The organism is Phycisphaerales bacterium AB-hyl4 (assembly GCA_041821185.1).
Lineage (GTDB): Bacteria > Planctomycetota > Phycisphaerae > Phycisphaerales > Phycisphaeraceae > Natronomicrosphaera > Natronomicrosphaera hydrolytica.
The window spans coordinates 458,290-506,848 of sequence record JBGUBD010000002.1; the positions used below are offsets into that span (position 1 = coordinate 458,290).

General features: G+C 60.1%; 39 protein-coding genes and 1 tRNA gene (1 of these 40 cut by a window edge). 22 read left to right on the forward strand and 18 right to left on the reverse strand.

Translation table 11 applies throughout. From position 1 onward, the window contains the following. On the forward strand, positions 1 to 94 hold the end of the coding sequence (locus ACERK3_04445; protein MFA9477540.1) for a hypothetical protein. 707 nt of this gene lie to the left of the window's left edge; 94 of the gene's 801 nt are visible here — the last part of the coding sequence; its start codon lies beyond the left edge, outside the window; it ends in the stop codon at positions 92 to 94. Positions 95 to 115: 21 nt separating this feature from the next. Here ACERK3_04445 and ACERK3_04450 read toward each other — a convergent pair whose 3' ends face one another. Continuing rightward, the gene (locus ACERK3_04450) at positions 116 to 1,738 is read right to left on the reverse strand and encodes a MiaB/RimO family radical SAM methylthiotransferase (GenBank protein MFA9477541.1); all 1,623 of its coding nucleotides are present in this window, start codon (positions 1,736 to 1,738) and stop codon (positions 116 to 118) included. Between the two features lie 280 nt (positions 1,739 to 2,018). Here ACERK3_04450 and ACERK3_04455 point away from each other — a divergent pair, with 280 nt between their 5' ends. Further along, positions 2,019 to 2,471 carry a hypothetical protein gene (locus ACERK3_04455; GenBank protein MFA9477542.1) on the forward strand — a complete coding sequence of 151 codons (453 nt, stop codon included), beginning with the start codon at positions 2,019 to 2,021 and terminating at the stop codon, positions 2,469 to 2,471. Positions 2,472 to 2,601: 130 nt separating this feature from the next. Here the strand turns inward: ACERK3_04455 and ACERK3_04460 are convergent, their stop codons facing one another. Further along, the gene (locus ACERK3_04460; GenBank protein MFA9477543.1) at positions 2,602 to 3,270 is read right to left on the reverse strand and encodes a hypothetical protein; all 669 of its coding nucleotides are present in this window, start codon (positions 3,268 to 3,270) and stop codon (positions 2,602 to 2,604) included. Positions 3,271 to 3,945: 675 nt separating this feature from the next. On the opposite strand from ACERK3_04460, the gene ACERK3_04465 reads away from it, so the two are divergent. Then, entirely contained in the window at positions 3,946 to 5,526 is a 1,581-nt protein-coding gene (locus tag ACERK3_04465) for a glycerol-3-phosphate dehydrogenase/oxidase (GenBank protein ID MFA9477544.1), read from the forward strand. Between the two features lie 41 nt (positions 5,527 to 5,567). Further along, complete coding sequence (locus ACERK3_04470; GenBank protein MFA9477545.1) at positions 5,568 to 6,692, forward strand: dipeptidase; 1,125 nt, start codon at positions 5,568 to 5,570, stop codon at positions 6,690 to 6,692. A 33-nt stretch (positions 6,693 to 6,725) separates the two neighbouring features. Here ACERK3_04470 and ACERK3_04475 read toward each other — a convergent pair whose 3' ends face one another. After that, on the reverse strand, positions 6,726 to 7,796 hold the full coding sequence (locus ACERK3_04475; protein ID MFA9477546.1) for a glycosyltransferase family 9 protein: 1,071 nt from the start codon (positions 7,794 to 7,796) through the stop codon (positions 6,726 to 6,728). Positions 7,797 to 7,892: 96 nt separating this feature from the next. Here ACERK3_04475 and ACERK3_04480 point away from each other — a divergent pair, with 96 nt between their 5' ends. Further along, on the forward strand, positions 7,893 to 8,651 hold the full coding sequence (locus ACERK3_04480; GenBank protein ID MFA9477547.1) for a metallophosphoesterase: 759 nt from the start codon (positions 7,893 to 7,895) through the stop codon (positions 8,649 to 8,651). 148 nt (positions 8,652 to 8,799) lie between these two features. On the opposite strand, the gene ACERK3_04485 is transcribed toward ACERK3_04480, so the two are convergent. The 4 genes from ACERK3_04485 to ACERK3_04500 all read right to left on the reverse strand — a co-directional run bounded on the left by ACERK3_04485 (position 8,800) and on the right by ACERK3_04500 (position 13,468). Continuing rightward, on the reverse strand, positions 8,800 to 10,239 hold the full coding sequence (locus tag ACERK3_04485; GenBank protein MFA9477548.1) for a neutral/alkaline non-lysosomal ceramidase N-terminal domain-containing protein: 1,440 nt from the start codon (positions 10,237 to 10,239) through the stop codon (positions 8,800 to 8,802). Between the two features lie 62 nt (positions 10,240 to 10,301). Next, positions 10,302 to 10,523 (reverse strand): hypothetical protein, encoded by a 222-nt coding sequence (locus ACERK3_04490; protein MFA9477549.1) that lies wholly within the window; start codon positions 10,521 to 10,523, stop codon positions 10,302 to 10,304. Then, on the reverse strand, positions 10,507 to 12,054 hold the full coding sequence (locus ACERK3_04495) for an acyl-CoA synthetase (protein ID MFA9477550.1): 1,548 nt from the start codon (positions 12,052 to 12,054) through the stop codon (positions 10,507 to 10,509). Before ACERK3_04495 ends, ACERK3_04490 begins: the two co-directional genes overlap by 17 nt. A 58-nt stretch (positions 12,055 to 12,112) precedes the next feature. Beyond that, positions 12,113 to 13,468 (reverse strand): malonyl-CoA decarboxylase domain-containing protein, encoded by a 1,356-nt coding sequence (locus ACERK3_04500; protein ID MFA9477551.1) that lies wholly within the window; start codon positions 13,466 to 13,468, stop codon positions 12,113 to 12,115. A gap of 815 nt (positions 13,469 to 14,283) precedes the next feature. Here ACERK3_04500 and ACERK3_04505 point away from each other — a divergent pair. The 8 genes from ACERK3_04505 (at position 14,284) to ACERK3_04540 (ending at position 23,078) form a co-directional block, all read left to right on the forward strand. Next, a complete protein-coding gene (locus ACERK3_04505; GenBank protein MFA9477552.1) occupies positions 14,284 to 15,030 on the forward strand; it encodes a PIG-L deacetylase family protein in 747 nt (248 codons plus the stop codon). Positions 15,031 to 15,059: 29 nt separating this feature from the next. Further along, positions 15,060 to 15,998 (forward strand): glucosamine-6-phosphate isomerase, encoded by a 939-nt coding sequence (locus tag ACERK3_04510; GenBank protein ID MFA9477553.1) that lies wholly within the window; start codon positions 15,060 to 15,062, stop codon positions 15,996 to 15,998. Between the two features lie 44 nt (positions 15,999 to 16,042). After that, the gene (locus tag ACERK3_04515; protein ID MFA9477554.1) at positions 16,043 to 18,466 is read left to right on the forward strand and encodes a DUF6785 family protein; all 2,424 of its coding nucleotides are present in this window, start codon (positions 16,043 to 16,045) and stop codon (positions 18,464 to 18,466) included. 198 nt (positions 18,467 to 18,664) lie between these two features. Then, entirely contained in the window at positions 18,665 to 19,096 is a 432-nt protein-coding gene (rpsF, locus tag ACERK3_04520; protein ID MFA9477555.1) for a 30S ribosomal protein S6, read from the forward strand. A gap of 102 nt (positions 19,097 to 19,198) precedes the next feature. After that, positions 19,199 to 19,696: a single-stranded DNA-binding protein gene (locus ACERK3_04525; protein MFA9477556.1), complete on the forward strand. Its 498-nt coding sequence runs from the start codon at positions 19,199 to 19,201 to the stop codon at positions 19,694 to 19,696. A 102-nt stretch (positions 19,697 to 19,798) separates the two neighbouring features. Beyond that, entirely contained in the window at positions 19,799 to 20,359 is a 561-nt protein-coding gene (gene rplI, locus ACERK3_04530; GenBank protein ID MFA9477557.1) for a 50S ribosomal protein L9, read from the forward strand. A 995-nt stretch (positions 20,360 to 21,354) separates the two neighbouring features. Then, positions 21,355 to 22,611, forward strand: coding sequence for an ammonium transporter (locus tag ACERK3_04535; GenBank protein MFA9477558.1), 1,257 nt, complete (start codon positions 21,355 to 21,357; stop codon positions 22,609 to 22,611). A gap of 128 nt (positions 22,612 to 22,739) precedes the next feature. Next, on the forward strand, positions 22,740 to 23,078 hold the full coding sequence (locus tag ACERK3_04540; protein MFA9477559.1) for a P-II family nitrogen regulator: 339 nt from the start codon (positions 22,740 to 22,742) through the stop codon (positions 23,076 to 23,078). A gap of 274 nt (positions 23,079 to 23,352) precedes the next feature. Here the strand turns inward: ACERK3_04540 and recA are convergent, their stop codons facing one another. Further along, the gene (gene recA / locus ACERK3_04545) at positions 23,353 to 24,429 is read right to left on the reverse strand and encodes a recombinase RecA (GenBank protein MFA9477560.1); all 1,077 of its coding nucleotides are present in this window, start codon (positions 24,427 to 24,429) and stop codon (positions 23,353 to 23,355) included. Between the two features lie 322 nt (positions 24,430 to 24,751). On the opposite strand from recA, the gene ACERK3_04550 reads away from it, so the two are divergent. The 5 genes from ACERK3_04550 (at position 24,752) to ACERK3_04570 (ending at position 32,462) form a co-directional block, all read left to right on the forward strand. After that, positions 24,752 to 26,158, forward strand: a complete 1,407-nt coding sequence (locus tag ACERK3_04550; GenBank protein MFA9477561.1) for a PhoPQ-activated pathogenicity-related family protein — start codon at positions 24,752 to 24,754, stop codon at positions 26,156 to 26,158. A gap of 175 nt (positions 26,159 to 26,333) precedes the next feature. After that, positions 26,334 to 27,365: a DUF4056 domain-containing protein gene (locus ACERK3_04555; protein MFA9477562.1), complete on the forward strand. Its 1,032-nt coding sequence runs from the start codon at positions 26,334 to 26,336 to the stop codon at positions 27,363 to 27,365. A gap of 49 nt (positions 27,366 to 27,414) precedes the next feature. Further along, the gene (locus ACERK3_04560) at positions 27,415 to 27,990 is read left to right on the forward strand and encodes a hypothetical protein (GenBank protein ID MFA9477563.1); all 576 of its coding nucleotides are present in this window, start codon (positions 27,415 to 27,417) and stop codon (positions 27,988 to 27,990) included. 139 nt (positions 27,991 to 28,129) lie between these two features. Then, positions 28,130 to 31,141 (forward strand): proline dehydrogenase family protein, encoded by a 3,012-nt coding sequence (locus ACERK3_04565; GenBank protein ID MFA9477564.1) that lies wholly within the window; start codon positions 28,130 to 28,132, stop codon positions 31,139 to 31,141. Positions 31,142 to 31,244: 103 nt separating this feature from the next. Next, on the forward strand, positions 31,245 to 32,462 hold the full coding sequence (locus ACERK3_04570; GenBank protein MFA9477565.1) for an acetylxylan esterase: 1,218 nt from the start codon (positions 31,245 to 31,247) through the stop codon (positions 32,460 to 32,462). Between the two features lie 5 nt (positions 32,463 to 32,467). On the opposite strand, the gene ACERK3_04575 is transcribed toward ACERK3_04570, so the two are convergent. Both ACERK3_04575 and ACERK3_04580 read right to left on the reverse strand, forming a co-directional pair. After that, on the reverse strand, positions 32,468 to 32,890 hold the full coding sequence (locus tag ACERK3_04575) for a secondary thiamine-phosphate synthase enzyme YjbQ (protein ID MFA9477566.1): 423 nt from the start codon (positions 32,888 to 32,890) through the stop codon (positions 32,468 to 32,470). A 111-nt stretch (positions 32,891 to 33,001) separates the two neighbouring features. Then, positions 33,002 to 34,900 (reverse strand): FAD-dependent oxidoreductase, encoded by a 1,899-nt coding sequence (locus ACERK3_04580; GenBank protein MFA9477567.1) that lies wholly within the window; start codon positions 34,898 to 34,900, stop codon positions 33,002 to 33,004. Between the two features lie 123 nt (positions 34,901 to 35,023). Between ACERK3_04580 and ACERK3_04585 the strand changes: the two genes are divergently transcribed. The 4 genes from ACERK3_04585 (at position 35,024) to ACERK3_04600 (ending at position 39,786) form a co-directional block, all read left to right on the forward strand. Next, positions 35,024 to 35,857 carry a helix-turn-helix domain-containing protein gene (locus tag ACERK3_04585; protein ID MFA9477568.1) on the forward strand — a complete coding sequence of 278 codons (834 nt, stop codon included), beginning with the start codon at positions 35,024 to 35,026 and terminating at the stop codon, positions 35,855 to 35,857. 101 nt (positions 35,858 to 35,958) lie between these two features. After that, on the forward strand, positions 35,959 to 36,492 hold the full coding sequence (locus ACERK3_04590) for a PH domain-containing protein (protein ID MFA9477569.1): 534 nt from the start codon (positions 35,959 to 35,961) through the stop codon (positions 36,490 to 36,492). A gap of 245 nt (positions 36,493 to 36,737) precedes the next feature. Continuing rightward, the gene (locus ACERK3_04595; protein ID MFA9477570.1) at positions 36,738 to 37,385 is read left to right on the forward strand and encodes a hypothetical protein; all 648 of its coding nucleotides are present in this window, start codon (positions 36,738 to 36,740) and stop codon (positions 37,383 to 37,385) included. Next, on the forward strand, positions 37,378 to 39,786 hold the full coding sequence (locus ACERK3_04600) for a putative bifunctional diguanylate cyclase/phosphodiesterase (protein ID MFA9477571.1): 2,409 nt from the start codon (positions 37,378 to 37,380) through the stop codon (positions 39,784 to 39,786). Before ACERK3_04595 ends, ACERK3_04600 begins: the two co-directional genes overlap by 8 nt. 225 nt (positions 39,787 to 40,011) lie before the next feature. Here the strand turns inward: ACERK3_04600 and ACERK3_04605 are convergent, their stop codons facing one another. From ACERK3_04605 to fliD, 8 genes are all read right to left on the reverse strand, one after another. Continuing rightward, positions 40,012 to 40,479 carry a hypothetical protein gene (locus tag ACERK3_04605; protein ID MFA9477572.1) on the reverse strand — a complete coding sequence of 156 codons (468 nt, stop codon included), beginning with the start codon at positions 40,477 to 40,479 and terminating at the stop codon, positions 40,012 to 40,014. 144 nt (positions 40,480 to 40,623) lie between these two features. Next, positions 40,624 to 43,140: a hypothetical protein gene (locus ACERK3_04610; protein MFA9477573.1), complete on the reverse strand. Its 2,517-nt coding sequence runs from the start codon at positions 43,138 to 43,140 to the stop codon at positions 40,624 to 40,626. A gap of 771 nt (positions 43,141 to 43,911) precedes the next feature. After that, a complete protein-coding gene (locus tag ACERK3_04615) occupies positions 43,912 to 44,286 on the reverse strand; it encodes a phage terminase small subunit P27 family (GenBank protein ID MFA9477574.1) in 375 nt (124 codons plus the stop codon). A 274-nt stretch (positions 44,287 to 44,560) separates the two neighbouring features. Continuing rightward, complete coding sequence (locus tag ACERK3_04620) at positions 44,561 to 44,842, reverse strand: hypothetical protein (GenBank protein ID MFA9477575.1); 282 nt, start codon at positions 44,840 to 44,842, stop codon at positions 44,561 to 44,563. A 108-nt stretch (positions 44,843 to 44,950) separates the two neighbouring features. Then, positions 44,951 to 46,132 carry a phage major capsid protein gene (locus ACERK3_04625; GenBank protein ID MFA9477576.1) on the reverse strand — a complete coding sequence of 394 codons (1,182 nt, stop codon included), beginning with the start codon at positions 46,130 to 46,132 and terminating at the stop codon, positions 44,951 to 44,953. Between the two features lie 349 nt (positions 46,133 to 46,481). After that, positions 46,482 to 47,774, reverse strand: coding sequence for a tyrosine-type recombinase/integrase (locus tag ACERK3_04630; protein MFA9477577.1), 1,293 nt, complete (start codon positions 47,772 to 47,774; stop codon positions 46,482 to 46,484). 65 nt (positions 47,775 to 47,839) lie between these two features. Next, positions 47,840 to 47,927, reverse strand: a tRNA-Ser gene (locus ACERK3_04635). A 181-nt stretch (positions 47,928 to 48,108) separates the two neighbouring features. Then, on the reverse strand, positions 48,109 to 48,559 hold a 451-nt coding region (fliD, locus tag ACERK3_04640; protein ID MFA9477578.1), incomplete at its 5' end, for a flagellar filament capping protein FliD.

Sequence of the window (48,559 nt, forward strand, 5' to 3'; positions counted from 1 at the left end):
GCCGCGCTATTGCAGCCCGCCGTTGCGATTTCACCATCGTCACCACCACCGTCATCGTGGCGGCAGCCGATTCTCAATTGACCTGCGGTTTTGATTGGCAGCCAGGCTACGACGCTCACGTCGTGGTGGTTGCAACGGGGCTATTAACGAGTCGGCCGAACAACGTCAGCGGCGATGTGCGTTCGATGCGGACTTCCGCGATCTCGCCAATGAGCGACGGGTCAGCGTCGAAGCAGACGATCAGGTCGCCATCGGTTCGGCCGGCGAGTTGTGTGACTTGCTCCGGCTTCTCCCAGCCCAGCTCCACGCCCCCCATGCCGCCATTGCTCTGCTTGCGCGACCGGGCGCTGAGCGACTCAACAAAGACGCGCACCGTCTTGCCGAGGTACGCCTGGTGCACGGCAGTGCTGGCGTCGGCTTGAATCGCGAGCAGCTCGTTGTTGCGACGTTTCTTCACATCGTTGGGCACGTCGTCTTCGAAGCGATCCATCGCGACCGTGCCCGGCCGGGGTGAGTACTTGAAGATAAAACTGTTTTTGAACCGACATCGCCGCAGCAACTCTGCGGTGGCCTGGTGGTCTTCTTCGGTTTCGGTGGGGAAACCGCAGATGATATCGGTGGCAAGCTCGGCGTCGGGCAGGTAGTCGCGGACACGATCGACGAGGTCGAAGTATTCCTCAACGGTGTAGCCGCGGTTCATTAGCTTGAGCAGGCGATTGCTGCCGGACTGCACGGGGATGTGCAGGTATCGGCAGATGCGCGGGCGGTCGCGCATGACTTCGAGAATGTCGTTGCCGAAGTCGCGAGGGAAGTTGGTGACATAGCGGAGGCGTTGCAGGTCGGGCACTTCGTCGTGAATGCGGGCGAGCAGTTGAGCGAAGCTGGTGGTCGTGTCGTTGAAGGTCGGGCTGGGGCCGCCCGTGCCTTTGTTGGGGGCGATGACCGTGCCCACCTGCGGCTGCACGACGTCGTTGATGGTGACGGCCGCGGCGGAGTCGAAGTGGTAGTGGTTCACCGTCTGGCCGAGCAGGGTGATCTCGCGGACACCGGCGTCGACGAGCTTGCGGCATTCTTCGACGATGTGGTTGGGGGGGCGATGCACCTCGCGGCCACGTGTGAAGGGGACGACGCAGTAGGTGCAGAATTTGTTGCAGCCACGGGTAATGCGAACGTAGGCGGATCGGCCGGCGCTGGATTGATCGTCGGCGACGAAGCTGCGCGAGAGGTCAATGCGTTCGAGTTGGTCTTCCTCGGCGGCGGCGAGGGTGGTGGATCGGCGGTGCGTGTTGCCTTGCAATGCGACGCCGACTGCTTTGATGCCGCCGCGATCGGGCAGTGCGGTTTTGACGGCGTTGTCGATGAGCATGGGGACTTTGTCGAGCTCGCCGGGGCCGCAAAGCAGGTCGACCTGTGGGTGTCGGCGGACCATGTCCTTGCCGTCGCGTTCGGCCATGCATCCGATGACGCCGAGTACGAGGTCGGGGCGGTCGGATTTTTTCCAGAGGCCGACCTCGCCGACGCGGGACCAGACTTTCTGCTCGGCGTGTTCGCGGACGGAGCAGGTGTTGTAGAGCACGACGTCGGCCTGCTTCCAGTCGTCGACAAAGCGATAGCCGAGGCTTTGAAGCTGTCCGCGGACGAGCTGCGTGTCGAGCACGTTCATCTGGCAGCCGAACGTCTCAAGGTAGACGGCTCGGCCGACGGCAGGGGCGGCATGGTCGGTGGGCTTGGCGGTCATGGTGGGGCCTGGGGAAGAAAAGGCCCATCATAGCGCGGGGTGAAGTGTGTAACAAGCGTTGATGCGGGGGAGGCTCGGGGCTGGGCATGAGGCGTCGCACGCCACGCATCTGGCACGGAGGTGGAATTGGGGGTTGGCCCCGATGGGCTTAGGTGGGGTAGGGGGCATACAGATTGCATGGAGAAACAAGTCGAGGCCACGCCTGAAGTTGTTACAACCGGTCGGTTCCCGGGTATGTGAGATGGGCGTGGCTGGCGGCGAGAAAGGCAAGGGGAGAGCGATGGCAGTTGATGGTGTGATGGTCCGTCGTCGGCAGACGGCGGTATGGCTGGGGAAATTGCTTGGCCGACGGTATGTGCTGGCGTGGGGCCTGTGCGTGGCGGGGGCGAGTCTGCACGCGGGACTGACGCCAGGCGCGGAAGGCGTGGCGTGGCAGGGTTGGGCGAGCGGGGTAGTGGCGATGACGGCGGTGCTGCTGGCGGTGTGGTGGGCGGAGCCTTATGTGGCGTACCGGTATCGGCGAAGGCGGTTTCGGCGGGTGCTGGCAGCGGAAGGGGGATGGCAGGCGTGGTCGCTGCATTTGCCGGCTCGGCCGTGGTCGCCGACGCGGGGACGCAGGCGGGGGGCGCGACGTCGGCGGACGGCGTCGGCAGGGGTGCGTCAGTTGCGTCAACAGGCGGCAGGGGAGGCGTCCGCCGACGGGCCGATGGGGCGGCTGCGGCCGGTGCGGTGAGTGTCGCGCTACGGGATTGGCGAGATGGTTTGAGACAAAAAAGAGGACGCCGGTTAGGGCGTCCTCTTTTAGGGGTATGACACTTCGGTGGATGCCTTTGCGGTGGCATCTACCGAGGGTAGTGAGTCGATCAGGCAGCGGCGAGGCGACGGCGACGGATCATGTAGCCGAGGCCGAGCACGCCGAGCATCGGGAGGCCGGCCAGCGCCGCGGCGGGCGTGGGCACGACGACCGAAGCGTGGAACTCGGTGGAGTTGTCAATCGAGTTGCCATCGTAGCGGAACTCGGTGTAAAGGCCGTTGTAGGCTTCACCCGGGGTGAACCACTGCGAAACGTCGATGCCAGCGAACGACGAGCCAGAGAAGACACCGTTGTTCGTGCCGCCCGAAACCAGGAACGGGCCGACATCGCCACCGATGTTGAACACCTGACCGTTGACGAAGTCTGCCGAGTAGGTGTTGCTGCTGAGGTCCGTGACGGTGAAGCCACCATCGACGACGTAGCCGTTATTGATCACGATCGAGCCAACGAAGTCCTGAATACCGGTCAGGCCGACCTGCTCAACGCTGTTGATCTGGATCGAGTCGAGGTTGGTCAGATTGCCGAAGCTCAGTGACAGGATGCCGGAGGCGCTGGAACCGAAAGAGTCGCCAGCGACGCCGTCCCAGTCGGCCACAACATTGTTGATGTCCATACGCAGCACGGTGGCGGCGTCCGCGTCGGCAGCGCTGAAGCCGAGGGTCATACCCAGGGCAAGCGTGGCCGAACCCATAAACTTGGTCATTTTGGAAAATTGCATAGTAAGAGTTCCTCCCTACCTTTGTGATTCGTTTGGCCCTGCATCGACGTTCGATGCACAAAATCGGAGCCAATACTTAATTCTGTGAATCTGGTTAAAGTTTCTGTTCTGTGTCTGCCGATACAGGTGTCGCTGAGTTATTTGCTCATACCCTGTCGTTCCCCTTTCAACGACTGGGTCGGCGAGATTATTTCGCCAGCTTTCACCAGTCATCGATGTTTTGTTGTCAGGCCGATCTGGACTACATCTGCCGAAAAGCGGCAGTAACGCCACTTCGCGGTCAGATGCCGCAAATCTTTGGTGGGAACTTATTAAGGTCCGCTTTGCGTGGTTGCTGGCCGGTGAGAAATGTTCCCCCTCTCAAAGAGGCCCATCTCACTTCGCGTCCCCCGCTCGCCCTCACTGTCTCCCTCACTACTAAGTATGAGACTACCACGGGTACGGGGGTTGTCAAGAAGATCTGATCGGGAGAAGGCCCGATCACGAAATGTTTGCGCCAGCGGCGCTTGTGTAACGATTGTAGGGATTGTACGGATTAGGGCCGAGCGATCGTTACAATCTACCTATCCTAAGGACCCGGCAGGTGGTGACCAGCACGCCGATTGGCCGACCCTGTAGGGCGGTGGTGTCGTAGGTCATGGTGCGAAATGAGGTTAGCGTTGGAAGGTGGCGGGCATGACGCGAAGTGAGATGTTGCAGCGGGTTCAGGCGGGGGACGGGCTTTGGGACTTCATCATCGTCGGCGGTGGGGCGACCGGGCTGGGTGTGGCGGTGGACGCGGCCAGCCGAGGGTACCGGACGCTGCTGCTGGAGCAGAGCGATTTCGCGAAGGGGACGAGCTCGCGGTCGACGAAGTTGGCCCACGGCGGCGTGCGATATCTACAGCAGGGCAACGTATCGCTGGTGCTCGAAGCGCTGCGTGAGCGGGGGCTGATGCGGCAGAACGCGCCGCACCTGGTGCGCGACCTGCCGTTTGTCGTGCCGAATTACGTCTGGTGGGACAAGCCGTTCTATGGGGTGGGGCTGTGGGTTTATGACAAGATGGCGGGCAAGATGGGCTTCGGCCGATCGCGGACGCTGTCGCGCGAACAGACGCTTGAACGTATCCCGACGGTGGAAACGCAGGGCCTGCGCGGCGGGGTAGTCTACTACGACGGCCAATTTGACGATGCCCGGCTGGCAGTGAACCTGGCGCAGACGGCGGCGGAGCAGGGGGCGGTTGTACTCAACTACATGCGCGTCACGAAACTGGTCAAGCAGGCGGGTGTGATCACCGGGGTCGCGGCGACGGATGCTGAAACGGGGCAAGCGTACGAATTCAAAGCCAAGGTGGTGATCAACGCGACGGGGGTCTATACCGATGCGGTGCGGCGGATGGATGATGCGGACGCGCCGGCGATGATTCGGCCGAGCCAGGGGGCGCATATCGTGCTGGACCGCTCTTTCTTGCCGGGCGACGCGGCGATCATGGTCCCCCATACGGACGATGGGCGGGTGTTGTTTGCGATTCCCTGGCTGAACCGTGTGATGGTGGGGACGACGGACACGGCAGTGGACGAGACGCCCCTGGAGCCGAGGCCGTTGCAGGCGGAGGTTGATTTTCTGCTGTCGCATGCGGGGCGGTACCTGGTGAATGACCCCGAGCCAGCGGATGTGCTGAGCGTGTTTGCCGGGCTGCGGCCGTTGGTGGTCTCCAGTGGCTCGGGAGAGAAGGGCGATAAGCGGACCTCGGTGATCTCGCGCGACCACACGATACACATCTCTGAGACAGGGCTGGTGACGGTGGCAGGCGGGAAGTGGACGACGTATCGCAAGATGGCGGAGGACGTGGTGGAGCAGGCGGCGTCGCTGGCGGGGCTGGACATGAAGCCTTGCGTGACGCAGACGCTGGCGATTCATGGGCATCACGAAAACGCGGCCGAGTTCGATGAACTGTCGGCGTACGGCGCGGACGCGCCGGCGGTGCGTGAGCTGATTGACAGCGACCCGGCGTATGGCGAACGGATGCACGCGAACCTGCCCTATCGCGTGGGCGAAGCGGTGTGGGCGGCGCGGAACGAGATGGCCCGTACGGTGGAGGACGTACTCGCCCGACGAACGCGGGCGCTGCTGCTCGATGCGCGGGCGAGCGTGGCGGCGGCGCCGAAGGTGGCGAAGGTGCTCGCGGCGGAGTTGGGGCATGATGACGCGTGGGCCGAGCGGGAGGTGTTGGCGTATACGGATCTGGCGCGGCAGTATGTGTTGCCGTTGGCGTGAGATGATGATGCTGGCAGGCGATGCCGCTACACTTGTGCGCCATGCCTTTAATGATTGATGGTCATCTTGATCTGGCGATGAACGCGCTGCTGTACGAGCGCGATCAGTTGCTTGACGTTGCGGCACTGCGCGAGCGTGAGAAACGTGGCGTGGCGGACGATCGCGGCATTGCGAGCGTTAGCCTGCCGGAGCTGCGGCGGGCGGGTGTGGCAGTGGTGATGGGGACGTTGATTTCGCGATGCAAGCCTTGGGTGGACGCGTCGCGGCCGATTGCTCGCATTGATCTGGATCATCCGCATCCGAGTATGAGTTACGCGATGGCCCATGGGCAGCTTGCGTACTATCGGCAGCTCGAATCGCAGGGCGAACTGCGCATTATTACCGATGGCAAGACGTTGGACGCGCACCTATCTCAATGGGAGACGATTGATGTAGACCCCAAGACCGCGCCGCCGCCGATCGGGTTGGTGGTATTGATGGAAGGGGCGGACCCGATCGTCGCACCAGAGCAACTGGTGCAGTGGCATGAGCAGGGGTTGCGCGTGTTGGGGCTGGCGCATTATGGGCATAGCCGATATGCAGCGGGCACGCCGTCGCGAGATCCGTCGAGCTTTGAAAAGGACGGGCCGTTGACGCCGTTGGGCGTTGAGCTGCTGAAGCAGGCGGACGAGTTGCCGATGGCGGTGGATTTGTCACACCTCAGCGATGCGAGTTTTTACCAGACGATGGATTGTTATGGCGGGGTGGTGTGTGCGAGTCATACGAATTGTCGTACGCTTGCGAATACGCCGAGGCAGTTCAGCGATCGGCAGATCAAGCTCATCGTTGAGCGCGGCGGCGTGATCGGGCTGGCGATGTACAAAGGGATGATCCGTTGGGACGACGGCGATCCGCCTCGTGCGCAGGTGCGGTTGCAGCATGTCATCGAGCACGTTGACCACATCTGCCAACTCGCCGGCTCGGCGAAACATGTCGCGCTGGGGACGGACCTCGACGGCGGCTTCGGCGTTGAATCGACGCCCGCTGACCTGGACAACTACGATGACCTGCACAAGCTCGGCCCGATGATGCGCGAGCGCGGCATGACTGACGACGACATCGCAGACTTCTATCACGGCAACTGGCGACGGTTTCTGCACGATGCGATGGGCGCGCCCACGGCGTAATGGCAGGCGATCGCGATCCGCTGAGCTTCGCGGCTAATTTTGAGAACGGCACTTGATCCGCGACCACACTTCGTCGACGGATACTTTCGCAACCAGTGTCTGGTCGTTGGCGTCGCGGTAGTCATGAACGCCGACGTTGACCGCGGGACGGACGACGTCATCGTCGCGGCGGTAGGGGCCTACGAGCGCCGGGTCAGTCGGGCCGAAGATGGCGACGGTCGGACGGTCGAAGCCGACGGCGATGTGCAGCGCTGCCGAGTCGTTGCAGACGAGCAGGCTTGTCTCGCTGAGCAGGGCCATGAGTTGGCCGACGCGTGTGGTGGGCAACAGCACGCGCTCGCGCATCGCAGGCGGCAGCGCGTCGAGCAGTGGTTGCACCTGGTCGCGTTCGGATGGCGCTGCGAGAACGATGAGGTGTTCGCCCGCGACGCCGGTGTCCAGCAGTCGGCGGGCGATGTCGGCATAGCGGTCGATCGGCCAGCACTTGCTCAGCCAGCGTGCGGTGGGGGCGATGCAGGCGTAGCGTCGCGGCGCGAGGCTGTGGTCAGCGAGATAACTGTCGAGCCATTGGCGGTCGGCTTCGCCGAGGTAGAGTCGCATGTCGTCGGTGGTGGCCAGGCCGTCGGCTTTGAGCAGGCCGAGCATGCGATCGACGGCGTGGATGCGGTCGCTGATGTCGTGCCGGACCGTGTAGCCGAGGAAGCCCCACTCGCGGGCGTTGGCATAGCCGACGCGTCGGGGGGCGCGGGTGAGCCATGTGAGCAGGCCGGAACGGAACAGGCCCTGGATGTCATAGACGACGTCGTAGTCGGCGTGGCGAAGCTGCTTGCGCAGCCCGAGGGCGGCACGGGTGGCGGAGGGGCGGAGGCCGGCGAGGTGGAGGGCGTCGCGGTCGAAGAGGATGACGCCGTCGAGCATGGGGTGGTGCTGCACGACGTCGGCATAGCCGGCGTTGATCAGCCAGTCGATATGGGCGTGGGGCAGGCGCTGGCGGAGGGAGACGAGCGCGGGCACGGAGCGTGCGACGTCGCCCAGCGCCGACGGCCGAACGATTAACACACGGCCGGGGTCTGCGGATTGGTTTGGCTTCGCATCGTCGGTCATTCCCGGCTAATATAGTCGGCTTCGACGTTCGCGTGGGGCGGGTCCGAGAACCCGCTGCTCGCGTTTGACCCTATACCGCCGCCGGGCCGTTTCCTCATGAGCAGCTTTGCCCTTGTTAGCGACATCCACGCCAACGCCGACGCCTTCCGCGTTGTGCTCGACGACATCCGCAAGCGCGGTATCGAAGACGTCTATTGCCTGGGCGACATCGTTGGCTACGGGCCGAACCCGGTCGAAAGCCTCGACATGGTGATCGAGCACTGCAAGTTTGCGCTGATGGGCAACCACGACTTCGCTGTGCTGTTTGAGCCCACGAGTTTTAATGCGAGCGCGGAGCAGGCGGCGTTCTGGACGCGTCGGCAGTTCGAGCTTGAGCCTGATGCGCAAAAGCGACGGAAGCGGTGGGAGTATCTGGGCAGCCTGGTGATTCGCAAGCGACATCTCGATGCGCTATGGGTGCACGCGTCGCCGCGTCGGCCGATCAACGAGTACATCTTTCCGGATGACGTGGTGACGGCGCCGACAAAAATGCAGCAGATCTTCGACCGCATTGATCGGCGGTGTTTCTGCGGGCATACGCACGTAGCGGGTGTGTTTACAGATGAGCCGGACTTCTACCCGCCGGAGGACCTCGGCGGGGCGTACCGGTTTGTGGATGATGAGAAGTTCATCCTGAACCCCGGCTCGGTGGGCCAGCCTCGCGACCGCGACCCGCGCGCATCTTACTGCATCGTGCACGACGACCGGGCTGAGTTCGTCCGCGTTGAGTATGACGTGCCGAAGGTGGTGGAGAAGGTCACCGCGATCGTCGAACTGAGCGACTTCCTGGGCCAACGGCTACTCGATGGCCGGTGACCCGACCTGCTGCTGTGGTTCCCGGGCGAACCGACCGAATGCACGCATGTGGGCACGAACTCCGGCACGCCATGGATGGAAGACGAAAGCATCTGAACCCGACGTGATCAGGGTGCGGCGATCATGCGCAAAGCGGCGAGCGTGACAGTCAAGTTGACTGCTTTGCCTGCTTCGACGAGATCGATTCCAACTGCTCCAGCGTGGCGGCCACCAGCGCGTCGCCGCCGTCGGGGCTTTGGAACAGGGCGCTGGTCGCCTCATATCCGCCTTCATCGACCGCTTCGCGGGTGACCAGATAGCCGCCGTTTTCACCGTTCGCATAGGTGATCAACTGCACATTCGCGTGCCGAGCCTTCACCTTGAGTCCGAACTCAACGAAGACCTCGCCTGGCCAGGCGATGAAAGTCCAAGGCCCGACGGTGATAAGTTGAATCTCAGTTGGGCTTCGCATGTCGATCGCGGCCTGCATGCCGCCCTCGGCTGCCGCGCGGGTCAGGTTCAAGGTGCGCTGCGCACCGAACCAATCCACCTCGGCGGTGCGGACCTTCGGCCGAGGAGCGCCCTGCTGACGAAGCGACTCGAAACGCTCGGCTGACGCGGTGAGCCGACGCTCGGCTTCGTCCAGCTCCGGCAGGCGTCTGGCAGGCAGTTGAAGTTGACTTGATTGGCATGAGACGGGTAATTCCGCCCGCCACTCAAGGTCTTTCGCCGCCTGCAGCAGCCGTTCGCCCAGCATCTCACCCAGGCGTTGGGCTTCTGCAAAGGTGTTGGCTTGCGTGACGTGGCGGGGGCTCTGGTTGCCCGCCACGCCGGTGAAGTAGAGCACGGGCGTGTCTTCGCCCAGCCAATGCTGTTGGAGGTATTGCCGGGTATAGGCGGGGAAATCGCCGCTGAACAGCGTCGAGTCTTCGTGCAGCACGGTGGGGTGCATGCCGTAGACGGTCATCGCGGCGATCGGCTGCTGGTCACTTGCTCGCCGAAGCACCAGCAGGGGAGCTTCCGGATCGGTGGGCCCGTCGGGATCGCGGCGGTTGCCGCCAATGCCCGTCGCGTCGGCAACCACCATTGCGGCCTCCGCTTCGACCATTGAAGCGTGCGCTTCCCGCACCGCCTTGACCACAGCGTCCTCGCACTGTTGGACTATCTGCTCGTCCACGGCGGGGATCGTCGGGTCGCCATTGTCGGTGATGTACCGCGTGGTCTTCGGGCCCGAGTGCGTATGGGTTGCGGCGATCAGCACATGGGTCGGCGGCAAACCCAGCTCTGCCTCCAGCCTGGCACGGATTCGGCCGGCCATGGCGTGCGTGATGAACAGCACGTCCACCGCTGCGAGGGCTGTGGTTTGCTCCCCATCGCTGAGGCACATCGCCGAGGCCAACAGCGGGTCGTGCGTGCCAGTGCTATCACGCTGCACATGGGGATAGCCTGCAAGATAGACAGACCGCTTTGGTGTCCAATCAATTGTGCTGGCACCGGCGGAAAAGAGGTTTGGCATAGGATTGAACTCCACAAGCGGGCCAGCGGATTGATCATGGCAGATCGTCGAACACCCAAGGGGGCGGAAACGATCTTTAACCAAGCCAGGCATGTTTGCCAGTATTTAACAGGATTTCCCACGGCCGATCCGACAACGCGGCCACGAAATTGTCATTATAAATTATTGCTCGGCGTGTTGCCCGGCTCTGGCATAAAGCAGTTATGACAGACGTGATCGCCGAGCAACCCAATGCTTCTTATCGTCGTGTCGCCGCGGCGCTGCGTACCCGCATTCTCGCGGGCGAGTTGTCGCCGGGGCAGCAACGCCCGGCCGAGCTGGCGCTGGTTTTCATACTTCCGTCGAATGATTGTGGCAGGTTCATTGCGGCTCGCCACGACCGGCCGTTGCCTCCAACACGGCTTGAAACAGCTCGCGCACCTGCGGCTTGGTGACCTTGCCCATCGCGTTGCGTGGCAGGTCGTCGAGCACCTTCAGCGATTGCGGCACTTTGTACGCTGCCAGGTGTTGCTTGCCCCAGCTTCGCAGGCCGGCCAGGTCCAGCGACTGCCCCGGCGTCAACGCCGCCGCGAGGCAGACGCGCTCGCCCCATTCGTCATCCGGTACACCCACCACGGCACAGTCGCGGATCGCAGGATGGGTGCGCAACACCTCTTCGATCTCCAGCGCGGAGACCTTGTAGCCGCCGGTTTTGATGATGTCGACGCTCGATCGGCCGAGGATGCGGTAGTAGCCGTCGTCGAGCACAGCCACGTCGCCGGTCTTGAACCAGCCATCGTCGGTAAAGGCCTCGGCAGTAGCATCCGGGCGGTTCCAGTACTCGCGGAACACGACCGCTCCCTTGATCTGGATTTCGCCCGACGTTTCGGCAGTGGGCTGGGCGATGACGCCGCCTTGCTCGTCCGCCAGACGCGCTTCGACGTGGGGCAGCGGTTGGCCGATGTGACCGGGTCGGCGTTCGCCCTTGAGTGGGTTGGAGATGCCCATGCCGATCTCGGTCATGCCGTAGCGTTCGAGCAGCGTGTGGCCGGTCAGGCCGCGCCATTTCTCCAGCACACTCACCGGCAGCGCGGCCGACCCGGAGACCATCAACCGCAGGTTCGCGGCGCCGTCGCTCCATTTCGCCTGCTGCTCGGGCGACGCGTCGTCGTAAGCCGAGATGAGCTTGGCATAGATCGTCGGCACGGCCATGTAGAGCGTCAACTCACCACCGGCCAGGTAATCCCACACCTGCTTGGCATCAAACTTCGGCAGCATGTGACAGGTCGCCCCGGCCCAGAGGGAGCAGCCAAGCACGTTGATCACACCGTGGATGTGATGCAACGGCAGAGTGTGCAGAATGCAGTCGTCGGCCGACCATTCCCACGCTTCGACGAGCGAGGTGATCTGCGCTTCGATGTTGTGGTGCGTCGTCACCACACCCTTGGGCCGACCCGTCGAGCCGCTGGTGTAGAGCATCATGGCCCGCCGTGCAGGGTCGATGTCGGGCAAGGCGCTTTGCGTGGTCGACGAATCCAATTCGGTAGTGCTCAGCAGTCGAAGCTCACGCTCCGAAGCGATGCCTTTCACACGATCGACGAAGTCCGGATGCACCACGATTGTGTCGACTTGCGCATCGTCGATCACGTAGGCAAGCTCTGGCTCCGGATGCACCAGGCACAGCGGCACCGCCAACCCGCCTGCCAGCCAGATGCCCCACTGCACGCGCACATAGTCCAGCCCCGGCGGTACGAGAAACGCGATCCGTCGCTCAGCCAGATCGTTATCGCCAGCCAACAACGTGTGCGCCGTCGCGGTTGCCCCCTGAAGCAGTTGCTCATACGTAAACGCACCGTCGGATGTCACCAGTGCTCGACGTTGGCCGTGCTCCTGGGCTCGGGTGATCAAGGAAATGGTCGATGGACTCATGGTTCTGCTGCTCCGCGAGTAGATGTTTGAAAAAACGTGACACGTGCCGTTGGCGTGCTCAGGCTGAGATGCCCAGTTGCAGCATCTTGTCCAGTTGCGGCGTGACGACGCACTGCCCCTGGTGAAAGCGACGCTGGTGGTCATCAATCTTGTCCAAGGCGTAGAGGTAGTTGGCGGTCATGCCGAACGATTCGCTAATCCCTTTGGCGCTGGTGTCACTAAGGTAGTTCAAGTTGTAAAGCATCGCGCCGTTGCGAAAGTGAAAGTGGGCCACCGGGTCCAGCGGGGCGCCGCGACGCTTTTCATGCACCACGTAAAAATGCGCCAATCGCAGCAGTCCACCTTTCAGGGGGTAGCATAGCTCCGGCTCCCGCCATCGCTCGCCGGCGAGCAGTTCGTTCAATTGTGCAGGCAGTGCGTCCACTCCCGGAACGGCCCGGCGAATGACGTCCAGGTCCTCAGGATCAAAAAACGCGTCCAGCGACTGCCCGTACAGGGCGCGCTTGCGACCCTCCGGTGCGTCCTGCAACACCGAGTGGAGGTATTTGCGAAAGCCGGGCATCGGGCTGAGTGTTGAAAATCGACGCAGGCTCGGGTAGTCCTGCCGCAATTGTTCGACTGCCATCTTGATCAGCGAGTTGCCCAGGCTGATACCGCTGAGCCCTTTCTGCGTCGCGTTGATCGAGTAGAACAAAGCCACGCTCGGTTCGTGCAATGTACGCACGCGGCGTTGCTGAAACAGCCGATCGATCGAACTGCCGATCGTCTGTGTCAGGGCGATTTCCAGAAAGATCAACGGCTCGTCCGGCATGTTCGGGTGATACAGCGCATAGCAGAGGCGATCGCGATCCAGCCGTTGTCGCAGCGTTTCCCACTCGCTCATTGGATGGACGACTTCGTAGGCCATCAGCTTCTCCAACTGCGCCGCCGAAGTGGTCTCCCACCGGATCGGTACGAGCTGAAGAAAGCCGAAGTTGAACCATGAGCGAAACAGATGCAGCAGGTCTGCCTCCACCAGGCGCAGACACGCCGCCTGCCGATGCACGCGCATCAACTCGCGCAGTTCCGCCCGCATGTCCACCAGAAACTTGATCCCACCGGGCAGATTGACGAACTGCCGTAGCAGGTGTAGTCGCGGAGGCTCCCACTGCTCCCGCAGGGCCAGCAGGCGATCGATGTCTTCTTTGCAGTCCAGATCAAATCCGCCGGGCACGGCAGCAATGGCGTCCGGGTCCGTCGCCAGCGGACTTTCCAGGTTACGGGCGAGGTAGGTAAAAAACTCGATCTTCTCGGTGGCATCCCATCGGTCATATCGCTGCTGAAGCGTTTGCAGATAGGGACGGATCGACGGATCGTGCAAGTGCTCCATCGCCTCGGCGAGCAACGGCATGAACTCGTCGGTAAGGCCTGGCATGTTGAATTTCCTTGGGTGCCGTTCAGTAACACACCATGGGTTCTTGCGTGCGTGCAAGGCCAGGTATTTCGGGTCAGCAACTATAGCACCCTTGCCATCGAACCAAGTCTACGCCGATCGTCGGCAAACGCGGGTGACGAGCGAGCCATTAGAATGATTTAAGGCACCCCCGTGGTGAAAGGTCCATGCCATAATGCTGATGTCAAATTTTACAGGACAGAGCATTGTGGTCAATGGGACGTCACCTCCCGGGTCCGTGTGAACTCGCGGCGCAGAGAGGCGGCCCACTGGCGGGCATCGTCAGTGGGGCGGGGCTGGTACGCTGCGAGTTGCCGGTTGCGAGAGGCATGGCCGATGGTCTCGTAAGATGCGGAGGACCTCCTTGATCGCTGCGGGATGCAGCGGTACCGAATGATCCGACAGTGGGATCACCAACTCCGATTCGCCTTGCGGAAAATGTGCGCTTGCATAGGGAACGAGCCCGTCGGTGGTGTTGGCCCAGTCGTGCTGGCCGTGGTCGTCGGTGTGTCGAGGTGGCGCTGAGTTGATCCGAGGTCAATGCACTGCGTTGCAAGGCAGTCATCGCCTTCGTGAGTTTGGGTTCCCCCTCGTGTCGATACGGCTTAGCGTAGCCCGTCGGGCACGGAAATGCATCTGTCGCGTTGATCTGCCCGGACTACCCGTGTTTCTAAAGCGGTGCGGTTGCTCAATATGGGCTGGCGGATACGATAGCCGAGCCTTTTAGTACAGCTGACGTGCGAGGGAGAGCAATCGTCGGCTGCGCGGACGCGACCCCCCAAAGCAGGAGTGAAACATTGGCTGAGCGAAAGACCGCCCTTGCGTTTCTTGCCCACCCGGACGACGCGGAGATCCTCTGCGCCGGCACGCTCATCCGCCTTCGCGAGCTCGGCTGGGCGGTGCACATCGCCACCGCCACCGCTGGTGACTGCGGCAGTGCGACGCTGCCAGCCGACGAGATCGCCGCCATCCGCCGTCAAGAGGGGGCGAAGGCGGCGGAGTTGATCGGCGGAACCTATCACTGCCTCGGGGAACGTGACGTTAACGTCATCTTCAACCACGAAGCCAACACCAAGGTGATCGACCTGTTCCGCAAGGTCAACCCCACGCTCGTGTTCACACATCCGCGACACGACTACATGCTCGACCACGAGCAGGTCCACCTACTGGCGCGCAGCGCGGCCTTCAGCTTTGCGGTTCCCAACGCGTCGAGCCTGCCATTGCCGGAGGACGCGCACGTGCCGCACTTGTATTATGTGGACCCGATCGAGGGACTGGACCCGTATACCGGCGAGCCCGTTACCCCGACAACGGTGGTCGATATCTCGGCGGTGCTGGATCGCAAGGCCGAGATGCTCGCCTGCCATGCGAGTCAGCGTGAATGGCTTCGATCGCATCACGGCATGGACGAATACATCGAGGCGATGAAACGCCACGCCGCCGCGCGTGGCCGCGAGCGTGGCTTTGCCGCCGGTGAAGCGTTTCGCCAGCACCTCGGCCACGCCTTCCCACATGATGACCTGCTGGAAAGCTTACTTGTCTGACTTGAACCGCAACTGAAAGGGATTACGCCATGCCTCGTCCGATCAGCAAAGTCGCTCCCGCCTGGTGGGATTACACCACGTTGGAAGGCGATCTTCTCGAAGATGCCGCGAAGCTCGACGAGCGTAAGCTCAAGGGTCTGTCGCGTGAGGGATTTCAGGTTCATTTTTATGACTCGCTGGAAGAGCTTTACACTGCCGAGGCGTTGGAGTACGTCGACGCCTGGCTGCAGAGCACGCCGGACAATCCGACGGGGATCTGCGGCCCGATCGGCCCGACGGAGCAGCTGCCGCTGGTGGCCCGCATCGTCAACGCCATTGGTCTTGACCTGAAAAAGCATGACGCTCACTTCTGGGGCATGGACGAGTGGATCGACGAAAACGATGAACCGGTCGGCCTCGACTTCCCGCTGGGCTTCGCGAAGGCGGACATGGAGCTTTGCTTCAACCGCATCGATAAGAAACTGCGGATGCCCAAGGAAAACCTGCACTTTCCCATCGGCGACCTTGGGGCGTACAGCAAAAGCTACGACGATGTCCGCTGCCTGGTCATGCAGGGCGGGCAGGGCGAAGTGAAGCATTGGGCCTTCAACGACCCGCCCAAGCGCAGCGGCAAGTACAAGGACGCGCCCCCGCCACCGAGCGAGTATCGCAAGCTTGGTACGCGTGTCACCGACCTGCACCCCATGACCGTGATTCAAAACGCCCGCACCAGCGGCGGCGGCTATGTGCCCAGTGTGCCCACGCGTGCGTGCACCGTCGGCCCGGTCGAGACGTGGAAGGCGGAGAAGGTCAGCATCTGGCACCCGGGTTATCACGACAACCCGTTCGGCATGCGACTGTCGGCCCTGATGATCAGCAAAGGCATCGCCGACACCAGTGTGCCCATGAGCCTGCTGGCCGAGCATCCCAACGTCCACTTCCACTATTACCGGGGCGGCCTCGGCAAGGTCGAAACCAAGATGCTCTGATTCACCGGCTCCGCCTCGGCGGACGCATACGGTAAGGATTGCTGATGACCGTTCGCTCCATCCTCCTCGGCTTGGCGCTTGGCGTGTTCGTTTCGGCGTTCACACATTTCAACGACATGTTCATCCAGGGCAGTTGGTTCATCAGCAATCACCTGCCCATCGGTGTGCTTGGCGTGCTGGTTGTGGGCATTCTGGTGCTGAATCCTTTGCTGCGCGCCATGGGCAGCGGCTTGTCGTTGCGGGCGGGGGAGTTGGCGATCATCGTCGCGCTGGGGCTGGCGTCATGTGGTTGGCCGAGCTTCAGCTACTTCCGTTATTTCGTCACGATCACCGCGTTTCCCGCGCATGGGCAGGGCACGCAACCGCACTGGCAGTCCAGCGGTGTGATGCGTTACCTGCCCGGCGGCGACCCGCAACTGGCCGAGGGGCATGTGCAGGACTGGTCGGCGCTGGTTTTGGCGGTGGCGGACGAGCAGCAGCGTGATCGCGAGCCGGTGCTGGAGCGGATGTGGTCGCTTTTGCCGAGCGGTCAGCAGAACATCATCCAGCGTTTCGCCGATCAGGGGAACGTGCCGCTGGACTCGCGTGCGGTGGTGCTTCGTGCGGTGAATGTGGCGCTGACGTCGGGCGACCTGACGCCGCAGCCGCCGCCAGAGATGGATGCGTTGCCCGCGCCGATGCGCGGGTTGGTCGAGGCACATGGGGATGAGCCGTTGACCGGCCGGGCGCTGGTTCGGCTGAACCGGTGGTGGTTGACGAGCGTGTTGCCGGAGGCGGTGATGCCGCCGCCGCGGGGTGATGGCGTGATGCTGCTGGGCGCGGCGCCGGGGCATGACGTGCTGGACACGGTGGTGGCGGGCGCGGACGCGCCGTTGGGCATAAGTGAGTTGCCGTGGTCGGCGTGGTGGCCGGTGATTCGGGTGTGGGGCTCAATCGGGCTGCTGCTGGGGTTGGCGAGCTTGTGTCTAACGTTGATCGTGCACCCGCAGTGGTCGCGTCGCGAGCTGCTGCCATACCCGATTGCGCGGTTTGTCAATGAACTGAGTGAACGCGACGGCGACGCCTGGCTGCCGCGGATCGCCAGCAGTCGGCTGTTCTGGTTCGGCATGGGCGCGATGGTGCTGGTGCACGGCGTGAACGGCCTGCACGCATGGTTCGAGGCAGTCCCGGAGATTCCGTTGCGGCTGGCCTTTGAACCATTGTCCGAGCTGTTCCCGACCTTCTCGCGGGTGTCGGGGACGGGTGAGCTGTTTCGGCCTTACATCTACTTCTCGGTGATCGCGTTCTGCTTCTTCCTGGCCACGCCGGTGTCGTTCTCACTGGGCGCGTCGACGTTCGCCTACGGCCTACTTGGCGCGGCGCTGCTGTCCGCGGGGATCAGCTTCGACAACGAATACATCGGCGCGGGCAAGGGCAACATGCTGCGATTCGGCGCGTACGTCGGCATGGCGGGCATCATTCTTTACATCGGTCGGCGGTATTACCTGTCTGTGGTGGCCTCGGCGGTCGGCTTGCCTCGCGCAGCCGACGTGCCAAGCTACGCGGTATGGGCAATGCGCGGGCTGGTGGTGCTGTTCGCGGTGTTGGTGGTGCTGTTTTACACCGCCGGGCTGAGTTGGGGCATCGCGAGCGTGTTTATTCTGATGTTGCTGCTGCTGTTCCTGGTGGTGACGCGAATCGTGGTCGAGACGGGGATGTTTTTCGTGCAGGTGTGGTGGATGCCGGTGGGCATTCTCACGGGCCTGCTGGGGTTTGAGGCGATCGGGCCGACGACGTACCTGGTGCTGGCGATCGGCAGTGTCTTACTGGTGGGCGATCCGCGCACGTTGTTGATGCCCTACCTGGCCAACGGTTTGCAGGTCGCCGAGCGCGCGGAGGCGGCGAAGCCGGGGCGGTTGGCGCCGTGGCTGACGGTGATGCTGCTGGTGGGTTTCGTGGTAGCGGGGGTGGCGTTGTTCAGTCTGGCGCACAATCGCGGGCCGGGCATTGCGAGCACCTGGGATACCCAGACACTGCCGAACATGCCCTTTGAGTTCGCATCGCGTTACATTGCCGAGAGCTCGGCACAGGACACGTTAAGCCAGGCCACCGCCGCCTCGGGGCTGGACCGCCTGGCCAACGCCCGCTTCGACTCGACGATGTGGGGCTGGATGGTGTTGGGGCTGGTGTTGCTGGTGGGCACGGCTGTAGCGAGGCTGCGGCTGCCTTGGTGGCCGATTCACCCCGTGCTGTTCCTGGTCTGGGGCACGATGCCCGCCTCACGGCTGGGCGTTTCGTTCATGATCGGCTGGCTGGTGAAAGTGCTCGTCGTGCAGGTGTCCGGCTCGCGCGGCTATCGGCAACTGCTGCCGTTGATGGTGGGCATCATCGCCGGCGAACTGCTGATGGGCCTGGTCTGGTCCGGCGTCAGCGGGGTGTACTACGGCGTTCAGGAGACGGCCCCGCCGGTGTACCGCATCTATCCGTGACCTGCCGGGGCGCTTGAGTTGTGGTCTGATCGTGATATGTGAGAGCGCCGCGGCGGGTGTGGTTTGCTGTCGCAGATTGGCCGGGGTATGATGCTGGGCTACGCATGCAGCCTGGCCAGGTCGCGATGAACGACCATTCAGGACCGGCGTCCCGGCTCGTCGACCGGGGCCACCAGGCGGCAAAGGAGACGTTTTTCGATGACCGATTCTAATCAACTACCGCTTTACGAGGCCATGTTCCTGCTCGACCAGCGCTCCGGCCTTGAGGTTCAGGGCGGCATGGACAAGGTTCGCGAGATCCTTGAACGCTCCGGCGCGGAGATCGTCGCGCTGAACAAGTGGGACGAGCGAAAGCTTGCTTACGCGATCCGTGGCCAGAAGCGTGGCACGTATCTGCTGGGCCTGTTCCGTGTGCACGGCGGCAAGATCACGACCATTGAACGCGACTGCCACCTCTCCGAAGAGGTGCTGCGGGTGATGGTGACGCGCGGCGAGCACCTGGGCGAACTTGAAATCGAGGCGGCGATCAACAACGTGCAACTCGCTCAGGACGAAGACGACCTTCGCGAGGGTGCGGAAGGCGAAGACGCCACGTCGACTCAGCAGGTTGGCGCTGACAACGAAAACTGATTTCTCACCTCACGCCTTCGGTCGGCTGACACCCCGGTGTCAGGGTCCATTGGCGGGGTTTGTCTGTCTGCACGACGCTGACCGAAACCGGTGGAGCCGAACATGCCGAACCTGAACAAGGTCATGCTCATGGGGAACCTTACGCGGGACCCCGAGATGCGATACACGGCCAACAACACCCCGGTCACCAAGCTGGGGCTGGCTGTGAACCGTCGATGGAAGAACCAGCAGGGCGAGCAGCAGGAAGAAACCTGTTTCATCGACTGCACCGCCTTCGCCCGCGGCGCCGAGGTGCTCAACCAGTACCTGCGCAAGGGTCGGCCGGTGTTCATCGAAGGTAGACTGCACCTCAACCAGTGGCAGGACCAGCAGGGCAACAACCGCTCGAAACTTGAGGTGATCGTCGAGAACTTCCAGTTCATCGACAGTCGCGGCGGCGAAGGCGGTGGTGGGGGCGGCGACTATGGCGGCGGAGGTGGAGGTGGCTACCAGAGTGGTGGCGGTGGCGGGGGCGGCCCGCAGCAGCGGTCGCAGGGTGGTGGTGGTCAGCCACCGCAGCAGCCACACCAGCCGGTCGATGCGGATGACATTCCGTTCTGATCGTCGAACAATTACGCATTCACAACATGCTGGTGTCAGTGGCAGGTGATGGAGCCTGCCGTGCGGCGCCTAACTTCAACAATCGCGAAAGCGAAGGACAACATGAAACAGATCGAACTTCTGCTTCTGGACAACGTGGACAACCTCGGCATCGTCGGCGACGTGGTCAAGGTTCGACCCGGCTATGCCCGTAACTTCCTCGTGCCGCGCGGTCTGGCGACCACGCCCACGCCCGGCTCGATCGAACGGCTCGCCGAGCGCCGCGCCGTGGTTGAGGCGGAGATGAAGGCCATCCGCTCCGCCCAGCAGGAAATGATCGGCAAGCTCGAAGAGCACGAAATCACCATGGAGCGCTCTGCCAACGAGCAGGGTGTGCTGTTTGGTGGCGTGTCGCAGCATGACATCGCCGAGGCGCTGCGAGCCGACGGCTTCAGTGTCGAGGACCGCTGGGTCCGCATCGGCCAGCAGATCAAGCGGCTGGACTCGTATCAGATCCCCGTCGTGATCGACAAGGAACTGAAAACCGAGGTCAAGCTCTGGGTTGTCTCTGACAAGCCGGCGGAGGAGCTGGAGGCCGAGGGCGACGCGGGCGAGGGTGACGAGGTGGCAGCGGAGTCGGCCGACGAGTCGGCGTCCGGCGGCTACCACGGCCGAGACGACTAATCGCTCGCGATTGAGCGACATGCAGCCGCGATAAGCGGTTTGTAGCCAATCAATCATCTGAGATAAACGGCTCGCCTTCCATGTGTGTCCAGCGTCAACCAGGCGCGGGCGTGCATGGAAGGCGAGCTTTTTTTATGCCCAGATTTTGGCCGACATTCATCCCCACTTGACTCGCCGGTGACGTGTGAAGGCACGCGTCGATAATGAAACTGCATAATTAGAAGGCTGGGTTGTGAAGTCCTGCGCGTAAAGAAGGCAGCGATTCTAGCTACTGCTAAATCCTTCATTATTTTATCTCCAGGTCGGTTTAAGTCATATCTCCCTGTTTTAAAGCTGTTTAGAAATGATTTCGCCTGTTGCGGAAGCGATCTCGCGTGCGTTCGGCACGGTGGCGTGTGGGGCTGGTACGGCCATTGCCATATAGGGAGGTGTCCGCGGTTGATGGTCGGGAACGACCCGGCTGCGGGCCGGAGGGGAAAGACGCGATCGGCTGGCGATGTCGTCGGCTGGGCGGAGAAAAACCCCCAGGGTGGGCCGAACGAGCGTTACTCGGGCGGCGGGAGTTGCGAGCTATGGACATCGCTCAGTCGATCGCGTTGGTTTACTTAAGGCAGGCCACCCCCACGGCGTTCGTGGGGGCATCCAGGCGGACGTCCCGTTGGGGCGTTCGCCTGTTTCATTGGTTGCTTCAGGAGAAGTCGGAGGGGCGAGGCCCGGTGAGGCAGGCACGGCGTCATGAACCGCTGCCTGTGTCGCCCGGCCTGGCGTCTGTCGGGTTCTGCTGAGGCGGCTATCGGAGGATCGGCAGTTCGATGCTGTCGGACATTCAGTCAACACTGTCTCACAAACCGTTTCACACTAAGGAGTCATTCATGGTCGGAAGAAAAATTATGTTCAGTCTGGGACTGAGCCTCGCGGTGGTCGCGATGCTCGCAGTCGCAGCTCCGGTTTTGGCCGAGGACGGCGCGGATGTCGCCGCCGAGGTCGAAGAAGGCATCTCCAGCGAGATGTTTACGGTCAATAACCTGTGGATCATGTTGGCAGGCTGCATGGTCTTCATGATGCACCTGGGTTTCGCGTCGCTGGAAAGCGGCCTCACGCGAGCCAAAAACACGGTGAACATCCTGTTCAAGAACACGATGATCATCTGTATCGGCATTCTCAGCTATTGCGTCATCGGCTTCTCGCTGATGTACCCGGACGCGTGGGGCCTCGACGGCATCCTCGGCTGGGCGGGCATCGGTCTCGACCCCGGCGCGGACGGCCAGACGTCGGCCTACGACGACGGCTTCACCTACTACACCGACTTCTTCTTTCAGGCGATGTTCGCCGCGACCGCCGCGACGATTGTCTCCGGTGCGGTGGCTGAGCGGATCAAGCTCCTGCCGTTCCTGGTCTATATCACGCTGATTGTTTCGATCAGCTATCCGATCACCGGCTCGTGGGTGTGGGGCGGCGGCTGGTTGGACGAGATGGGCTTCATCGACTTTGCCGGCTCGACGCTGGTGCACTCGGTCGGCGGCTGGGCCGCTCTCGCGGCAGTCATCGTGCTCGGCCCGCGTCTGGGCAAGTACGCCAAGGATGGCACGGTCAACCCGATCCCGGGCCACAGCCTGCCGCTGGCGTGCATCGGTGTGTTCCTGCTGTGGTTCGGCTGGTTCGGCTTCAACGGTGGCTCGGTGCTGACGGCTGACGCAGACGAAGTATCGCTGGTGCTGACCACTACGGCGCTGTCGGCGGCGGCAGGCGGTATCGCCGCGGCGCTGGTCGCCTTCTTCGTGACCAAGAGTGCCGACCTGACGATGGCGCTGAACGGCATCCTCGGCGGCCTGGTCGCCATCACCGCCAGTGCGGATCTTCAGTCGCCTTTGACAGCGATCGCGATCGGCCTGATCGGTGGCGGCATTGTGGTCTTCTCCGTGCTCGCGTTCGACCGCATCCGCATTGACGACCCGGTGGGCGCAATCAGCGTGCACGGCATCGTTGGTATCTGGGGCACGCTCGCTCCGGGCATCTTTGGCGCCGAGGCCGGCGTGGGTCAACTCGGCACGCAGGCGGTGGGCATCCTGGCGATCGGGGCGTTCACGCTGGTGTTCGCCTTCATCGCCGCCTTCGCGGTCAAGGCTCTGATGGGCTTCCGCGTCGATGCCAGCGAGGAAATCGAAGGTCTGGACCTCGGCGAACATGAAATGTCCGCCTACCCGGACTTCCAGCGCGTTTACATCAAGAGCTACCACGCTCGCGAGATCTGATCGCGGGGTACGGGTGCGGGAGTCAGGGAACGGTGGAAGCCTTCTCTGATCACCGCCCGCCTCAATCCCTGTTTCCTGTTCCCTGAACTTTGAATCCAGTCGCGAAGCGACAAAAAGGAATAAACACCATGCACATGATCGAAGCGATCATCAAACCGTCCGCATTGGACGATGTGAAAGCGAAGTTGGCCAGTCTCGGCGTTCTCGGTTGTACCGCTGTGGAATGCAAAGGCTTCGGCAAGCAGAAAGGCCACACCGAACGCTACCGTGGCGGCCGAATGGACGTGGGCTTCGTGCCCAAGGTGCTGCTGAAGGTCGCGGTCAAGAGTGAGGATCTCGACAAGGCGCTGGACGCCATCGTCGAGGCGGCCCGCACCGGCAGCGTGGGCGACGGCAAGCTGTTCGTCTACGAACTGGGCAAGGTCGTTCGGATCCGCACGGGCGAATCCGACAACGATGCTTTGTGACCAACTCTCACTTGTTCGATGCTTCCCTCTTTGAGGGAGGACAGAGGCCCGACGGCGCTCCACCCGCGTCGTCGGGCTTTTTTGTCTGGATCGATGGCGCGTCTGCCCGCTGCCAAATGCAAACAAGCACGAATGACGACCGGCTGTCGGTCTGTCATTCGTGCTTGTTTGTTTCTTCACGGACCCAGGCTTTGTTCGTTGTCATGCCAGCGGATGTCGTTGCGCGTTTGATGGTGCAACGGCGTCACCGCATGGCAGGTGTCATATCGACGGATTACTCGTCGGCTTCCGCTTCTTCGTCGGTGGCTTCGTGCACGGGGGCGGTGGGGCCGCCGGGGGCGATGCCCTTGGCTTCAAACACCTTGGCCTTGATCTCTTCCGCGACTTCGGGATTGTCCTTGAGGAACTGCTTGGCGTTTTCGCGTCCCTGACCGAGGCGGACTTCGCCGAAGCTGAACCATGCGCCGGACTTCTGGACGACTTCTTCATTGACGCCGAGGTCGACCAGGTCGCCGGTGGCGCTGATGCCTTCGTTGAACATGATGTCAAACTCGGCATCGCGGAACGGCGGGGCGATCTTGTTCTTGACCACGCGGGCGCGGGTGCGGTTGCCTACGGCCTGGTCGCTGTCCTTGATTGAGCCAGTGCGTCGGATATCGATGCGGACGGATGCGTAGAACTTGAGCGCCCGTCCACCGGGGGTGGTTTCGGGATTGCCGAACATCACGCCGATCTTTTCGCGGATCTGGTTGATGAAGATCACGCTGGTCTTGGAGCGGTTGATGGCGCCGGTGAGCTTGCGGAGGGCCTGGCTCATCAGTCGTGCCTGGAGGCCGACGTGGCTATCGCCCATCTCGCCTTCGATTTCAGCGCGGGGGATCAGGGCGGCGACGGAGTCGACGACGATGACGTCGACGGCGTTGGAGCGAACGAGCAGTTCGCAGATTTCCAGCGCCTGTTCGCCGGTGTCCGGCTGGGAGACGAGCAGGTCTTCGAGGTTGACGCCGAGACGTCGGGCCCAGGAGGGGTCGAGGGCGTGCTCGGCGTCGATGAAGGCCGCGACGCCGCCGGCTTTCTGGGCGTTGGCGATCACGTGGAGGGTGAGGGTGGTTTTGCCGGAGCTTTCCGGGCCGAACACTTCGATGACGCGTCCGCGGGGGATGCCGCGTCCGCCGAGGGCGAGGTCGAGGCTGATCGTGCCGGTGGAGATGCCGGGCGGGACCTGACTGATGTCATCGTCGAGGCGCATGATCGAGCCTTTGCCGAAGGCTCGCTCGATCTGGCCGAGTGCGCGGTCGAGTGCCTGCTGTCGGCCGGTATCGGTGTTGCTGGCGGTGGTGGATTTGGCCATGGCGGCTCCTCGGGTGGATTTTCCATTCGGGGTCGTGCGTGCGGTTGAGAGGACCATGATAGCGGCTCCTGCGGGGGTTCCGTTGTTTGGTGTTTGATCGGATTCTGTAGAATAGTCGTTGTTCGGTTTATGTCAAGGTTCTGCGCATTGAATTTAAGCCTCCACACTGACGGCATTGCGTCACTGCATTCGGATCTGGCGGGGCAGGCGGGAAAATTCTTTGACGATGTGCGAGGGTTATGCGTCCCGGCGGTGAAGTAATATGGAAGCCGTCCTGTCGGTTGCCAGCTCATTGCCGCCACGTTGAACAAAGGGACTCACCTTGAAACAATCTTCTCGCTTCGCCGGTATTGGTTTGGGAGTCGTTGCATGCCTGTTGTGCCTGGCAAGCCTCGCGTTAGCGCCGCTGGCCGAGGCCCGGGCGGACGATCCGACGCAGGCATTGGTCGACTACGTTGCCCTCGAGGACGACAGCTTTGAATGGCATGTACGTCAGCGGACACGGCTGGGCAATTGCGACGCAGTGGAGTTGACGATGACCTCGCAGACATGGCGGGGCATGACGTGGCAGCATCGGCTGTTTCTGATCGTGCCGGACAATATCGCGGACGACGCGGACGCGTTGCTGGTGATCGAGGGCGGTCGGTGGAGCGACAGCGACGCCGAGCCGTTGGCGGAAGGCGCCCCGCCGGCCTACCCGCGAGAAGCGACGATGCTGGCGACCTTCGCGCAACAGTTGCGTGCGCCGGTGGCGATTCTGTTGAACGTGCCACGGCAGCCGATCTTCAACGGTCGGCGGGAAGACCAGGCGATTGCTTACACCTTTGATCATTACCTGAACACAGGCGAGCAGGATTGGCCGCTGTTGCTGCCGATGGTCAAGAGCGCGGTGCGGGGGATGGATGCGGTGCAGGCGTTCGCGAAGGAAGATCGGGGGTTGCAGATCGATCAGTTCACCGTGACCGGCGCGTCGAAGCGTGGTTGGACAGCGTGGCTGGCCGGGGCGGTGGATGATCGAGTGATGGCGCTGGCGCCGATGGTGATCGACATGCTCAACATCAACGAGCAGTTTCCGCATCAGGTTGAGTCGTGGGGCGTGTTTTCGCCGCGGATTGATGACTATACGAAGATCGATCTGGCCAATCGCATCATGACGCCGCGCGGTCAGGAACTGCGTCAGATTGTTGATCCGCATGCGTACCTCGATCGACTGACGCAGCCGAAGATGGTGCTGCTGGGTACGAACGACGGCTACTGGACGCTCGATGCGCTGAACCTTTACTGGGACGATCTGGAGGGGGAGAAATTCATCGTATACGTGCCTAATGCGGATCACGATCTGTCGATGGACTGGCAGCGCATACTTGGTGGCTTGCAGGCATTGCACCGTCACGCGGTGGGCGAGCAGGCGTTGCCGGAACTGCAATGGTCGTACGCATCTACGACGGAAGGGGTGACGTTGTCAATCGAGCCGGGCGAGTCGGTGTCGCGCGTTCGGCTGTGGTCGGCGACCGCGGATAGCCGAGACTTCCGCAAGGCACGCTGGACCAGCCGAAATCTCGCTGCGGACGATGACGGTCACTACATCGCTGAAGTGGAGACGCCAGAGCAAGGCTACCTGGCGGTCTACGCAGAGTTGACGTATCCGCGTCAGTTGCTTCCGCTGCACCTGGCGACAACCATTCGCATGTTGCCATCCGGCGATGAAGCATCGGTCGACGCGAATTGAGCTGACGTTGCGGTTGCTTTCGACCCAGGTACCTTGCTACAACTGAATACCGTGCTCTTCGGCGGGCAGGCCGAAAGCGCGGGCCAAGGCCCGCGGCTAAATAAGAGCGGCGGCGTGTCCTCGGATGGGGGCATTGGGGGGCAATTGGGCGAAAGGCATAAGCGGACGGTTTCACATGCGGTGGGTGATTCTCTCGATCGGCCTGATCATTTGTGCAAGCACGGGCTGTGGTGGGCCGCAGACGCCGCCGATGCGCATGGGCACGTTGCCGTACCCCAGTCCGTTTTATACGACAGCCGATCCGGAGGATCTGGGCGGGCATCGCTATGGGGGGCTGAGTTTTAACGAGGCCGGCCGGGGGCTGATCTACAGCGAGCGTGGGGGCTTTATCGACCTGGCGCATATTCGGATCATCGCCGACTGGACCTGGTTTTACTATCAGCGACTGCATGACGCGATTGAAAACGAAACGCAGCAGGTGACCCTTCCGATGAACAAGGGCTCGCGGCTGGACGTGATGTTTCACTACCCGGACGACTGGGGCCAGCTTGCTTGCGATGAACAGGCGGAGCTAACGCACAAGCTTGCGCTGCGCATCAGCAAAGAGTTGGCGTGGATTCTGGGCGCGTGGCATGAAATCGCGACATGGTTCGGCTACAGCCGATTCGTGATCGGCTCGGAGGCGGCGTCGGCGTTCACGCATGACGACACATTTTCCCACCTGGTTGCATTGCGTGCGGTAGGCCGGGCGATCAACGATGATGAGCGATCGTATAACGAGGCCATGACGATTGCGATCGAGCATGAAATGGAATACTGGCAGGCGGTATCGCCGGAGCAGACGCAGGCAGCGGTCGAAGAGGTACGCGGGCGATGGTGGGAGCGTGGGGGTGTGAAGCGTCGTTACCTGGTGTTGAGTTTGAATGGCGAGCCGCAGCGTCCCTGGCTTATCCCGGATGAGCCGGGCGAGCCGGGTCGGCTTGGCGAGTCGTATATGGTTCCCCGGCTGGACGCGATCGACGAGGGGCGGTATTGCGGGTTCTATACAGTTCAGATCAGGCCGTTTATTCTGGAGGCGTCGCAGATCCGTCGGGCTGCGGGGATCGAGTCGGGGCCGGTGAAGCCGTTCGAGCATTTTCCCGACATCATGGAAGCGATTCGCAAGGAGTTGATTGAACGATATGGCCCTGACGCCGACCAACCATGAATGCGGTCGGCGTGGAAGATCGTCACATGTCTGCATGGCGGGGGCTTGGATGCTGTTGTGGCTGGTCGGCGTGGCAGGCGGGTGCACGACGGTCGTCGTGGCGCCGTCGGGGGTGAGCGATCCGGTGGATGTTTTGTTGATCGACCACGGCCGAAGCACGAGCCTGATCTTGCCACTGGATGATGAACAGCAGCAGGTCGTGCGATATGCATATGGCGAGTATCGCTACTACGCACAAGCGCGGCGGCATCCGCCCGGCGCGTTGCGGGCGCTGTTCCTGCCCACCGAAGCGACTTTGGGCCGGCGGATCATGCCCGGGCCGGTCGACGGACAGCAGGTTCGCGAGCATCTGGTCGTGCCGGTCAGACATGTCTATCTGATCCAGGTTGAACGCGAGGCGGTGCATCAGTTGCGTGATGAACTGGAGAAGTTGTTTCGCGAACACGATGGCGAGGCGATTGACAATGCGATTGTGGATCTCACGTTTATCCGCCGGCCGGGGCCTTACACTTTGTTGAGCAACTCGAACCATACGGTCAGTGGCTGGCTGACAACGCTTGGCTGTAATGTGCGAAGGCAGTCGGTCTTGTCGCGATGGCGGGTGGATCAGCCGCTTCAACGCTGAGCGATGGTAACTGAGGCGGTGAGCGGCCGGTCGGCGGTGCGTCGATCGTGCCCGATTCAAGGCCTAGAATGGCAGGTCGACGGGCCAGACGTCATAAACAGACCGGAACCATGCCATGCTTGGTTTTCGTAAACGTCGAATGAAGCAACAGGGGGAGGGGGCGCTGCATGTCGATGCTGCGGGGCTGTCGTTGGAGGCCGTCGCGACGGCGATCGGGCGAGAAATGCTCGATCACATGCAAGCGCATCAGCAGGGCATGATGGCGGCGTCGTTCTGGTCCGACAAAATGATGGACTGGGCGACGAAGGACCCGGCGTTCAAGACGCAGTTGTTTCGCTTTGTGGATGTGTTTCCCGTGCTTGGCACGCCGGAGGCGGTGCGCCAGCATGTGGATGAATACCTGCGGGCGCCGGGTGTACGGATGCCGCCGGGGTTGTCCGCCGGGCTGAAGGCGGGGGCACTGCTGCCGGGCACGTTGACGCGGACGATTACGGGGCAGATCGAGCAGATGGCGAGGATGTTCATCGCGGGCGAGGATGCCGCGGCGGCGCTGCCTTACTTGCGTAAGCGATGGGACGAAGGCGTTGCCTTCAGCCTGGATCTGCTGGGGGAAGCGTGCGTGAGTGATGTGGAGGCAGCGGTCTATCAGCAGCGTTACCTAGCGTTGATCGAGACGTTGTCGGAGGCGTCGCGCGATTGGCCGGGCAATACACTGCTGGAACGCGATCACCGCGGGCCGGTGCCGCGTGTGAACGTGTCGTTGAAAATTTCGTCGCTGCATCCGCGTATCGATCCGGCGGACCATGATCGCACGATCGCGCAATTGCTCGATCGGCTTGAGCCGATCCTCGAGCGGGCGGTTGAGCGTGGCGTGTTGATCAACTTCGACATGGAGCAGCATGCGCTGAAGGACCTGACGCTGGATCTTTTCATGGCCGCGGCCGAGCGTTGGCCGTTTCATGCCGGCGTAGTGTTGCAGGCATATCTGCGCTCCGCCGAGTCTGATGCGAAGCGGCTGATCGAGTGGACGCGCAAGGCCGAGCGGTTGGTGACGGTTCGGCTGGTGAAGGGGGCGTACTGGGACTACGAGCTTGCGCACGCGCAGCAGCACGGTTGGCCGATGCCAGTGTGGACCGACAAACGGCAGACGGACGCGTGCTTCGAGCGGATGACGCAGCGGTTGATTGACGCGACGCCGCGCGAGGCTGGTGCGCCAGGGACGCTGCTGGCGGTGGGTTCGCATAACGTGCGTTCGGTGGTGGCGGCGCTGGCGCAGTTGCGGAAGGCGGGCTTGCCGACGGAGGCGGTTGAGTTGCAGATGCTGCGCGGCATGGCGGACCCGATTAAGGCGGCGGCACATGAAATGGGGCTGCGCGTACGGGAATATGTGCCCATCGGCGAACTTGTTCCCGGCATGGCTTACCTGGTTCGCAGACTGCTGGAGAACACGTCGAACCAGTCGTGGCTGCTGGGCCAGGCGAGCGGGAAGATGAACGTAGAGCAGTTGCTCGCCGCGCCCGCACCGCCTGAGCCGGATGAGGTGGCGATCAATGAGACGACGCTCAACGGTGCGTCGGTGCATGCGCTGAGCCCGCGCGATGATGCGGTGGGGGATGGCGAGGCGTTTACGAACGAGCCGCCTCGCGACTTTTCGGTGGCGGCGAAACGGGAAGCGTTTGCGCGAGCGATTGCGGATTTGGACGACATCGCGCCGCCTGCGGAGGTGTCGGCCGAGGAAGCGACAGCAGCGGTGGGGGTGGTGCGGTCGGCGTTTGATGCGTGGGCCGATCGGCCGGTGCGCGAGCGCGCCAACTTGCTTATTAAGGCCGCGGACCTGATGCGTCGCGATCGCGATGCGCTGTCGGCGTTGGTCATTCGCGAGTCGGGTAAGCCGTGGCGATCCGCCGACGCGGACGTGTGCGAAGCGATCGACTTCCTCGAATATTACGCAAGGCAGGCAGTGGGGCTGTTTGATCAGCGTCGGCTGGGTCGATACATCGCCGAGCACAACCACGTTTTTCATCGTCCGCGGGGTGTGGCGGTGGTGATCAGTCCGTGGAACTTTCCGTTGGCGATCTGCACGGGCATGACGTCAGCATCACTGGTGACGGGCAACACCGCTATCGTCAAGCCGGCGGAACAGACACCTCGCCTGGCCCGCGCGATGGTCGATCGGCTGCATGCCGCCGGCGTGCCGGAAGACGTGGTGCAACTTATGCCCGGCCGGGGTGAGACGGTCGGCGCGACGCTCGCAGACGACCCGCGAGTGGCGTTGATTGCTTTTACCGGATCGAGACAGGTGGGAGTGGAGTTGATGCGCGTCGCTGCAAAAGTTACGCCGGGCCAGCATCACACTAAGCGGCTGATCTGTGAGATGGGCGGGAAGAACGCGATTATTGTTGACGCGTCGGCGGACCCGGACCTGGCTGTGCTGGAGGTGCGCGACGCGGCCTTCGGCTATAGCGGGCAAAAGTGCAGTGCGTGCAGTCGAGTGATTGTGGTGGGGGGGCGGCCGAGCGATGGCGAACGATTTGTCGAACGGCTGATCGAGTCGACGCGAGCGCTGGTGGTGGGCGACCCGCGCGAGCCGAGCACGGACGTCGGCCCGGTGATCGACGACGAAGCGGCTGAAAAGATCAACGCATACATCGACATCGGCAAGCAGGAGGCACGCCTTGCGTACGCCGGTGACGTTCCGGTGGGATTGGCGGCGAAGGTGGGCAAGCCGTTTGTCGCGCCGCATATCTTCACCGAGGTGCAGCCTGAACATCGCATTGCTCGCGAGGAGATCTTCGGCCCCGTGCTGACAGTGTTGCAGGCGAAGGATATCGACGAAGCGATCGAAATCGCCAACGCATCGGAGTACAAACTCACGGGCGCGATCATCAGCCGAACGCCCAGCCACCTGGCCAAAGCCCGGCATCGCTTTGCGGTTGGCAACCTTTACCTGAATCGGGGCAGCACGGGTTCGCTCGTTGGCAGGCAGCCGTTCGGCGGGTTCGGGCTGTCGGGGGTTGGCGAAAAGGCAGGCGGCGATGCATACCTGCGTCAGTTCGTCAATTCCACCGTGTGTACTGAAAACGCATTACGCAGCGGTTTCTCGCCAGACGTGTTCGACCTGCTGGGCGAAGGCGAATCGCAGCACCGTTGACTCGAAGCAGGCTTCTCGAAGCTGCTATACTGCGAACCATACAATTGTGACATACCCATAAATTTTCGTAACATCGCCGATGCGGCCGCGCGGAAGCTACACTATGCCAAGTCTCGAAGCGAACTACAACGAAACGCAAGTGCCCGCGTACGAACTGCCCGATCTGTTGCGATTTGAAAACGGTGAACTGGCACAAACACCTGACGACTGGCGTCGTCGTCGAAGCGAGTTGCTCGCCTTGTTCCGCTCGCAAGTGTACGGCCAAGCCCCGCCTCGACCAGCCAACATGCGAGCCGAGGTCTACGAATCATCGGCCGACGCGCTTGACGGCCTGGCAGTGCGCAGGCAGATTCGCCTTCATTTTGACGTTCCCGAAATCACGCCGCTTGAACTGCTGATTTACCTGCCCGCGCATGTCGAGGGACCGACGCCGATGTTCGCCGGGCTGAACTTCTTTGGCAATCATACGGTGCAGGATGACCCGGCTATCACGCTCTCATCGCGATGGATGCGGGCGTCTGATCCCTATGCGGTCGTCAATCATCGTGCAACCGAAGCGTCGCGTGGCAAGGCGGCGTCGCGATGGCCTGTCCGAGAAATCGTGGGGCGCGGCTACGGGGTGGCGACCATGTACTACGGCGACCTTGCGCCGGACAACGCCGACTTCTATCGTGATGGCGTACAGGGGTTGTTCGCTCCGGATCGGACGGGCCTGCCCGGTGCGGAAGAGGCGGGCGCGATCGGCATCTGGGCGTGGGGACTGCAACGTATACTCGACTACCTGGAAACGGACGAGCAAGCTGATGCCACGCGCGTCACGGCGGTCGGCCACTCGCGTCTGGGCAAGGCGGCCGTATGGGCGGCGGCGCAGGATGAGCGGTTTGCAATGGCGATTTCCAACAACTCCGGCTGCACCGGCGCGGCGCTGAGTCGCCGATGCTTTGGTGAGACGGTGGGCATTATCAACGAGAAATTTCCGCATTGGTTTTGCGGCAACTACAAGCGTTACAGCGGTCGCGAGAATGCGCTGCCGCTTGATCAGCATATGTTCCTTGCGCTGCTCGCCCCTCGTCCGATCTATGTGGCCAGTGCGGATGAAGATCTTTGGGCGGACCCGCTCGGTGAGTTTCTCGCATTGAAGGCGGCCGAGCCGGTGTATCACCTGCTTGGGATGGGCGGTTTGTCAGCCGAGGCGATGCCGCCGATCGGCGAGCCGGTGCATGGCGTGCAGTCGTACCATATCCGCCAGGGGACGCATGGGATCACGTCCGAAGACTGGGCGTATTACCTTGATCACGCCGACCGGTTTCTCGTTTCGTAGTGAGGTCATTCGCCAATGATTTTGACGAGCACGCGTTTGGGGCGGCGGCCGTCAAACTCGCCGTAGAAGATCTGCTCCCACGGGCCGAAGTCGAGTTTGCCTTTCGTGATCGCCACCACCACTTCGCGTCCCATGATCTGCCGTTTCATGTGTGCGTCGGCGTTGTCTTCACCAGTCCGGTTGTGAGCGTATCGCTGCGGTGACGCGTCGAATGGCGCGAGTTGCTCCAGCCACTTTTTGTAGTCGTCATGCAGGCCAGGCTCGTTGTCGTTGATGAAGACGCTGGCGGTGATGTGCATGGCATTGACGAGAAGCAGGCCTTCCTGCACGCCACTTTGGGTGACGAGGTGTTCGATATCGGAAGTGATGTTGACGAAGCCCATCCGGGCCGACACGTTGAAGGTCAGGTATTCGGTGGTGGATTTCATTTTGGCAACTCGATGTTGAAGCGTTGAATAACCGCGGGCCTGAGTGAATCGCCTGCCGAGTGTAACCGCCGGCGAGTGTTTTTCCACCGGTATGTCTCGGCCGAGGCTTCGTTAAGCGCTGTGACTGAACTTGCTCGTCGGATCTTCCATGCCCGACTCCGGCGGAGCGAGATGCTCCGCGGGGGTGCTCGCCACCACTTCCGCGAATCGCGGGCCCTCGGGCACGGTTGGCGGCACGGTATCGCTATGTGTCATCGGTTCGAATGCAAACACGCGCACCGCCTCGTCGCCCCACGTCTGCTCGGGTACAAATCGCAAGCCCTGCGTCTGGATGTTCAACGGCAGGCGGACGAGTCGGCTGTAGTTGTTCGACTCTCGATGAATCACCTGCCACTGACCGTCGCTGTCGACCGCTTCGAGACGATACTGCCGAACCAGCGACGAAGGCACGGCAGAACGATCGCCACGCTGCGGATAGCTGCATGGCATGCGCTTGTCGTTTTGCAGATTGCTGTCAAAAGTGAATCGCGCGCCGCCGACCGCGACGGGCTGTGCCCAGCGGTATTCGATTGCGCTGCCGATAGGGCCAGCCCATGCGTGGGACTGGCCCTTGCGGTCACGGTCGAGGCCGTCGTGCAGATGTTGCGCGTTGTTGCCGTCGGCGTGCAACTCGGCTTGCCGGGCCAGATCGCTGACCGGGCGTGAAATGGCCGGTAGCCAAGCATCGTCGTTCATGAGTTTTTGCTGCAATTCGTCGAGGTGGGCGCTGTGGATGTCGCGCGGGTTGCAGTGGTGCTTGTGGCAGAGTGCAGCGGCGGTGCCGGCGGCCTGACCGATGATGGCGCAGGTGGCCATGACGCGCGTGGATGAGAGCGCTGCGTGGGTGACGCTGATGTTCCGCCCGGCGCAGAGCAGGTTGCTGACGTTGCGTGAATAGAGGCTGCGGTAGGGGATGCCGTAGGGCGACGGGGCCGGGTGGAACACGGTGGGCTTGCCGGGGTAGAGGATGGCGGCGGGGTGGTGGTCGTCCATCGGCCAGCCGCCGAAGGCGATCGTGTCGGCAAAGCGGCCGCCGTCGCGGATGTCATTTTGCGTGAGGATGTGATCGCCAAGGTAGCGACGGTTTTCTCGTTTACCCGGCAGTGAGCCGACCCATTCCAGACCCCAGCACTCGGCCTTGTCGCGCTCGGGAGCGCGGTTCTTGATGTAGTCCCACACGCCCCAACAGATCTTCATCAGTTCATCACGGATGCGCTCGGCGTCTTTGATCGTGTCATCCAGACCGCCAACTTCGATCCACCAGAAGTTGTGTCCGTTGAGCCCGTGCATGCGGTGGGGCATGTCGTCGGGGCTTTCGAATTTGTAAGCCCACTTCGGTGCGATGAACGGCTGCGGCTCGTCCGTGCGACGGATCTGAATCAGCAGCGAGTTGCCCATCGTCTTGCCGTCGGCGACGGAAGGCTCGATGTCTTCGTCGAACTCGTGTCGGGCCTCACGGCCGGCCCGCGTGTCGGCGCCGGTGAGCGGCGCGAGAATACTGTCGCCTGAGCAGTCGATGAACTGTTTTGCGTGGATGGTGAAGCGGGTCTGGCTGGTGAGTTGCCAGGCGTCGATGGATTCGATTGTGGTCTGGTCGCCGTGCTTGGTGACACATGCGTCGAGGCAGGAGGTGTTCAGCAGCGTGGTCAGGTTGGTTTGAAAGAAGGCCTTTTCGTAGAGGACGGTGTCCCAGATGTTGTAGTGGCCGGCGGGGTTGCGGTAGGCGTTTTCGAGTTGAATCTCTTCGAGGATGCCGGTTTCTTTGTTGTGGTCGCCGCGTGCACCGCAGATCCACATGCGGATTTCGCTGGACGCGTTGCCGCCGAGGACGGCGCGGTCGTGAACGAGGATGGTTGTCGCACCATGGCGGGCCGAGGCGATGGCGGCACAAAGGCCGGCCATCCCGCCGCCGACGACGCAGACGTCACATTCGAGCGTTCCGTGGTGCAATCCGGTTGTATTTGTGCTCATTGTGCAGACTTTCGGTTTCGTGTCGGGAGGCGGGCTCTTGATCCGTATTGGATGTGCCTATATTGACGGTGGAATCGCGATTTGGGAATGGCCCGGCTTGCTCTTTGCTTGTACTATTTTGATATGGCCAAGCTTCCCGCGACCCGCATCAACCATCCCTGCGGCCGACTTGTGACCGGCGTGGGGTGGGGCCGAAGTCGGGAGAATTCGCTGAACCTGCGCGATTATGAGTTGTGGTTCGTGTGGCGTGGGGCGGGGTGGATGGCGACGCGCACCCAGCGATTCGAACTGCGGCCGGGCTTTTGTGCATGGATGCGACCGGGCGGCATCTACGATGCCGGCTCGGACGATCGCAATCCGCTGGGGTTTACCTACATTCATTTTGCCGGTCGCTTCGCGCAGCCGCCGCCTGAGTTTTTCCACGTCTCCGACGTCAGCTACATGGATGCGGCGACCCGCCGGATCGTTGAAGGCGTCGTGCCCGCGCCGCCGACGCGCTGGGGTGAACCGGCGGACGCGCCGCCTGCGGCCGAGGCGCTGTTGCAAGCGGTGCTGCTGGACCTGATGCACTCGTCCGAGGTGGCTGACGTTCGCCGCGATGACCATTCATTGCGAGCGCGCGTCGAGGAACTTGCGGTCGTGCTGCGCGACCATCCGGAGCATCCGCTTGATGTTGCGGGCGCGGCTCGACGGGCGGGGGTGAGCCTTTCTCATTTTTCACGAGAGTTTCGCCGTGTGATCGGCCTGAGTCCGCAGCAGTACCGGCTTCGCACGCGATTGAGTCACGCCCAGCACCTGCTCGCCGAGTCGGGGCTGACGGTCACCCAGATCGCCGAGATGCTTGGCTACCGCGACCTATTCTTCTTTTCCAAGCAATTCACGCGACACTTAGGTGTGAGTCCGACCGCCTATCGAAATTCGCTGCAGCACCTTGGCGTTCCGATCGTGCGTCATTAACGTGCGATTCATAGCGAAACGCACAGCGTACGTCGGCCTAAGCTTTCGCCTGGACGTGTCCACATCTATCATGCTCTCGTCAGCCAACGCCGGAGCGAACCATGAATCAGATCGACACGCATGATCCTCGCGCACCGAAAGCCAGCGACGCCCCCGAAGAGGAGGTGTTCTATTGCGCGAACCCGGCCATGTTTCGGGCGCGTCCCATCTGGTTCAGCCTGGGTGTGCTGGGCATCGTTGGCGGGGTGGCGGGCGCCGCGTTTGCGATGCAACTCGAAGGGGATCTGCGACTGGCCGGGCTGGCGGTGGGGCTTGGCATGAGCGCGATTGCCATGCTCGCGATGGCCTGGTGGTGGCTGCAGACGCGGCGGACGACGTTCATCGTTACCAGTTCACGCACCCGCCTTCGCCGTGGGCTGTTGTCCGTGCATATCACCGAGGTGTGGCATCGTCATGTGCGCAACGTCCAACTAACGCAGACGGTATGGGAGCGCATCGTCGGCGTGGGCACGCTGAGCATTGCCAGCGCCGGCAAAGCTGGGTGGGACGTCCAGGTCAGCGGACTGCCACGGATCTACAAGGCCAAGGAAACCATCGACCAATACCGCCTGGCAATGAGCCAGGAATCCGATTGAACGCGGCCGACTGGCGGCGTGGTCGTAGGGGCAGCCTCTCCCTTTCTGTCAAGCATACATCTTGGTTTGACCGCCGATCGGCAGGCGCGTTTTCAGGGTGCCTATTAATTGCTTCGGTCATCGAACCGATGCTATACCCCGGCGACGACACATTTCAGCCGGTGCGGGGGTGGCCGGAATTGTGCGCAATAGATTTAGCTGTAGACATTTAACAGTTGTCAGCATCAATAAATCGGTCAGCATGTATGACGCAACCGTTGCAAAACTGGGTGACATGGAGCGTTGGCCTGTGGCTTGTGCTGGTGGGCGTGGGGCTGTTTTCCATCTGGCACTACAGCAACACCCCGGGGGAGACGAGGGCGGCCACTGCTGACTGGTCGCCGAACGCTCAGGATCTGCTCGATTCTGATCGCCCGACCCTTGTCGTGTTCATCCACCCGCGATGTCCCTGTTCTCGGGCCACCTTTTCAGAGTTGGAACGGCTACAGGCTCAGCGACCAGGCACGTTCACCACGCGCATCCTCTTTTACAAACCTGTTGACGCCGACTCGAACTGGCGAAAGACCGACCTGTGGGAGCGTGCCCGCCGCATGCCCGACACCACCTTTCACGTCGACAGCGATGGCCGCCTGGCCCGCCAAGCCGGGGCGACCACGTCCGGCATGGTCGCGATGTACAGCCCCAACGCCCGACGGCTTTTCGCCGGTGGCATCACGCCAGCCCGAGGCCACGAAGGTGCAAACCTTGGCACGCAATCCATTCTCGCTCATCTTGACGGCCAGGCCGTAGCCCAATCCGCTCGCGTCTTCGGCTGTCCGCTGTTGTCACCTGATCAGCAGGCGTGTGACATTTCACCTGAAGTCTGTGTCGAACATGGGATCTGCCATGAATAACACCTCTGATACCTTTCTATACAAGCAACTTCGACTTCAATCGCACCGCCAGACCGACCTGATGTTCGGCGGCCTGTTGGTATTGCAACTGTTCGCCGCGGTACTCATCGCCATTACGGTTTCGCCACGCACATGGATCGGTTCGAGCAGCCATGTGCATCTGCACGTCTGGTCGGCGCTCGGTATGGGGCTGCTGCTGACCATTCTGCCGTTGGTGCTGATCATTTTCCGGCGCGGGGAGCCGGTCACGCGGTACACCATCGCCATCGCTCAAATGCTCTACTCCGCCCTGTTGATTCATCTCATGGGCGGCCGTATTGAAACGCATTTTCATGTGTTCGGCTCGCTGGCGTTCCTCGCGTTTTACCGCGATTGGCGTGTGCTTGTCCCAGCCACCATTGTTGTCAGCTTCGAACATCTGGTGCGCGGCATCTACTGGCCCGAATCCGTTTTCGGCGTACTGTCCTCTACACCCTGGCGGGCGCTCGAACATGCGATGTGGGTCATCTTTATCGACTTCTTCCTTGTTATCAGTTGTATTCAGGGCGACCGCGAATGGCGACGTATCGCCGCCTCCCACGCTCAGGTGGAAAACGCCCGCGCCAGCGTTGAAGTGCAGGTCAAGCAACGCACCGCCGAACTCCGTGAAAGTGAACAGCGATACGCGCTGGCCGTCCGTGGATCGCGCGATGGCCTGTGGGATTGGGACCTGCACGCCAATCAGGTGTACTACGCCTCGCGGTGGAAGCAGTTGCTCGGCTGTGACGAAGACGAGGTCAGCGACTCGCCTCGCGAGTGGACTGAACGCATTATCTCGGCCGACCTGCCCGCTTTCGACAAGGCCATCGTTTCTCTGACCGAAGGCGAAACAGAAGCGATCGACATTGAACTGAGTATGGATCATGCCGACGGTTCGATTCGTCATATGCGCTGCCGAGCCGCGGCCGTGATCCCAGAGGGGCACACCAAGGCTGTGCGCATCGCTGGTTCGCTTTCTGACATTACCGATTTGAAGCGGGCGCAGGAAGAGCTTCGTCGGCTGGCCCAGCATGACCGGCTCACGGGCCTGCCCAACCGTCAACTGTTCACCGACCGTGTGCAGCGTGCAATTCTCTATGGGAAACAAAGCGGGTCGCTTTTTGCTGTGCTGTTTCTCGACTTTGATCGCTTTAAGGTCATCAACGACAGCCTCGGACACGAAGCTGGCGACGAACTGTTAAAGGGCATTGCCCAACGGCTTACCTCCAGTCTGGCGAAGGGCGACGTCGCAGCGCGTTTTGGGGGTGACGAGTTCGCTCTGCTCATGCACGTCCGAACGCAACAAGACGCCATCGATCAGACGGAACAGCTACTTAAACAACTGGCTGAGCCGCACGACGTTGCCGGGCACGAATTGGTCTCGACGGCAAGCATCGGTGTGACGATCTGGAGCATCGGATATGAAGATGCCTCCGAAATGCTTCGAGACGCAGACGCCGCCATGTACGTCGCCAAGCAGAACGGCAAGTCACAGCAGCGACTCTTCGATACGCACATGCACAACAAGGCCAAGCAACGTCTCACGATGGAAGAGGATCTCCGCCGTGCGATCAAGTCGAAGTCGCTCACACTCGAGTACCAGCCAATCATTTCATTGCAGGATGGCTCCATCCGTGGCGCTGAAGCCTTGGCACGCTGGAACCACGACGAGCGTGGCATGATCTCGCCTGACGAATTCATCGGCATCGCGGAAGAAACCGGGCTGATTATCCCGATCGGTGAACATTTCATCCGCGAAGCCTGCGAACAGGTCAAACGATGGAACCAGATCAACACGCGACCGCTTTATGTGAACGTTAACCTCGCACAGCGCCAGTTGATTTATCCCGGTTTGGTTACCGTCATCAAACAGATACTCAATGAAGTTGGCGTCGACGCCAACCTGCTTCGATTGGAACTGAGCGAGAGCGCTGTGATGGCAGAACGCCACGACACGATCACGGTCATGCAGGAGATTCGCGACGCTGGGATTCGCCTCGCCATGGACGACTTCGGTACAGGCCACTCTTCTCTGAGTAGTTTGCATCGTTACCCACTGGATATCCTCAAGGTGGACCGCAGTTTCGTGCAGAATATGATGCGCCGCCACAAGTTTGCCGGCGTCATGCAGGCCATTGTCACCCTTGCTCACAATCTTGAACTCGAAGTCGTTGGGGAAGGGCTCGAAACGCCCGAGCAGGTCGCCATGCTCCAAAGCATGGATTGTGACCTCGGGCAAGGCTACATCTTCGCCCGGCCAATGCCCGGCGATGAATTTATCAAGCTGTTGTCACAGTCTGGAATGGACCATACAGGGGGTGGGCGACTGGCGGGTGTATCCTCAAATGGTCGGTTTGGGAATGATCTGGCCCACCATAAATAGTCGTCCCTGAAAACCCACTGTTTTCCCGATTCGTGCGAATCGCACGTTGCTGAAGCGGTGGGGGAGGGATTCGAAAATCCGTTAAAAGCCTTTACGATAGCGCCAATGCGGTTTTTTAAAGGGTTTAGTACAGGGTTTTGTACGCCGCTTCTGGCGTTTCGTACAGGCAATGGAACACGACGTGGTTCCAATGGAGCCGTCAGGAGTCGAACCCCTCTACCGTGACTATCGCGGGAACTGCCGCCATTCTGGATATCCAAAGCCTTCCATGCTGGTTCTAATCCGTTCCTGACGTTCTGTTAAGTGTCGCTGCGTTCGCTGGGGGGTGACGAATCCACCATTGTCCCTGAAACGGTTTCGGCAGGTTCGGCACACCCAGTTGCCGATACGCTTTGATTTGCGGATTTGCCTAACCCGGTAAGACCGGTAGCAATTCGGGCAATAGCGTTTAGCTGCGTCCTTACGATGGGTGATAATCTGCCCGCCGCTCAGTTCGCGTTGTTCCTCAAATCGCAGATAACGGGCACCCCAGCGTTTCACCGCCCAACGCCGGGACTTCGGCACAGTCTTAACGCACCATCGACAACCTCGGTACAGTCCATAGATACCGCCGATGATGGTTCCACATGCGCCAATGATGGCAGCGATGACAATAAGCCATTGAAAGGGTTCGGGCAGGCTGCCGATGTCCATGCACAGATTCTACCCGATTCGCTCATTCTTCCGGGTCTGGCGACCGATACGGCCAGGGCGCGACCGTCGCTCATGGTCAGGTTGTACGGGAAGGGGGAAGGATCGCCGGCCGTAGGCCGACGATCCTTCTAGCTGCCACTCATGCTATTTAGGAATGTAGACAATCGGCGACCGTGCCCGTGGCTTGTCTGGCGCGATTCGCTGTCGCAATCCCTGATAAGCCGAATGTGTCGGCTCAAGTATGGCAATCTTTCCCATCGATTCTAAGCCGTGAAGAACGCCGTTAAACTGCTGCCCGAACAATTGAAGCTTGTTTGACAGGTCACGCTTAAACATGGCTCCCGACTGCCGCAACTGAGTAAGAACCTTATCTTCTTCCGAGCTTGTATCCATGCCATCACCTCGATGGGCAAGGTAGGCAGCGTAACACTTGGCGACAATCTCGATGCACCGGCTGAAGTACTGCAAGCCGTCGAACTTCTCCGGCAGTTTACCGAATCTGAAATCCTCTACCTCTTCCGACAGCATCGCGCAAATCATGGATAACTTGATTGCATGCACGACAAACTTGCTTTTGAGAACTTCCCAATCCATCGGGAAAACATCTCGTAGATATCTGCCCACCGGCGTATTTGTAAAAGATTCTTTCGCCTCGCCAATCGGGTCGTGGTCATAATCGACGCCAAACGTGCAAGGTGTCCGGGTAGACGGTAGTGCATCGACCAGCGTCCCCACCTCACCCCTGATAATGTCTGTAAATGTACAATCGACGGGTGGCAGCCCCGTTACCTCATGGTGTTGTGTTTGGGGAATCAGGCGACCGAATAAACCAACATCTTTGAATACTTGAGAACCCATTTCACGTTCCCATGTCGCATCTTGAGACAATCCCAGAAAGCCCACGCACATATCATACATCATGGCGAACCCTGAATTTTTGGTAATGCTTTCGTGGTCTGTCGCATCGGCAAGTTTAAGAACGTCGCTTAGATTGCAGTTTTTACCCTGATTCCAGTTACCACCCATTAGGTTGCCGATTGCCCCTGTCACCTCATCGGTTAGAAGAAATGAGCCATATATGTCGTCAGCAGCTTTATTGCGAACTTCTGTTTTTAGCTGGGTCCGCTGTTCTCTGTCTAATTCACTCCATTCCTTCCCTGAGATAGTTTTACCCATCTGGTTGTAAAGGGCCGGGAAGGTAGCATTGTCAGGAAGAAATATATCCGTACAAAAAGCCCGCTTAATAATGTTTCGTGTATTCGATTTGGCGGAGCCCGTGGGCGCTAAAAGTACCGTCCATGGATTCGGGTAATAGAAGGCTCCTCGATTCTCTGTCTGGATGCGTTTACCAATCAATGCGCCGACAGCAGCAGCAGCGGGGACCACATTACAAGCCATCGGGATATCTGGATTATCTCGATGCAATGCGGCGACCAGCTTCGCCCATCGGGGACAGAATGAAAGGTCAATTCCGAAATCGGGGATGCTGGCGTGCTCTACCTCGATTACCTCAGCGGATGCTGTAGGTTTTAGCTCAATCTCATACGGCGATGGCGGTCTACCATTGATTGCTGCCGACTCAACACGCCCGCGTAACCCCTGATGTGTACTGCCATCGGAACCCGTCGAATCATCAGCCTCCCATCGTGGCGTACATGCCTGATTCCATTCTGAATCCAGCATAATACGAAGAACCTCAGATGGTGATAGCTGCTGCCCGTTGCGCCTCGCTGCCAATAAATGACCAGCAATCCTAAACGCGCGGTCATTCCCGTTGGGCTCGCTGGCACACTTGGCAAGGTATCGGTTTGCGTAGGTCGTTAGTTCCGCCAGTGCCGAAGTATCGGGCTTGGTTTCGGTAGATGGCTTGGCCTTCACCTTTACAGGTGATGCTGCCTCGTCTTTCACTGAGTCGAACATATCAGGCAGTGGGTTCGCCTCAAGCCATTTACTGATGAACTTCCTACATTCCTCAACGGTAAGCGGTGCATCATCAGGGAGCCGCTTGATTATCCGCATTCGGGCCGTGCGACCTTCTTCGGGTCGCTGGGGCTTGTTGGCGTTGACCGTGCCAGGCGCGCCCGTAATCCGTCCAGCGTCATAACAACACGCCTTATCAATCTCCACGCCATCACAATCATACCGATGGGCAATGGATTCAATGAACCCCTTAAAAGCATCCTTCGCCCCCTTCGGTATCACTTCGGTACGGTAGTACAGGGAAAAGCCATTTCCCGTTCGCGCACTGGCTGGCGTCGGAAGCCGCAAATCATTCGCTTTGGCGAACTCGGCTAAATCCGTTGCAATCGTTCTACCCACCTCACAAGTGTGTTCGTGCTCCGCATCTGTTGCGGATACTCGCTCGCCATTTGGGGGCTTATTGTCTACGTCTATAAGGATACCATTGTACGATTGGATATCCCCCACACTCACTTTGATACATGACACACCCTCATGAATGGCGTGCATGTTAAGGTAGACTGATGACGGGTTCAGCCGTTGAACTTCCTCGACAGTCTTATCTACTTCATTAGCGGGGACGATCCGCCCCCACGGTTTCCCGTCCACCTTGGCGAAGACATTTACTAGGGCGCTTTTGTCGCCACGTCGAAGCCACAAGGCGAAATCTTGAGCCGTTACATTCTCATTTTGCAATTCCATATTCAGTACCAAATAAAAAACCCACGACGGCTTTACACCGACGTGGGCTTGCACTGGAATTGCTAAGGTGAATAGCTATCTCACCTCATGTATCATCTATCGACAAGTTAGAATGGCGCTTCCAGTGCCCACGTCCGCACGGTTTCCCGTCCGTCGTCAGCCACCAATCTGGTGGCCTAACTTACATATCGACAAGAAATGCAAATGAATACGGAATAGGCATATTTCTCATAACCCGCATAACCGTAGACCGTCTGAACTGTCAAACTGTCAAAAAGGCTTTGGACAGTTTCCCTGACAGTTTATTTCCTTGTCAAATAAGAACTTATGTAAAACTGTCAAGTGTCTAAGCCGTTCTCGACATATATGGGTTCCTGAGTACCTCAGTTGAATGCTCAGGACAGTTTGGACAGTTTGACAGTTTGAGTAATAATGTGTGTAAGTGACTACTATTACTATACTTCTGATGTTACAAAACTGTCTAACCAAACTGTCCAAAAGGGTGGCGTGTTTTTGACAGTTGGACGGTTGAGCCCCAACAACCCCACAACTGACGTGGTTCCACCTCAGATAAAATGCGTGAACTGCTCCGATGTTTTTTGGGGTCACGTCGATAAAGATATGGTGGCGAGTGTTTCGCCATGAATACGCATCGGGGGCATCGGTAGTAACTGATGCCGATGCCCCTTTTTACATATTAGGCTCGTCAGGGCCGATCGGCGGAGCCGATCAGAACCCCGCAATGTCAGAAGATTTTGAGCTAGAAGATTTTCACCTCATCCACCAATTATCACTGGTGTCTGCCTTCGGGGATACATGAATACGGCTTCGGTTGGATGCTCCAATACCGAATTGAGCTTCTATCTTCCTCGCGCGGTCTTCCGCTTGATTTATCAGAACGTAAATCGGATGAGATTTCGTGCCTCGATGGGATTCTACGATGTCACCATCTACCCGCACCTGCTCATACCATCGTGATAGATTGCTGTACGTCTGACAAAGGGAAGCGAACAGGTCACGGTCTACAGCTTTGGCAATGCCCACCTCAATCAAGCCAGGCGCTAACTCGAACCATTTTCGCTTGGCCTCATCATCCAACCAATCAGGAACCTCGCCCAACCCCTCGGGGAAATCAGGTTCATTCATATTTAGCGGCCTGCCTGATGGGTTCCCTTGCATGACTTTTAACGCTGTCGGTTTCGGTTTTCTGCCTCTCATGTTGTGTATCTCCTATGGTCTTACAGATTCCCCATTTTCGAGGGTATGGAAGAATCTCTGGGGTATCGTCAAAATATCCGTACAGGTAGGAAGGATGGGATGGGGGCTGGTCCCCTTGACTGCCTCACCGTCGCCCCTGCTTCCCCTCTGTGACGTTCTACGTTCTCAAGCGATGCCTTTATCCGCCTCGCCTTAGAACGCCTTAGACGGCGTTCCCTGACTCATCTATTCCGATGCAATGTGGCGACTGGTCCATCATTATCATTGTGAATTCCACGAGCATCGCGAGCACACCATCAGCCGTGGCATCATATCCCCATTCTGTCGCTCGCTGCTCCAACTTTCTCATACGATGCTCGTCTGATTCAAGGAAAATTATCTCAACGCATTTCCCCAAATCAATACCGGCTGCCTCACTTCTTAGGAACATCAGCAGTGCCGCTTTGCATAATCTCGTGAGTAACATCTTATCATTGTCCATCATCTATATATCTCCAAAGGTAAAGGTTAAAAAGAAACCCGTCACATACCGTTAAGCACATGACGGGCGAAAGAACTCATCCTGTCCATTAAGGATGAATGTGAGGAATCATTATTCTCCACCAACAGTCAAAAATTTGCACGAATTCCTGTCAGCCAATTTACCGTCACAGCCAACATATCCTAGGAACCCCAACTCAAGCGAGTCTGCGTAACGTTCTGAAAGTCGGAGAATTTCCACGCCTCTGGTCATGCGAACCCAATAACGGGACAAGTCACCAAAGATGATAGACTTGTTCCCCGTCTCGAAGACTGGCATATCATTGTTGACAACGTATTCATGCCCCAGGATGCGACCGGGTCGTGTTCCATCTTGAGGAACCCACAGTGGGCGGTTCTGCAAATCGGTCATGCCCATGATTTTCTTTAGGGCGCTGTCGTGGAGCATCCACCGACCACGTCCATCCTTACGATATGCAACGTCAACAGAATGTTGAAGGTCCAGCAACTCGCCATAGGTGACGGCTTCGTCGGAATCCGTTTCAACTTCCGAATCCATCGCGCCAAGTGATGCGTGAAGGATACCAGTAGCTTTCCCGCTGCCATCGCCCACCGTCATATCCTTGTTGAGTTTCCGACTCACTGACTGTCCGACAGCCAACCCGATATAGGAAATCACATCTACATCAGCCGATGCCGCCAATTGTCTGGACAGCTTGTAAATATCGGATGCATATGTGAAAGCGCCCAAGCTTTTGTCCGATACAGCAGGACTTGCGAAGTCTGTAATCTGACTGTGTTCTGCTCTGGTATCTGCTTCGTTGCTGCTATTGTCAAATACAGGTAGAGGAAATGGACCGAAACCGGCAGTTTGGCGTAGGGTTGCTACGTCCAACATGCCAGAAAAATCTTTGAGCACCTCGACGTAATCATTACTGACTTCATCAGGGGCCAGGACTCCATTAGTCGTGCCGACTCCCAATGCTCGATGTTCCCGTTCGCCATTGCGAAGATACTGTTCGAATGCTCGACGCTCATAGCTGCCGGTGCTGCTCTGGTCGCCACTTCTACCGATACTATCCCTGATGCTCATGGGTCGTGGTGACTTCGCATCGGCTTCGGCTCGCTCAATGTCTCTGGTCAGGGCGTCTACCTTGTATAGACCCCTATCAATATCTTCTGCCTCATGGGGGCGAAGTTCTCGATTTTCAGCGACAGCCTTAGCCTTGATTTTCTGCGTATCTGCCCACACCTTGCCACGTTTTTCATACAACTCTTTAATTGAAACTGTCATTGTTATTTTCTCATTGTCTAAATCCTTTGTGTTGTACCCCCGTCCTATTCGACTCAGCGGATAGGTGAATACATGGTATGAGCACATAGATAGAAAGATGCGCGTCTATCTATCATCATCCCGTTGGATGCGAAGATATTCTTCTATGCTCATGGGCTACATTGCCCAAGCTTCAGCACTACAGAAAGTAGCATGAAGAAAAAGACCACCACGGATTTAACCGTAATGGTCTTTAGTCGGGTGAATATGTCTGAAGCGATTGTATGAACTTCTTTAGAGGACGCCCGACTAAAGGAACTCTATATATATATCGTCATGTCAACCCGTATTCGTTAAGGCGAGCATATATTTAATCAAAGTATGCTTTTTCAATGGCTTTACAGGCATCGGCTACCATTGTCGGGCGACGTTGGGCGTAGTGGTCTGATATACCGGTTGCATGGCCCCCCAATAATTTCGCTTGGGTTAGGTCACATCCTGACTCAATCGCTGCCGTATATGCTCCGTCTCGAAGATGTTCGGTTTTCACCTTGTCATTGACTCCCGCCTTACTTCGCAACTGTCGGATATTCCAATTGTGTGAATTGATGTGCCAGCGATTGCCCCAATTGCTTAGAAAGATAGCGCCCTTTGCGGATGATGGCTTGATGGCTTCCAGCGCTTCAATGGTCCGCTGCCATAGGACACCGATACGGACGATGTCGGTTTTCGGTCGCTCTGTAACAACAGTCCCTTTAGTTAGGTCCAAATCTTCCCAATTCAACGCCAACGCTTCGCCGGGATACATGCACAGGTTCAGCATCGCCAGTATTGAAGCTTTTAACTTCGGATTGTCTGCCGATGCCGCTAGAAGCTTGTGAAAATCTTCCCTGCTGATTGGTTGGGGTTTGCGTCGTCCCTTGTGCTTTGGCGCTTCCATGACTTTACAACAATCAATCGCGTGTCTGCAATCGTCGGGATTTTCGCCCCGCTTCAAGGCAAAATTAAGCATTGTCTTAATGCCGTTGAATCGGTGCTTGATGTACTTCGGCGAATCTTTACCGGCCTTGATGCTGTCCGCATACTCGGCGCATAGTTGCGGCGTCAATGCTCGAAGGGTTTTCACCTCATGCCCATGCGTGAAGTCGGTGAAGCTTCGCCACCATTTCGCCATTGCTCGCTTGTGGTCTTTTCCGGCGTCTGACTTCTCGTACAGCGTTCCAACGTCCACCAGCTTCGGGCTTGGGCCGCGTTGTGGCAGATCAGCCAACCTTGCCACTTCAGGTATGCCGGTCATGGTGGCTGCGTGTTCGGGGCGGGTCAAAAGTTGCTGCCTCATCCACAGCCATAATTCCGCCTCTGGTACATCACGCACAAGGGACGTAGAGCCGTCCCAATGCCGCACAAGGTCTGCATCATCGTCTAGCCCTTGGCGGGCTTGCTGGCGGGCGTGCTTGCCCTTTACGGGCGTGGTGAGCGTGGCAAGGTGTCCAGCTTGTTTAGACTGCCACCGCTTGAAGTGGGCGATGGCTCGGCGCTCATCAGGTTCGGTGAATGTCTCGCCGGTTTCGCAGATAATCCACCGCTTGGCGCTGCCGTGTTGACGCAGTCCATTGATGAATTCGCCCCAACTGGTACGGTAAGGTTTTCGTGGTCGTGCCATACAATCCAGTGTAAGTTAAATACACCATTTTGTACACGACGTGTCTGGCGATATCGTGAGTCAAGCGGTGGGGGAGGGATTCGAACCCTCGGTGACGCAAAGCGCCACGCCGGTTTTCAAGACCGGTGCATTCAACCACTCTGCCACCCCACCGTCGTCCGGTTGGTACCGGTGAATAAAAAGGCTTCCCGTCATGCTGCCGACTGCTGCGGTCGGTCGGGCGCGGTCGGCTATTCCGCAGTCTGGTTCAAGTTGTCATCACGCTTCGTGGTATCGGAGGGGCATTATACAAACGATCACCGGTTGTGTTGAAGCTTCCGGGGGGGCGGTCGTATTACGTCGGCATTTGTGGCGGGCCGCTGTTCGCGCCGATGCTCTGCTGCATGCCCATGAGCGCGTCCATCTGCCCTTGCATCTGGCCCAACGCCATTTCCATCGCGAGGAACTCGCGTTCAAGTCGCTCCTGTTTGGCAGCAATGGATTCCTGCATCGACTCCATCCGGCGCTCGTTCATCGTGCTCTGGCTGTCGAGTGTGTTCAGGCGCGACTCCACCGGGCCGTACTCCGGATGCGTCAGCCGATCGAGTAGATCTTCTAATTCCGCCCCCAGACCCCTTGCGATCACTTCGCGTTCGCCTTCTTCGTTTTCTTCGGTCTGTCGCAATGTGAACAACTCTTCCACTGCACCACGATCGTTCTGCAGGGCTGAGTTCAAACGCTCCTCGTCCAGCGTCAGCTTCGCTCCGTCGCCGACGGTGATGCCGACCTGGGAGAGGGCTTTGTAC

Coding starts and splice junctions, on each gene's coding strand:
- ACERK3_04450 (MFA9477541.1), bottom strand. CDS start 1,738: ATGACCGCCAAGCCCACCGACCATGCCGCCCCTGCCGTCGGCCGAGCC.
- ACERK3_04455 (MFA9477542.1), top strand. CDS start 2,019: ATGGCAGTTGATGGTGTGATGGTCCGTCGTCGGCAGACGGCGGTATGG.
- ACERK3_04460 (MFA9477543.1), bottom strand. CDS start 3,270: ATGCAATTTTCCAAAATGACCAAGTTTATGGGTTCGGCCACGCTTGCC.
- ACERK3_04465 (MFA9477544.1), top strand. CDS start 3,946: ATGACGCGAAGTGAGATGTTGCAGCGGGTTCAGGCGGGGGACGGGCTT.
- ACERK3_04470 (MFA9477545.1), top strand. CDS start 5,568: ATGCCTTTAATGATTGATGGTCATCTTGATCTGGCGATGAACGCGCTG.
- ACERK3_04475 (MFA9477546.1), bottom strand. CDS start 7,796: ATGACCGACGATGCGAAGCCAAACCAATCCGCAGACCCCGGCCGTGTG.
- ACERK3_04480 (MFA9477547.1), top strand. CDS start 7,893: ATGAGCAGCTTTGCCCTTGTTAGCGACATCCACGCCAACGCCGACGCC.
- ACERK3_04485 (MFA9477548.1), bottom strand. CDS start 10,239: ATGCCTGGCTTGGTTAAAGATCGTTTCCGCCCCCTTGGGTGTTCGACG.
- ACERK3_04495 (MFA9477550.1), bottom strand. CDS start 12,054: ATGAGTCCATCGACCATTTCCTTGATCACCCGAGCCCAGGAGCACGGC.
- ACERK3_04500 (MFA9477551.1), bottom strand. CDS start 13,468: ATGCCAGGCCTTACCGACGAGTTCATGCCGTTGCTCGCCGAGGCGATG.
- ACERK3_04510 (MFA9477553.1), top strand. CDS start 15,060: ATGCCTCGTCCGATCAGCAAAGTCGCTCCCGCCTGGTGGGATTACACC.
- ACERK3_04515 (MFA9477554.1), top strand. CDS start 16,043: ATGACCGTTCGCTCCATCCTCCTCGGCTTGGCGCTTGGCGTGTTCGTT.
- rpsF (MFA9477555.1), top strand. CDS start 18,665: ATGACCGATTCTAATCAACTACCGCTTTACGAGGCCATGTTCCTGCTC.
- ACERK3_04525 (MFA9477556.1), top strand. CDS start 19,199: ATGCCGAACCTGAACAAGGTCATGCTCATGGGGAACCTTACGCGGGAC.
- rplI (MFA9477557.1), top strand. CDS start 19,799: ATGAAACAGATCGAACTTCTGCTTCTGGACAACGTGGACAACCTCGGC.
- ACERK3_04540 (MFA9477559.1), top strand. CDS start 22,740: ATGCACATGATCGAAGCGATCATCAAACCGTCCGCATTGGACGATGTG.
- recA (MFA9477560.1), bottom strand. CDS start 24,429: ATGGCCAAATCCACCACCGCCAGCAACACCGATACCGGCCGACAGCAG.
- ACERK3_04555 (MFA9477562.1), top strand. CDS start 26,334: ATGCGGTGGGTGATTCTCTCGATCGGCCTGATCATTTGTGCAAGCACG.
- ACERK3_04560 (MFA9477563.1), top strand. CDS start 27,415: ATGCTGTTGTGGCTGGTCGGCGTGGCAGGCGGGTGCACGACGGTCGTC.
- ACERK3_04565 (MFA9477564.1), top strand. CDS start 28,130: ATGAAGCAACAGGGGGAGGGGGCGCTGCATGTCGATGCTGCGGGGCTG.
- ACERK3_04570 (MFA9477565.1), top strand. CDS start 31,245: ATGCCAAGTCTCGAAGCGAACTACAACGAAACGCAAGTGCCCGCGTAC.
- ACERK3_04575 (MFA9477566.1), bottom strand. CDS start 32,890: ATGAAATCCACCACCGAATACCTGACCTTCAACGTGTCGGCCCGGATG.
- ACERK3_04580 (MFA9477567.1), bottom strand. CDS start 34,900: ATGAGCACAAATACAACCGGATTGCACCACGGAACGCTCGAATGTGAC.
- ACERK3_04585 (MFA9477568.1), top strand. CDS start 35,024: ATGGCCAAGCTTCCCGCGACCCGCATCAACCATCCCTGCGGCCGACTT.
- ACERK3_04590 (MFA9477569.1), top strand. CDS start 35,959: ATGAATCAGATCGACACGCATGATCCTCGCGCACCGAAAGCCAGCGAC.
- ACERK3_04595 (MFA9477570.1), top strand. CDS start 36,738: ATGACGCAACCGTTGCAAAACTGGGTGACATGGAGCGTTGGCCTGTGG.
- ACERK3_04600 (MFA9477571.1), top strand. CDS start 37,378: ATGAATAACACCTCTGATACCTTTCTATACAAGCAACTTCGACTTCAA.
- ACERK3_04605 (MFA9477572.1), bottom strand. CDS start 40,479: ATGGACATCGGCAGCCTGCCCGAACCCTTTCAATGGCTTATTGTCATC.
- ACERK3_04610 (MFA9477573.1), bottom strand. CDS start 43,140: ATGGAATTGCAAAATGAGAATGTAACGGCTCAAGATTTCGCCTTGTGG.
- ACERK3_04615 (MFA9477574.1), bottom strand. CDS start 44,286: ATGAATGAACCTGATTTCCCCGAGGGGTTGGGCGAGGTTCCTGATTGG.
- ACERK3_04620 (MFA9477575.1), bottom strand. CDS start 44,842: ATGATGGACAATGATAAGATGTTACTCACGAGATTATGCAAAGCGGCA.
- ACERK3_04625 (MFA9477576.1), bottom strand. CDS start 46,132: ATGACAGTTTCAATTAAAGAGTTGTATGAAAAACGTGGCAAGGTGTGG.
- ACERK3_04630 (MFA9477577.1), bottom strand. CDS start 47,774: ATGGCACGACCACGAAAACCTTACCGTACCAGTTGGGGCGAATTCATC.